Below are 57,671 nucleotides of genomic sequence, written 5' to 3'. Positions count from 1 at the left end.
CGCGGTCGCGTGGGTGGGGGAGCGCGTCGTGGGCGAGGCAGCCGACTATGCCGTACACCTCGCCGTCGTTGTCGGCGACCGGCGCCGCGGCGTACGCGCCGACGCCCAACTCGCGGACGACGCCCGCGTCCGCGGTGCGCGGATCGGTGCGCGTGTCCGCGACGATCTCCGGTATCTCGCCGGACAGCACCCGCCCGAGCAGGGCATGCTCGCGGCGGATCGTCGAACCCGGCGCCAACCTGAACCCCCGTGCGTCCCCGCTGAGAACCTGCAGGACAAGCAGATCCCCGTCGATCCGGGCCAGCCCCGCGACGTCCATCCGCAGATGCCGGCGCAGGATCTCGAGGAGATCCGTCACTACTGTGTCCGGCTGTGTGACGCCTGCCGGCGGGCCCAACGTCGACAGCGCATCCGTCATCCGGACCACCTCCATGTTCGGCATGCCCGAAACCACCCGCTGTCATGCCGGGCCGGAGCGCTGTCATGCCGGGCCGGAGCTCAGGCCAGGGCGGCCTCGACGGCGTCACCGACCAGCTGGCCCAGCCGCGGTGGCGCTCCGCGACGCACGCGCACGTGCAGGGGTTCGGGCGCAACGGCGGGCAGGTCGTGGCGCCGTTCGAGCCCCGGGGGAACCGGCCCGACGTCGGCGAGCAGAGCCACCCCGACCCCGGCGCGGGCGGCGTGCAGCACACCGGCGAGATGGCCTGCCTCACCGACCACCCATGCCGTGCGCCCGACCCGCGCCAGGGTGCTCAACGCCTGGCTGCGAATGGTGCAGGGATCGTTGATCGCCACGAGGGGCAGCGGCCGGTCCGGCGGCGGAGGAGTCCAGCCGGCGGCGGCGTACCAGGCGAGGGGAAGGCAGCCGGCGGGGCGGGCCACCGCGCCCCGTGCCGTTCCCAGGAGCACGGCGACGTCGACGGCACCCTGGTCGAGGGCCTCGGTGAGCCGGGCTCCCCGGTCGAGGCGGAACCGGATCTGAGCCTCGGGAAAACCGGTGGTCAGGGTGGACATCCACAACGGCAGCAGATGGTCGGCGGCGTGCTCGGTCGCCCCGACGGTGATCGTCCGAAGCTCCGCGGGCGCGCCGCCCTCCCGCCGGCCGACCCCCAGCTGCTCGAGCGCGCCGTCGTGCAGGGCGAGGATCCGCCGGGCCGCGGTCAGGAGCAGCTCACCATCCGGAGTGAACCGGGTGGCGCGACCGTCCGGCTCGACCAGCGGGCGGCCGATCGCCTTCTCCAACCGGCGGACATGCTGGCTCACGGCGGACTGCGAGATACACAGCAGGTGCGCGGCGCGGCGGAAGCCCCCGCAGTCGGCAATGGTGACGAAACTTCGCAAAGCCGTTACATCGAGCACGGGGGACACGGGCGCACTATAACACGAATTGATTACGTTTCGTGATTAGTTCGATCACGAATCCGCGTTGGACATTGGTTGGAAAAGGCACCACTCTCAGGAACATGGTCGGCAGGTCGAGCGCATCCGAGTATGGGCTGGTCATGGCGTACGGGCTGGTCACGGCCCGGGCCGGGGCCTGCCGTCGGGCGCGGGACCCGCTCGGCCGGTGCGTGCTGACGCGGCGGCGAGTCGTCGACTTCGGGATCCTCGCATCCTCCTGCTGTCGCTGCTGTTGACGCGGTCCTCGCCGCCCGGCCCGACGGCGCTGCGCTCCCTGATGACCGTCTTCCAGCACGTGCGGCAGGCCCGCGATCCCTTCTGGCCCGACGATCTTTACCGGACGATGATCGCCGACTCGCTGACCCGGCCGGTCCTGCTCAACGCCGTCCGGGCCGAGCCGGAGCTGGGCGCCCCGGTCCGCGGCGGACTGCCCGCCACGAAGATCCGTCGTACCGCCGACGGTTGGGTGCTGACTGGGCACAAAGGCTACGCGACGAGCTCGGAGGGCCTGAGCTACCACCTGGCATGGGCGGCGACCGAGGACGACGACCCGTTGCTGGGACACGCGATCGTGCCGGCTGACAGCCCCGGAATCCGCATCGTGCGCACCTGGGACCACTTCGGGCTGCGGGCAAGCAGCACCCACGACGTGATCTACACCGACGTCGAGATCCCCACCGGGAACTTCCGGGGGGTGCCCCGCTCCGCCCAGCCTGCCGACACGAGCCTGGCCGCCGTCACGATCGGCGCCACCGCCCTGTATGTCGGGGTGGCGCGGGCCGCACAGGAGTTCTTCGTGCGCTTCGCGAACGAACGCGTTCCGACGTCGCTGGGCCGGCCGATCGCCACCACCGAGCGGATCCAGACGATCGCCGGGGAGATCGAGGCGCAGCTCGTCGCCGCCGAGGAGGTCGCCTTCGGGGTGGCCCGCCGCTTCGATGAGGGCGCGCCGGACGCCGCGGAGCGTGCGGTGCTCGCGAAGCCCCTCGTCGCCCGGGCCGCCATCACCGCCGTGCAGACCGCCGTCGCAGCCATCGGCAACCCCGGCCTGACGCGGCACAACCCGCTCGAACGGCACCTGCGCGACGTGCACTGCGTCCGCGTCCATCCCCCCCAGGAGGACACGGCGCTGCTGATCGCCGGTCGCCGGACCCTCGCCACCGCAGCTCCCGCTGTGCGGTCCCCTGCCCCGCCCGCACCACCCGAATCGACGCCGACCTCGTCGTCTCGTCCAGGAGCACCTCCAGGAGCACCTCCAGGAGCACCATCACCATGACTACCCCGACTACCCCGACTACCCCGCACCGGCACCGAACGACGCGAAGGCTGGCCGCAGCGGCCGTCTCCGTCCTCACGACCGTCACGCTCGCGGCCTGCGGGAACGGCGGCGGCAGCACGGCGTCGGGCGGGACCCCCGTCCCCGGCGGGCGGCTGAAGATCGCCTTCTGGTCGGACCTCCAGAACTGCGTCGACCCCAACCAGGTGTACTGGATAGAGACGCGCAGCCTCGACCGGAACATCGCCGACTCACTGACCGATCAGGATCCCAGCACCGGGAAGATCGTTCCCTGGCTGGCCAACAGCTGGACGGTGAGCCCCGACGCCAGCGAGTACACGTTCTCGCTGCGTAAAGGTGTGACCTTCAGCGACGGCACCACGCTCGACGCGGCTGCGGTGAAGACGGCCTTTGACGGGTTGCACGCGCTCGGCGCCAAGTCGACGCTGGGCCTGAGCTACCTGGCGAACTACAAGGCGACGACGGTCGTCGACCCCACCACGGTGAAGGTCGCCTTCAAGGGCGCCGCCCACCTCGACGGCATCGACGTCACCTACATCGCCGAGGACAGCGTCCGCGTCGGCCTTGACGATCCCGTGCCCGGGCAGTACTTTCGCCCCCTCTGGGACGCGCTGCACCTCGACTTCGGCCTCTCGCTCACCCAGAACACGACCGTCGGCGCGCTGCTCGCCGACAAGCTGCCCACGACCCTCGCCCTCGCGGCGGTCGCCGTCGTGCTCATGGCGGTGCTCGGCGTCACGGTCGCCTACCTCGCCAGCTACCTCCAGTGGGGGCCGGCGCGGGCGCTGCTGCCCCGGCTGCCCGCCGTCGCCATCTCGCTGCCGCCCTTCTTCGTGGGGCTGCTGCTCATCCAGATCTTCGCCTTCTCCCTCGGCTGGTTCCCGGCCACGGGCACGGACGGGTGGCGCAGCCTGGTGCTGCCCGCGCTGACCCTGTTCGGCGTCCTCGTCGGCCACATGGTGGCGAACGCCGTGGTCGTCGAGACCGTCTTCTCCCGCAGCGGCATCGGGCTCCTGGCCCAGCAGTCGGTCCTCAGCCAGGACGTGCCTGTCGTGCAGGCGATCGTCCTGATCGCCGCGGCCCTGTTCGTCACCGTCAACCTGCTCGTCGACCTGCTCTACTCGCTTCTCGACCCACGCGTCGCGTGGACGCCCCGGGTCAACTAGGCAGGAACTGATGCCCGAGAACATCCTCGCCAGGAATCGCGACCTCGCCCACCGAGAAGCTGCGCGGCCCGAGCCTCCACCACCTGTTCGGCACCGACGAACTCGGCCGGGACCTGTTCACCCGGGTCATCCACGGCTCCGCCATGACGGTCCGGGCAACCGGGGCGTCCGTGCTCATCGCGGTCGTCGTCGGTCTCGCGATCGGTGTCCTCGCCGGATTCTTCGGCGGCTGGATCGACGTGTTCCTCATGCGCGTGGTGGACGTTCTGCTCGCGATCCCGCTGCTGCTGGCGCTCGCGATCGTCACCGCCCTCGGGTTCGGCCTGGTGCCGATGGCGGTCGCGGTGGCGGTGGCCCTCGTGCCGCAGTTCGCGCGGACCACCCGGGCCCAGGTGTTCCAGGTCAAGGGCCAAGCCTACGTCGAGGCCGCCCGCACCGGGGGCGCATCCTGGGGTCGGGTGCTGTGGAAACACATCCTGCCCAACTCGTGGGGTCCGGTGGCGGTGCTCGCGGTCCTCGACTTCGGGACGGCCGTGCTCGTCATCTCCTCGCTCAGCTTCCTGGGCTTCGGTGCCCCGCCACCGGCGGCAGAATGGGGGACACTCATCTCGAACGGGCGCAACTTCCTCATCACCAGCCCCTGGCTGTCGCTGCTGCCGGGTCTGTTCGTCGGGCTGGTCGTGTTCAGCCTCAACCACATTGCCCGCACGATCGAAGAGGTGCAGCGGTGAACATGGTGAACACGGTGAGCGCGTGAATGCCGTGAGCACGGTGAGCACGAAGGCGGACGCCGTGGCGGGCCGGAACATCGTGGAGCTCACCGGGCTGTCCGTCGCGGGCACCGGCGTGACCGGCGCGTCCGAGCGGGTGCTGCGGACGATCCGCGGCACGGTGATCGGACTGGTCCCGCAGGACCCGATGGTCGGGCTCAACCCGACGATGCGGATCGGCGGGCAGGTGGCCGAGGCCGTGCGCCGCAGCGGCGTTGACAAGCGGCTCGTCTCCGCCGAGGTGGTCGAGGCGCTCGACCGGGCCGGGCTCGACAACCCGGTCCTGCGGGCCCGGCAGTACCCGAACCAGCTCTCCGGCGGCATGCGGCAACGGGTCCTCATCGCGATCGCGATCGCCGCGCATCCGCGCCTCATCGTCGCCGACGAACCGACGAGCGCGCTCGACGTCACCGTGCAGCGGCGGATCCCCGACCATCTCGGCCGCCTGGTTGCCGAGTCCGGCACCTCGCTGCTCATCATCACCCACGACCTCGGGGTCGCGGCCGACCAGGCCGACCGGGTCGTCGTGATGCGGCGCGGCCGGGTCGTCGAACGCGGGGCACCGGCGTCGATCCTGCGCACCCCGCGCGACCCTTACACCCGCCACCTCATCGAGGTGGCGCCGGCGTTGTCGTCCACCGGCGGCCTCGTCCCGCGCTTCCCCGAGGCGCCCCCGGCTCCCGAGCTGCTGCGGCTAGAGGGGATCACGAAGGACTTCCGGCTGCCCCGGACCCGGGGCGGGGAGCGGGTCTTCCGGGCGCTGGACGAGGTGTCCCTGTCGGTGCGGGCGGGCCAGACCCTGGGCCTCCTCGGCGAGTCCGGGTCGGGCAAGACCACCGCGCCGCGCATCGCGATGGGCCTGGAGAAGCCGACCAGCGGCCGGATCCACCTCGACGGGCAGGACATCACCTCCGCCGGCTGGTCGCAGCTGCGGCCGCTGCGGCGGCGGTTCCAGCTTGTCCACCAGAACCCGTTCTCCTCACTGGACCCGCGGTTCACCGTCGGGGAGAGCATCGCCGAGCCGCTGCTCTCCTTCCGCGTCGGCGACCGGGCCAGCCGCGCCGCCCGGGTGCGCGAGCTGCTCGATCAGGTCGCCCTGCCCGCCGCGTTCCGCGGCCGCCGGCCGATCGAGCTCTCCGGCGGCCAGCGCCAGCGGGTCGCGATCGCCCGGGCACTCGCGATCGAACCCGAGCTGGTCTTCCTCGACGAACCCGTCTCGGCGCTCGACGTGTCGGTGCAGGACCAGATCCTGACCCTGCTCCTGCGGCTGCAGCAGGAGCTCGGGGTCGCCTACTTCTTCATTTCCCACGATCTCGCCGTCGTGGCCCAGCTCGCCCACGAGGTCGCGGTGCTGCGCGCCGGCCGCATCGTCGAGAGTGCTCCGGCGGCCGACGTCCTCACCGCGCCGACGCAGGACCACACCCGCGAGCTGCTCGGCGCGATTCCCGGGCAACGGTTCGCGGCCGCACTCGCCGCCGCCCAAGGAAAGGACGCACGATGAGTCGCAGGTACGCACGCACGGTGAGTCGCGGGTACGCACGCACGGTGAGTCGCAGGTACATCGTCATCGGAGCCGGGGCCGTCGGCGCGACCGTCGCCGTGGAGCTGCGGCTCGCCGGGATCGACGTCGTCGTCGTGGCCCGGGGCGCGAACCTCGCGGCGCTGCGGGCGGGCGGGCTGCGCTACATCCGACCGCCGGCCACGCCCGGCGGTGAGCCCGACGAGCGGCGGATCCCCCTCGACGTCGTCGGCGGCCCGGACGAGGTCGACCTGCGTGGTGACGACGTGCTCGTCCTCGCCACCAAGTCGCAGGACTCCGAGGCGCTGCTCGCGCAGTGGGCATGGCGGCCGGTTGACGTTGACGGCACGCGGCGCACGGCGGCGGAGGCGCTGCCCGTCGTGCTGCTTCAGAACGGGATCGAGAACGCCCGTACGGCGTTGCGCCGGTTCGCCACGGTGATCGACGCGGTCGTCCTCAGCCCCTCCTCGCACGTGCGACCCGGCGAGGTCGTGTCCCCGGCGGCCCCGCTCGCGGCGGCCTTCTACCTGGGCCGCGCCCCTCGCGGCGCCGTTGACGACCCGACCGCCGAGGCTGTCGCGGCCGACCTGCGCCGAGCCTCGTTCGCCGTCGCGGTCGTCGCGGACATCGACCGACGCAAGGCCGGCAAGCTGCTGGGCAATCTGGCCTACAACCTCGACGCGATCTACGCTCCGAGCGAGCTGCGCGACGCGGCGGCTGCCGTGCTGGTCGAGGAGGCGCGGCGGGTGTTCGCCGCGGCCGGCGTGGAGACCGCCGGCGTCTGTCCGGACGACGGGCTCGACCTGTCCGGCCTCGTTCCGCACGAGATCCCCGGCTTCTCCCGGGAGGGCAGCTCCACCTGGCAGAGCCTGGCGCGTGGCGGGTCGGTCGAGTCGGACTTCCTCAACGGCGAGATCGTGCTGCTGGCCCGCCTGCACGGGCTGGCGGCACCGGTCAACGCCGGGGTGCAGCGGCGGATCGCCACCGCGGCGCGCACCGGCACGCCGCCGGGCGGATTCGACCAGGCCGACCTCGCCGCCCTGCTGGCCTCGGCACCTGCCGGCGTGGTCCCCTATGCCGACGTGGTCCCCTATGCCGACGTGGCCCCGGATGCCGGCAGGACACGTGCCGGCGTGGCGCTCGGGGAGGTCCTCGTCAACGTGAGACGTCTGCACGACGAGCTGCTCTCGCCCGGCCCGCCGCTGCTGCTCGACGTCCGCTGGGCCCTGGGTGACCCCCACGGGCACGACCACTACCGCGAGGGCCACCTGCCGGGCGCGGTCTACGTCGACCTGGACACCGAGCTCGCCGCCGCACCGGGCGGGACCGCCGGGCGGCATCCGTTGCCCGAGCTCGTCAACCTCCAGCAGGCCGCCCGGCGCTGGGGGCTGACCGCCGGGCGTGCGGTCGTGGTCTACGACGCGGTCGGCGGGCTGTCCGCCGCCCGGGCCTGGTGGCTGCTGCGCTGGGCGGGCGTCGCCGACGTCCGCATCCTCGACGGGGCACTCGCGGCCTGGCAGGAGGCCGGGTTCCCGCTCGAGACCGGCGAGATCATCTCGGCGCCCGGCGACATCGTCCTGCACGCCGGTCAGCTGCCGGTGCTCGACGCGGACGGCGCCGCCCGGGTGGCCCGCGAGGGTGTCCTCCTCGACGCCCGTGCGGCCGAGCGGTATCGCGGCGAGGTGGAACCGATCGACCCGCGCGCCGGCCACATCCCGGGAGCGGTGAGCGCCGCGACGGGGGAGAACCTCGACGCGAGTGGCCGGTTCCTGCCCCGGGACGAGCTGCGGGCCCGGTTCGCGGCCCTCGGCGTCGGCGGCGGCGGCGACGTCGGCGTCGGCGGCGACGGGAACGGGGCCGGCGGGCGGGCGCGGCCGGTCGGGGTGTACTGCGGATCCGGAGTGACGGCCTCCCACGAGATCGCCGCGCTCGCCGTCGCCGGCATCGACGCCGCCCTGTACCCGGGTTCCTGGTCGGCCTGGTCGGCCGACCCCGACCGGCCCGTCGCCACGGGTCCGCAATGACCCCGGCGCGGTTCGCGGTCGCGCTGCCGGCCGGGCAGTGGAGCACCGATCCGGCCGTCGTCAACGCCCACCGGTGGGACCGGTCCGGCTGGCAGCCCGCGGGCCGCCCGATCGGCGTCGCGTTCGCGCGCGAGGTGACCGACGTCCAGGCGGTGCTGCGGGCGGCGAGCGCGGCGCGGGTAGCGGTGACGGTGCGCGGCGCCGGTACCGGCCTCGCCGGGGGAGCCGCGGCCTCGGCGGGCAGCGTCGTGCTCGACCTGTCCGGAATGAACCGCATCCGCGAGCTGTCGGTTACCGACGCGGTCGCGGTCGTCGAGCCTGGCGTGATCACCGCCGATCTCGATCGGGCGGCCCGCGAGGTCGGCCTGTGCTACGCGCCGGATCCGGCGAGCGCGGCCATCTCCACCATCGGCGGGAACATCGCGACGAACGCCGGGGGCCTGAGCTGTGCGAAGTACGGCGTGACCCGGGAGTCGGTGCTCGGTCTGGACGTCGTCCTCGCAGACGGCGAGCGCATCAGCACCGGGCGGCGAACCGTCAAGGGGGTCGCCGGCTACGACCTGACCGGGTTGTTCGTCGGATCGGAGGGAACTCTCGGGGTGGTCGTCGGCGCCACCGTGCGGCTGCGGCCCGCGCCGCGCTCCACGGTCATCCTGGCGGCCTTCTTCGACACCTTCGCCGAGGCCGCCGAGGCCGTCACCGCGCTTGGCGTCGCCGGGATCGTCGTGGCCGTGGCCGAACTGCTCGACGGCCGCACGGTGCGGGCCGTCGACGCCGCCACCGGCAGCGACCTTGCCTCCGCCGGCGAGGTCTTCCTGCTCGTCCAGACCGACGGGTCGGGCGCGGGAGAGGAGGCCGATGCCGTCGAGGGCATTCTCGCCGAGCGGGCGAGGAAGGTCCGGCGGTCGGTGGACGAGGCCACGGCGGAGGCGCTGCTCGCCGCGCGCCGCTCGGCGCTACCCGCGCTGGAGCGCCTCGGCCGGGTGCTCATCGAGGACATCGCCGTGCCGCGCGGCCGGATGGCGCAGGCCGCCGCGCGCATCGTCGAGATCGGCGCCGCCACCGGCGTGGACATCTTCACTCTGGCCCACGCCGCCGACGGCAACCTGCATCCCATCATCGTGGTCGACCCCGTCGACCCCGTCGACCCCGCCGACCCCGCCATCCCCGAGCGTGCCTGGCACGCCGCCGAGCAGATCTTCGCCACCGCGCTGGACCTGGGCGGAACGGTGACCGGCGAGCACGGCGTCGGGGTGCTCAAACGGCGCTGGCTCGCCACGGAGCTCGGCTCACGCAGCCACGACCTGCAACTCCGGCTCCGTCAGGTCTTCGACCCGGCCGGCATCCTCAACCCGGGCCGCGCGATCTGACCATTGACCGGCCCGCGCCGCCGTGAGTGTCGCTTCTCGCACGGTGGGCGGGGACCGGGCGAATCTTCCCAGCGCTCCCGATGGTGAGAATCGCTACCGACAGTGAGAATCGCTACCGATGGTGAGAACAGTCCCAACGGCGAGAACACGAGAACGGGGACAGTCTCGGCCGCGCGCCCCATCATTGTCGATGTGGGCAGTGGGGCCGGGCGCGCTGTTCGCCTCATGACTTCGTCGTCCCGAGGAGAAGACCATCATCAAGGGCACCTTCCGTTCCTTGTCCGTCTACAATTTCCGGCTCTTCGCGGGTGGCCAGGTGTTGTCCGTGACGGGAACCTGGATGATGGTCGTGGCCCAGGACTGGCTCGTCCTTTCGCTGAGCGGCGACTCGGGAACAGCCCTGGGCCTCGTGACCGCCCTGCAGTTCACCCCGATGCTGTTGCTGACCCTCTACGGCGGAAGGCTCGCGGACCGCTACGACAAACGCCGGCTACTGACCGTCGCGAACCTGGCCTCCGGACTGCTCGCCCTGGCGCTGTCGCTGCTGGTGTTAACCGGCACGGTCCGGCTGTGGCACATCTGCCTGTTCGCACTGGGCCTCGGTCTCGTGAACGCCGTCGAGATGCCGACCCGGATGGCATTCGTGAGCGAGCTGGTCGGCGCCGAACTCCTCCCCAACGCGTCGGCGCTGAGCGCGGCGTACTTCAACGTCGCCCGGGTCGCCGGCCCGGCCGTCGCCGGCCCGTTGATCGGCGGCTTCGGTACCGGCCCGGTCATGATGTTCAACGCCGTGAGCTACCTCGCGACGGTGGTGGGTCTGCGGATGATGCGCCCGGCCGAGATGCACCGCGACGCGCGCCGGGCGACCTCCACCCGCGTCGTCGACGGACTGCGGTACGTGCTCGGCCGGGAGGACCTGGTGCTCGTGCTTGGACTCGTCGCGACGATCGGGCTGTTCGGCCTGAACTTCCAGCTCACCGTGCCCCTGCTCGCCAGGACGGTATTTCATGCCGACGCGGCGGCCTTCGGGCTGCTCACCAGCGGGCTCGCCGCCGGATCGCTGCTCGCGGCCCTCGTGACGACCGCCCGCCGCACCCGCCCGTCGGCCGGCATGGTGATCGGATCCGCGCTCGCGTTCGGCCTGCTGGAGACGGTGACCGGCTGGGCGCCCAGCTATGCCACGGCGGCCGTGCTCCTGATCCCTACCGGCTTCGCGACGATCTACTTCGCTCAGGCGGCGAACCACCGCATCCAGCTCGGCAGCGATCCGCAGTACCGAGGCCGGGTGATGGCGATCTATACCCTGATCCTGCAGGGATCGACGCCGCTAGGTGCCCTGTTCGTCGGCTGGCTCACCGAGCACCGTGGCGCCCGCGCCGGGTTCTACATCGGAGGTCTCGTTTCGGTCGCCGCCGCGATCGCCACACTGGTGGTGGACCGCATGCGGGCCGCGGCCGTCGACGACCCGCCACGCCCCGGCGCCCCGGCGCCCGGCGCCCGAACTGTAGAGGGTTAGTCACGGTCCACAGTCTCCGCCATTGCTAACCCGCCACACTTTCCCGTTTCCCACACCGGGCCGCCCGCCACCTAGTGGTCCTGTTGCCGGAGGTGATGTGTCGAACGCCGAGTCGAACGCCGAGCGGAAAAGAGCCCCGGGAACCCTTGCATCGCCTAAGCTGGAGACTGAGGGATTCCCCGGATAATTCGATTCCATCACGAGAGCGGTGTACTATCATCATGCGAGTATCCGACCGCGGCGGTGGCCGTGTCCAGTGACGTCGATCTGTGGCTGAGGCGTTTCCATCCGGCGTCGGCGAGCGCCCCGCGGCTTGTCTGTTTTCCCCATGCGGGCGGCGCGGCAAGCTTCTACGTTCCGCTATCCAGGGCATTGTCGCCGGTCGCCGAGGTGCGTTCGGTGCAGTATCCGGGCCGCCAGGACCGGCGGACGGAGAGGCCCGAGACGGCCATCGAACCCCTCGCGGACCGCATTGCCGACGTGCTGCGTCCCCTCACCGACCGCCCGCTGGCGTTCTTCGGTCACAGTATGGGGTCGACCGTCGCCTTCGAGGTGACCCGCCGGCTGGAGGCGGCGGGCGGCCCGGTGCCGTTCGTGCTGTTCGCATCCGGCCGCAGAGCCCCGTCGGCCTCCCGCGCCGAATCCGTGCATCTCCTGGACGACGAGGGTTTTCTGCGGGAAATCCGTGCGCTTGGTGGAACCGACCCGCGCATCCTCGCCGATCCCGAAATACTGAAGCTGATCCTGCCGCCCACCCGGGCGGACTACCGGGCGATCGAAACGTATTCTGCCCCGTCGGACGCGGTGATCGGTACGGCGATTACCGTGCTGGTCGGGGATTCCGACGCCAAGGCCACCGTGGCCGAGGCCGAACAATGGCGGGCGCACACGACCGGTGCGTTCACGCTGAAGGTCTTTCCCGGTGGCCATTTCTATCTGTCGGACCAGCAGGCCGCCGTCATCGACACCGTCTCGGCCGGGCTGGTTCCCGCGGCCACCGCGGGGCCCTCGCTCTGACCCGTCGGCTTGCCCCGCCGGCTGGCTCGTCGGTCAACGTTGTCGACCTGGACGTGTCGACCTGGACGTGACCCCCACCACGGGCACCGGCGGCACCCCGGGCGGGATTCGCGTCAGCGTATTTCGTTCGGGGCCGTGGCACCGCGGCTACGCTTCGACCGTGCGGTACGGGTCGGGACGCGAGGGACGCGAGGGACGCGAGGGACACGAGGGACACGAGGGTGTGGTGGCCGGTCTGCTCGCCGCGGCCGCGGCCGAGACGGGCGCGTCCGTGGGGACCCCGCCGGCGCGGGCGATGTCCCGCGCCTACCGGGAGTTGTCCGACCGGTATCGCGCGAACACCGCCACACCGGGTGACGGCGAGCTGACGGCGGATCACGTCCAGGCCTACCTCGCCGCCCGACTGCCCGCGACGCTGGCGGTCACCCGCGCGGTTCTCGGTGAGGTGGCGCTGCGCCGCCCGGACTGGCGGCCCGGGTCCGTCCTCGACCTGGGCGCGGGTCCCGGGACGGCGACCTGGGCCGCGCTGGCGGTCTTCCCCGGCGTGACCCGGGCCGTCCTGGTCGAGCGGTCCGCGCTGATGATCGACGTCGGTCGCCGGCTGGCCCGCCGCGGTGGCGCGCCGGCGCTGGGCACCGCGACCTGGCAGCGCACGTCCGTGCTCACCCCGCCCGGCGACGGCGCGGACCGGGCCGACCTGACAGTGGCGGCCTATGTGCTGGGCGAGCTCGCCGACGGCGACCGGGCCGCAGCCGTGGCCGCGTGGTGGCGGGCCACCGCGGCGGAGTTGGTCATCATCGACGCGGGAACCCCGGCCGGCTTCGCGCGGATCCGCGCCGCGCGCTCGGCGCTCGTCGAGACCGGCGCGACCATCACCGCGCCCTGCCCCGCCGACGACGACTGCCCGATGACGGCGGGGGACTGGTGCCACTTCGGCCGGCGGGTCGAGCGCAGCGCACTGCACCGGGCGATGAAGGACGGTGCGCTCGGGTACGAGGACGAGAAGTACTCCTACCTCGTCGCGTCGCGCCGGCCGCCCGCGCACGCCGCCGGTCGGGTGCTGCGCGTGCCGCGGGCCCGCTCGGGCCATGTCCGCCTGACGGTCTGCGAGGCGCCGCGGCAGGGTGACGTGGTCATGCCGCGGCAGCGTGACGTGGTCGTTTCCCGCAGCGAGAAGGAGGCCTACCGCTGGGCCCGGCGGGCCTCCTGGGGGGACGCCGTCCCGCCCGGCACCGGGCCGCGCTGACCCGCTGTCAACGTCGGGACCCGCCGGTGACCGGAACCCGGTGACCGGAACCCTTTGACCTGGTACCCGGCAGTCATGGCCAGTTACCGGCTGTCTACGCTTATGTCTGTTATGCCGTTGTCTGTTATGCCGTGTCGGTGTGCGTCGAAGCCGGTCCATCAGATGGACGGCGGGTCGACGGCGGCCCGCCGCCGGGCCCGCCGGTCGGGCCGCACGCCGGCGCTGATCGTCGCGGCCATCTGCGGGTGTTCGTTTGTCGTCAGCCTGGTCCTGCAGGCGACGCTGTACCGGCACGGCTCGGGTGACGCGGACGAGGCGGCCTACGTCCTGCAGGCGCGCATGCTGCTCGACGGCCGCCTCACCCTGGACGCGAACACCGTCGAGCCGTTCTTCCGGCCCTGGCTGACCGGGGAGCACGACGGGCGGGTGTTCACCAAGTACCTTCCCGGGTGGCCGGCGCTGCTCGCCGCGTCCCAGGCGTTGTTCGCCACCATGGCCGTCGCCCCGGCCCTGGTGGCGGCCGGCTGGGTGGCCGGGACGTACCGGCTGGCCCGCGAGCTCTTCGACGACGCGGTCACCGCGGTCACGGCGGCGGTGTTCGTCGCGCTGTCCCCGCTCGTCCTGGTACACACCTCGCTGCCCCTCGCCTACGCGTGCGGAGCCGCGACGCTGACCCTGGCGTGCGCGGCGCTGCTGCGTGGCGGCCGGACCGGGGCGCGGCTGTCGCTCATCGGCGGCGGGGCAGGCCTGGGATTCGTCCTGCTCCTGCGGCCCTTCGACGCGGTGATCGTCGCCGTTCCCGTCGTGGTGTTCGTGCTGGCGCGGCTGTGGCGGTCCGCGGGTGGCCGGTCCGCGGGTGGTCGGTTCATGCGTGCCGTGGCGCACCGGACCGCCTGGGCACTCGCCGGCCTGGCGCCGTTCGTTGTCGTGCTCCTGGCGTACTGCCGGCGGGTGACCGGTTCTGCGCTCCGGGCGCCGCTGTCGGCCTCCGATCCGCTGGACCGCTTCGGTTTCGGGCCGCGTCGCATCCTGCCCTCGGAGCCGACGTTCCTGTTCACCCGCCGGCTCGCCCTCGAGGCCCTGCACGGCACCGTCGTGGCGGCCCCGAGCTGGGTGTTCGGGGGCGTCGCGGTCCTCGTACTCGCGATCTTCGGCGCGCTGCGGGCGCACCGCCGTCCCGAGCGCGTCCTGCTGGTCGTCATCGTCGCCGCCGTCGGTGGCGGCTACTTCTTCTGGTGGGGTTCGGCGTTCGCGATGCCGGGCCTGCTCAACGGTCTCGGTCCGCACTACCATCTGGCCGCGTTCGCCCCGATCATGATTCTCGCCGCCGACGGCGCCCGCCGGGTGTGGTCCATGAGCGAACGGTGGTTCTCCCCGTGGCCCGGCACCGGCTCTCCGCCGGCCCGACCCGTCCCGCGGCGACCCGTTCTGCGCGGATCAGGTCTGCGCAGACCCGTCATCGCGGTCCTCGCCGCCGCGGGCCTGATCCTCCTCACTGTGGACGCGATCCCGGACAAGGTCGCCGGCCAGCGATGGGTGAACGACCGCAACGCGTTCCTCGACGCCCTGCTGCCGGACCGCTACCCGGCCCCGGCGGTGGTCGTCGTGACGCCCGGCGTCCCGAGCCGTTACACCCAGGTGCCGTACCAGATGCTGCGGAACACCCCGGACCTCGCCGGGCCGGTGGTGTACGCCGCCGACATCGGTGCCGGCACGGCCACCCTGCCCGACCGGATGCCGGGCCGGGCGGTCTACCGGCTGCGTCCCGACGAGATCGTCGACCCGGCCGCGCCCGCGAGCTACTTCGGGTCCTTCACCGCGCTGCGCCAAGTCGCCGGCAACCGCGTCCGCGTCCAGGTGACGGCGCGCGATCCCGGTGGTGCTGGTGGCTCCGGTGGCACCCTATACATCCGGTTGGGTGCCACGACCAGAACCGTCCAATTCGGGCCCGCGAACGCCGGGCCCGCGGACGCTCCCGGGATCACGCACACCTTCACGGTGACGACCGGCACCCCGCTCGGACCGGACGAGCTCGGCATCGCCGGTGCGACGCTGCCCGACGAGCTCGTCGTCGGGTTCACCGTGCCGACGGGAGCCGGTGCGGCACGCTGGGAGGAGCGGATCCCGCTGGCCCGGCGTCCCTCCGGAGAGCTGGCCCTGCTCGTGCCCGGCCTGGGCTGGCGTCAGGTGCCGAACCGGCCCGGAGCGGGATGGCTGCCCGCCCCGGTCCGTCCGGCGCTGGCCGTCTCGGTCGGTGCGACGTGACCGGGGAACGGATCGTGACCAGATAATTCGATGGATTTGACCGGTGCGGCGCCGGGGTCAGACCCAAATCCGCCAGTAGCGTGATGGTGATTGTTTGCCGGTCGGTTTCGTGATCGAAATCGGTGGGGAGGGCTTCCCGGCCGGTTTCGGGTACGCCGAGAGCCCGAATGTTGCTCCGGGCGGGCCGGGGTCCTTTCCGGGGTGTGGGGGTGGCTGTGAGGTCGGGGTGGGGTGGTGCGACGGGTGCGCGGGGGCTCGGCGGCCAGCTGTCAGGTGGCGGCGGGCAGGGCGTCGAGCCGGTCGAGGGCGGCGGCGAGGTGCCGGTCACGCCCTGGTGGCAGCCTCAGCCGGCCAACATCACCCCGCTACTGGCGTAGCTGGGTCAGAACAGCGGCACGCTTCCGCTCTCGGACTGGCCGAGCCGGTGGCAGGTGTCGCTGTCGCGCAGGTAGCCGAAGGAGAAGGCCTGGGCGCGTTGACGGGGGGTGCCGTGGGCGCCCGGGGCGGAGGCCGCCTCCTGGTCGAACCAGCCACTGTCGCGGGTGTCGCCGATGCTGTAGAACAGCAGCGCGCCCTGCAGCGCGTCGGTGAACGCGATGCGCTTGGCGTCGTGCGCGCTCTTGGCCTGGCGGCCGGCGAAGCAGTCGGCCTGGTTCTCCTCCGCGCGCGACACCACGCCGATCGTCCCGCCGATCCGGGCGCCCCGATGGCCCAGCTCGTGCATGATCACAAACAGCGGGTAGGACGCTCCACCCGCCTGGAACAGCTCCGTCATGAAGTCGACGCTGTAGGCGACGGTGTCGTCGAGCTGGCAGTACAGTGCGTTGTCCGCGAACTGCTTGGGATCGTTCACCTGCGCGCCGCAGGCGTCCTGCGGAACCTGGCCGTCCCGGTAGGGGACGAACCGCGGTGGTGTCCACGCGTCGCCGAGTTCGCCGTGCCAGAAGCTGTTCGTGCCGCCCGGGCAGCCGACCGGTTCGGAGAGGAGCTTCTCGACCCCGGCGAGGTCGGTCACCCTGCCTCCGCACTCCCCGGCGGCCGCGATCGGCACCGCCGACGTGCTCACCGATGTCCCCCCCGCGGCCGCGTCCCCCGCGGCCGCGTCCCCCGCGGCCGCGTCCGCCGCGGGGGACGCGTTGCAGCCGGTCAGTACCCCGACGGACACGACGATCGCGGCCAACGCCGCCCAGATGACCCGCACGAGGCATCACCGTAGAGGTCCGCCCCGGTGTGTGGAACCCGACGTCGTCACCCTGACAGGCGCCGACGCCCTGACCTCGCCTAGCTGCCGGTCGACGGCCCGGCCACAGGCCCCGATGGGCGCCCATCGGTGGAACCGGGTGAACCCGCCCGCGCCCGTCAGGCCACCGGCCACGAGGCAGAGGCGGTCCGGGGGCGTCAGGCGAACAGCTCGCGGATGTCGTCGGCGTCGAGCGTCGAGCTGAACACGTCACCGTCGTCCATGACGCTGGAGAACAGCCGTGCCTTCCGGTCCTTCATCGCCATCACCTTCTCCTCGATCGTGTCCCGGGCGACGAGGCGGTAGACCATGACGTTGCGGGACTGCCCGATGCGGTGCGTCCGGTCCACCGCCTGTTCCTCGGTCGCGGGATTCCACCACGGATCGAGCAGGAAACAGTAGTCCGCCTCGGTCAGGTTCAGGCCGAACCCGCCGGCTTTCAGGCTGACGAGAAAAACCGGGGCCGACCCCGTCTTGAACCGCTCGAGCACGGTGGACCGGTCGCGGGTCCGGCCGTCGAGGTAGCAGTGCTCCACACCGAGGGCGGACAACCGTTCGCGTACCTTGCCGAGAAATCCGGTGAACTGGCTGAAGACCAGGGCCCGGTGACCACTGTCGACGACGTCGGTGAGCTGCTCGAACAGAGCGTCGATCTTGGCGCACGGCAGGTCTGCGTGGTGGTCGTCCACCAGGCCGGCGTGCAGGCTGAGCTGGCGCAGCAGGGTCAGCGAGCGCAGGATCGTGAAGCGGTTGCGGTTCATGTCGTCGACCAGGCCCAGTACCTTCTGCCGTTCCCGTTGCAGATAGGTCTGGTAGAGCCTGCGGTGCCGCGGGTGCAGGTCCACCTCCAGGACCTGTTCCTGCTTTGGCGGGAGCTCGGGCGCCACCTGTTCCTTGGTGCGGCGCATCATCAGCGGCCTGATCCGCCGTCGGAGCTGGGCGAGCAGCTCGACGTCGTTCTGCTTCTCGACCGGCCGGGCGTAGTAGTCGCGGAAGCGGATCGGGTTCGGGAACAGGCCGGGCGCGGCCACCGACAGCAGCGACCACAGCTCCATCAGGTTGTTCTCCATCGGGGTCCCGGTGACGGCCAGTTTGAACGGCGCCGGCAGCAGCCGGGCGCACCGGTAGGCCTTCGCCTGGTGATTCTTGATCATCTGGGCCTCGTCGAGGATCAGGCCCGACCAGGCCAGGCTCGCGTACTCCTCGTGCTCGAGGCGGAAGAGCGTGTACGAGGTGATCACCAGGTCGGCGCCCGACACCGCCTCGTCGAGGGCCTCGCCACGCCGCCGCTGCGTGTCGCGGATCGCCACCGTTCGCAGCCCGGGCGCGAACCGGGCCGCCTCCGCGGCCCAGTTCGACACGACGCTCGTCGGCGCGACGACGAGGAACGGCGCGAGCTCGGGATCGGCCTGCCGGGCGTGGCAGACCAGCGCCAGCGTCTGCAGCGTCTTTCCCAGGCCCATGTCGTCGGCGAGCACCCCGCCCAGCCGGTACTTCCAGAGGAACGCCAGCCACCGGAAACCGTCGAGCTGGTAGGAGCGCAACGTCGCCGCGAGCGTCGCCGGCGGCTCCTGTTCGAGCTGGCCCTCGGCACCCAGCTCCAGCAGCCCCGTCACCTGCTGGCGCCACGACCGCGCCTGGCGCTCGACCACACCGAGCCCGGCGAGCTCCTCCCACAGCCCGACCTGGAACCGACTGATCCGCAGCGGGCCGCCGGGTGAGTCCTGTAGTGCCCGCGCCTCCTCGATCAGTCGCCGCAACGACTGCAGCTCGGGCTTCTGCAGGCTGAAGTAGGCGCCGTCGGCGAGGAGCAGGTGCGACTGCCCCTGACTCAGCGCCAGGAAGACGTCCGTGAACGGCACCTGCCGGCCCTCCACGGTGACGGTGACCCCGAGATCGAACCAGTCGGTCTCGCCCACCACATCGTCGGTGGACAGGCCGATGAGCAGCGAGTCGCCGGCCTCCCGGTAGGCCGCGGGGTCACCGCTGACCTCGACGGCCACCCCGGGCCGGTCCGCCAGCAACGGGAGCAGCTCCGTCGTCGCGCGCATCGTGTCGACGCCGCGCAGCCGCACCCGTGGCCGCAGACCGGAACCCTGGTCACCGGCGAGCAGGGCGGCCGTGCCGGAGGGCAGATCCAGCGCCGCCAGCACGTCCCGCAACGCGTCCTGCTCCTGGCGCGGATCCCGTAACCCGTCCGGTTCCGCGGCGGGAGGCGTCGCGGCGGGCAGCATCGTGCCGTCCGGTTCGGTGCCGTCCGGCTCCGTCGCGTACAGCGGCACGTGGATCCGCTCGCCGCCGACCTCGTAGGCCCATCCCCAGCTGAGGTCGAGTTCGTGGTCATCGCCGTAGGAGGCGTGCAGCACCAGGGCCGGCGGCGGCACCTCCGGCGGCTCGAAGGAACCGTCGCTGGACACCACGGGGGCCAGGCGCCGCAGGCGCGGGTAGAACTCCGCGCGGAAGCGGGACTCCTCGCTGCGGGGCACCCGCAGGCTCCGGTTCCCGACCGCCATCCGCTGCAGCCGTGGCGGCACCGGCTGGGCGAGCCGCGCGAGCCGGACGTGCCAGTCCCGATGGTCGTCGGAGGTCAGGACCTCCGCCCGGTCGACGTACACGACGCCGTGGCCGTCGCGGCCGATGAACGAGAACACGGCGGCGTCCGTCGCCGTCCCGCCGAGGTGGAGCAGGGGAGCCACGACCAGCGACTGCGTGCTCTCGTCCTGGGTGACGTTCAGGCACAGTTCCGCGGAACCGTACCGGCTCACGTCGCCGAGCTTCTTGCGGGCATGCACGAACCGGAGGCCGACCGCCTCGGCCTCGTCGAGCATCGACCAGAGCTGCCGGCTTTCGAACGCGCAGAGATCGAGTCGTTTCGCGCCGCCGGAAGAGTAGGAGGAGTAGTACGAGTACCCATACCGCTCCTCATGGGCCCGGTACACGGCGAAGAACTCCTGCAGCAGCCGTACCTGCGGCTGTTGGTACTCGCGGGTCTGGTACGCCGCGTTGAGGGCGTCCCACCCGATGGCGTTGACCCAGCCGTTCCGGCCCGGCTGCACCAGCCGGGCCGTGACCCGCAGGCCCAGCTCGGACCCGCCGCCGTGGGCCGGCGGATCCGCCGTGAAGCTCAGCTCGACGGCCAACGGCGTCGTCCCGGCGGCCCCGCCATGGCCGCCGCCGACGGCGGGCGAGGAACCCAGCAGCTCTCCCAGGTCCTCGGTCCAGGCAGCCGACCGGGACGGCCGCGGCTGAGCCGGCCGGGGCCGAGCCGACCGCGGGGAGGACCCGGACCGCCGCGCCGATGGGCCGGGGGCCGCCGCACCCGTTGCCGCGCTCGCCGTGGCCGTCGCGCCTGTCGTGGCCGTCAGCACCAGCGCCACGACGTGCTTGCAGTCGGCGCCCACCGGGCAGGTGCACGAGCCGTACTGGAACGTCCAAGAGGACGGACCGTCACCCGAGAACTGCGCGTTCGTCGCGTAGACCTCGCCGCCGCTTCCACGCACCCGGCCCTGGAGGGTGTTCTCGTCGGGGTCCCAGTCGATCCTCGTGACCGCGCTCTGCTGGGCGTAGTGCACACCTCTGGCATACGAACGTTCGCTGACGGCTGTCCGGAGACCGGCGGTGCCGGGTCCCTGCCACGACACGGAGAGCATGCCGTTAAGGTAGCAGGCGGTGACGGAAGGTCGCCAAGCAGCCCGACTCGGCCGTCGACAGGCATGGCCTATCGCGTCGACGGTGAGAGGGTGCTGGGGATACGTGCGCCCGAGACGAGGCTGCGGTCGAGGTCCGCCACGGTCGCGGCGCCGAGCAGTGCCATCGCGTGGTCGAATTCCACGCGCAGCAGTTCAATCATCCGTAGGACACCGGCCTCGCCGCCCGCGGCGAGGCCGTACAGGTAGGGCCGACCCACGAAGACCCCTGCGGCGCCGAGGGCCAGCGCCTTGACCACGTCGTTGCCTCGCCGGACACCTCCGTCGAGGAACACCGTGAGTCTGCGCGCCGCCGCGTCAACCACCTCCGGCAGAATATCGATGGTCGCGGGGACGCCGTCCAACTGCCGCCCGCCATGGTTCGAGACCACGACACCGTCGACGCCCAGCTCGACGAGCCGGTCGCACTCGTCCCCGCGCATCAGGCCCTTGAGGAGCAACGGGCCTTCCCACAACGACCGGATCCGCTCGACGTCCTCCCAGGTGACGCAGTCCGACGACGATTTGATTGTCGCTCGGGTCTGGTTGAGGCTTAGCCGGGACGGGCCGCCGGGACGGCCGGCGCCGAATTGGCCGCGCATGAAGTCGAATTTGCGCATGAAGTCGAATTTGCCGCGGATGAAATCGGTCGCCCACGCCGGCTTGCTGGCCCCCTGCAGCAGCATCTTGGGATGCGGCGGCCGACTCATGAGCTTGTTGCGGGTGTCGCGTTCACGGTTGCCCAGGACCGGCGTGTCGATGGTGATGGCCAGGGCCCGGTAACCCGCCGCCGCGATCCGCCGGACGAGGTTCCCGACCTCGGCGCGGTTGGGGGGCAGGTAGAGCTGATACCACAGCGTGCCGGTCGAGCGCGCGGCGACATCCTCGAGCGGGAAGGCTGCCACGGTGCTCTGCATGTACACGATGTCCGCCCGCGCCGCGGCCCTCGCCACAGCGATCTCCGCGGACGAGCGCGCGAGGCGGCCCGCGCCCGTGGGCGCCAGCATGATCGGCATCGACAGCCGCTCGCCGAACACGGTAGTCGAGAGGTCTCGTGTGGCGACGTCGGCGAGCGGCCGCGGGCGGAACTCGATGCGGTCGAACGCCGTGCGGTTACGCCTGAGCGACACCTCGTCGCCGGCGCCGCCCTCCATGGCGTCGAAAACCGCCCGGGGAAGCCTGCGGCGCGCCAGTTCCCGGAAGTCCTCGACATTGATTGCGTCCTGCACCCTCACGAACACGGACCTTTCGCTGTCGGCCTGGCCACGGGATCGCGTTCTCCCGGTCGCCAGGATTGCCAGTCACTCCGGAAGCACTCAAGCGGCAGCCGTTCACGCCTTGCGGGAGCTGGTACAGCCAGCGAGGACCGCCCGGATGTCGGCCGCGATCTCGCTTACGACGGGTTCGCGCAGCACGGTGTCGTGGTCGCCGCCCACGGTGCGGTAGGTCGTCTCGCCGGTCAGCAGCGGGCGCCAGGCCTCCGTACGGTGCGGCGGCGAGGCGGCCGCCAGGTAGACCAGCGCCCGCCCGTTCCAGGGCTTGGGCCGGTAGAACCTCGTGAGCACCCGCGACTGGTTGTAGAAGACGTCGTACTGGTTCATGCCCTTGAACTGAACGACGCCAGCCAACGGGAGTTGGGCCGCCTGCCGGGCCCAGCCGAGCAGGACCCGTGCGGCAGCCCCCGCGCGCGCCGGGCCCATAGCCGATCCCCTCGCACGGTCCAAGGCTGGGGCCGGATTCGAGCTCCTGGTCGGGCCCCCCGGAACTGGAAGCTGAGAGGGCTGCACTCCTCCCGCGAAGACGCCGGAGGACGTGTCGGGCAGGAAGCTGTCGATGAGGACGAGCAGTTCGACGTGCTCGCCGGCCTCGGTGAGGAGTCTCGCGGTTTCGAGGGCGACGAGGCCGCCGAAGGAGTGGCCGGCGAGGTAGTAGGGGCCGGCGGGTTGGAGTAGGCGCAGGGTGCGGGCGTGACGGCGGGCGGCGGCGTAGATGGACCAGTCGGGGAGACCGCGGTATTCGAGGCCGTGGGCTTGGACGCCGTAGACGGGGCGTTCGCCGTCGAAGTGGCGGGCAAAGCCAAGCATGCCGACAGCGAGGCCGCCGGCGCCGCAGAAACAGAAGAGGGGCCCGCCGCTGCCGGTGGTGCGCAGCGGGACGACGGTGGGGTGGCGTAGGACGTCGGTGCCGGCATTGCGCAGGCGGGCGGTGAACTCGGCGACGGTGGGGGCGTCGGCGACGGTGGAGGTGGGGAGTTTGACACCGAGTTCGTCGGCGACTCTGGTGAGGAGCTCTTCGGCGATGAGGGAATCGCCGCCGAGTTCGACGAAGTCGTCGTGGATACCGACGTCGTCGAGGTGCAGGGCGGCGGCCCACACACCGGCGACGGCCTCTTCCCACTGGTCGCGGGGCGGGTCCTGGCCGGGTTTCGGACCGGCGGGGGGCAGGTTCAGTCGGTCGACCTTGCTGCGGTCGGTCCTCGGTAGCGCGGTGACCAGCATGACGGTGGCCGGCACCATGTAGGACGGCAGCTTGGCCCGTAGCAGGCGCCTGATCGAGGCCGGTGAGACCCGGGCGCCGGTCACGGGGACGACGTAGGCGACCAGGCGGGCCCGCTGCGTGGTCCTGTCGGCCACGACGACGGCTTCTAGCACATCCGAGCTCGCCAGCAGGGCGGACTCGATTTCGATCGGCTCGACGAGGTACCCACGGATCTTCACGGCCGCGTCGTTGCGGCCGACAACCCTGAGCTGGCCGCTGGCGTCGATGCGCCCGAGGTCTCCGGTGCGGTAGGTGGGTGTGCCGTCCGGCCCGATGCCGAACCGCGATGCGCTCGCCGCCGGCGCCCGCCAGTAGCCCCCCGTGATGAAGTGGCCCATCACGACGATCTCCCCCGTCTCACCGGGCGGCATCTCGATGCCATCCGGCGAGACCACCCTCACCGCGACGTCAACCACCGGCCGCCCGGCCGGCATCACGCCGTCGGGCAGGTCGTCGTCCGACCAGATCGGGGCACAGGTCGCCGTGCCGAGCTCCGAGGCTCCGTAGGAGACCAGGAACGCCGCGGCCGGCGGTAGGTGGTGGCGGGCCAACTCGACGTCGCGGGCGTAGATCGCCTCGCCGACCGACATGACGAATCGGAGGTCGTCGAGCACCTCGTCCGGCTCAAGGCAGCCGAACACGATCCGGATCAGCGCCGGCGTGGCCACGATGCCGGCCGGCCGGGTGGCGCGCAGCCAGTCGGCCAGGTCTCGGACGCCGCGGACCCGAGGGTCGTACATCTCGAGGGTGGTGCCGAAGACCAGGCCACCGACCGTCCGGTTCATCCCCGAGATGAAGGAGTAGGGCAGGAAGAGCGGCAGGCGGTCGCCCGGAACCAGCCGCATCACGTCCTGGACCTGGATGGCGTAGTGGATGCCCAGCAGGGCGCGGTGGTGCCACACGACACCCTTCGGTACTCCGGTCGACCCGGAGGTGAAGATGAGCACGGCTGGATCGGTATCGGCCCGGCGCGGCGCGGTCGACGCCACCCGGTCAGCCAGCGCCGGGGACCAGTCGGCGACGCGCTCGTCGCCGACGTCGATAGTCTCCACGATCCCCGGCAGCGCGGCGGCAGTCCGCTGGTCGGCGGAGCCAGTCGGTCCGGTGACGCACACCGAGGCCCCCGCCAGTCCCACGACCTGAGCGAGACGGTCGGTGGGATGCATCCTGTCGAGGGGCACGCAGGGCCGGCCGCTCGCGATGACGCCCAGGACGGCGGCGATCCCGCTCGCGCCGTGGGGCAACAGCACCGCGACGGGCATGTCCGGGTCAGCCGCGGCGGGCTGCCGAAGGATGCGGTCGGCGACGACGTCCACCCAGGCGACGAGCTGGGCGAAGGTAACGGCACGGTGTTCGTCGCGGACCGCCACGACGTCGTGGCAGACCATGGCGACGGTGCGGATCCGGTCGACGACGTTTCCGAACCGGTCGTCGGGACGCAGCGGCGGCGGTACCGGCACCGCCTGGGTGACCTGGCCTTTCCTCATGCCAGGCCTTTCCTCGCGCCAGCCAGGTCAGTGGCCCCAGGGACGGGCGGTGTTGTCATGGCGCCTCCCGGGCGGGCACTGGTATTGGAGCCGTGACCGCGCTCCGGTCCGTTCAGATCCGTTCATATCTAACACGAACGGCTTTGCGACCGACCATCCAGGCCATATTAATCATTAACGTAAGGGTATGGTTGCCATAAGGACCTGGCGCCCGCGATACGGCTCGACGCGAAGCGCCGCTTCGTCTCCCTATTGGCCGAGCCGGGTCTGTTGCGGCAGGGTCGGTGGAAGCGGTCGGCATGATCGACCGATATGTCTTCGCGCCGTCGGGCCGTTGGTGCCGGTGCCAGAGTTCGCAAGATTCCGGTGGTACTCGCGATTGGCCCGGTCCGCTCGGGATACCGAGGAACTGCTCACCAGGAGTGGTATCGACGTCGACCACGTTACTGAGCCTTTCCGCGTAACCATCTGTTGCATTGTGTAGCATTAATGGCGTGTTTCTGCGCGGTCTCAATAGGTCAGCGCACCACGTGTGGATCCAGTCACAGGGCTGGATCTGATAGGACGTGGTGTCCCTTGACCTGGAGGCGCGGTGCGCCGTCCCAGGCCACCTCGAAGGCCACCTCGAAGGCGATCTGATCATCGGCAAGGGTGGCAAGAGCCAGATCGCGACCCTCGTCGACTGAGTAGGTAGCCGCGGGCGCCGGTGCGTGGAGCGGCGAACACGAATTCGTCCTCGCCGTACATCGGCCAGCCACAACGCCCCCGAAGGGAGCGGTTCATACAACGCCTAACACCTGGTGGCCCGGAGGGAGCTCGAACAGCTCGAACCCCGAGGCGGCCTCGAACCCGCGGGAGGGGGACACCGTCCCGCGGGCCCGAGGCGGAGAGGTCCTTCGCCGGATCGTGGGATGCCGTGGCGGACCTCGGCTAGGGGCCTCGGCCAGGGGCCTGGGTCAGGGGGCCTGGGTCAGGGGGCCTGGAATCCCGCGTTGGTCAGCACGGTGCTCGCCTTGTCGGACAGGATGAAGTTGACGAACGCGGTGGCGCCGACGGCGTTGGGCGCGTTCTTCAGCGCGACGATCGGGTAGTCGTTGATCGCCTTGGCGGATTCGGGGAACTCGACGCCGTCCACCTTGCCCGCCGACGCCTTGACGTCCGTGCGGTAGACCAGCGCGGCGTCGACCTCACCGAGGGTGACCTTCGACAGTGCGGACTTGACGTCCTGCTCCAGGGTGACCGGGGTCAGGTTCACTCCGGTGGCGGCGAGCGCCTTCTTCGCGGCGGCTCCGCAGGGCACCTGCTCGGCGCACAGCGCGACCTTCACCCCAGGCTTGGTCAGGGCGGGCAGATCGGTGATGCCCTTCGGGTTGCCCTTCGGTACGGCGATGACGAGCTGGTTGCGGACGAAGACCTTGGGCGCGCCGACGTTGTCGCCGGCGTCGGTGACGGTCTTCATCGTGGCCGGGCTCGCCGCGGCGAACACGTCGGCCGGGGCGCCGGAGGTGATCTGCTGGGCCAGCTGCGAGCTGCCGGCGAAGGAGAAGGTCACCTTCGATCCGGGGTTCGCGGCCTCGAAGTCCTTGCCGAGCTGGGTGAACGACCCCGTCAGCGAGGCGGCGGCGAGCACCTTGACGGTCCCTTGTACTCCGCTCGCGGCGCTGCTGGCCGTGGCGGAGGGTGTCGCGGCAGCGCCGCCGTCGCTGCCGCCACATCCGGCGGTCGCGAGAAGCCCGGCGCCGAGCACCGCCAGGGCCACCGTCTTCATCCTGCGAAATCTCACGTGTCCCGTTCCTCCACCCGTTCACCCGTTGTCCGACTGCCGCAGCCGCGGACCATGTCGCTGAGCTAATCCGCAGATACGAAACTCTGTGCATGATAGTTCCGCATCTGCGCGCTGAACAGGTGGGTTGTTCCGTGGTGTGCCGATGCGCGGCCGGGGCCTGCGCCACGGCGACCGGAGCCCCGCTCGGCGGGCGATGTCGAGAGCGGTGCCGAGGGCAGGGTCGAGAGCGGTGCCGAGCCGGTTGAGCCGGTCATGCTCCTCTGGCCGGCCGCGGGTTACGACGGCAGGACGTGGAAGGTCCGGTCGTGGTAGATGAGCGGGGACGCCTCCGGGTCGGCGTCCGCCTCAAGGACCTGGCCGATGATGAGGAAGTGGTCCCCGGCCTCGACGGGTGGCCGGGCGGAGCAGCGCAGCCACGCCCGTCCCCCGTCGAGCAGGGGCTCGCCGGTGGGCAGCCTGGTCCAGCGGGTCGGCGAGGCGAATCGGTCGATCCCGCTGCGGGCGAAGCGCCGGGCGACCTCCTCCTGCTGGGAGGACAACAGGGTCACCACGAAGGTCTCCGCGACCCGCAGACGGGGCCACGACGAGGCACCGCAGGAGATGGCGAAGACCACCATCGGCGGTTCGGCGGACAGCGACGCGAGCGAGGTCGCGGTGAAGCCGACGGGTCCCGTGCCCGCGTCGGCGGTGATGACGGCCACGCCGGCCGGATGGCCGCGGAAAACGGTTCGGAACAGGCCGCCGTCGACGGCGCGCGCCCTGAACGGACCCTGGGTCTGGCGAAGCGAGGCCGTCATGCTGGATGCTTGCCGAGGTTCAGGCGACGAGTGGGGGTTCAACCGGACACCTGTGCGTCCGCCGTGTCCCACTGGGTAGCCGTGTCCCACTGGGTGCAGTGCACCCTTCTACACTAAATCTATCTTAATGGTTGGTCAATGGGTCGATCAGACCACCTCCGGGCGCCGGACCGGAGGGGCGTCACAGGTCGTCACAGGTCGCGGCGGGTCCGCGGGCCGAGAGCGAGAATCATGCGGCCCTCCAGGCCCGGGACTCGGGTTCGTGTCACCAGCCGCAAAGTAGCTCTCTGTAGCGGCAGTGTTTAGGTGTGACGCAGCACGTGAGGTCGTCGATCAGACGATCTGTCTTCCCTTGGCCACGAGCAATTACCGATGCATCTGGTACAGGTATGTATCGGAACGGTCACGGTGACGGACCGCCATGACGAAAGGGGAATCGGATGGTCGATGACACCCAGACTCTGGTCCTCGACTCCGTGCAGGCCAGACGAGTCGCAGCGCTGATCACCTGGCAGCATGCCGTCGGGGGGCAGGCGCACTGCTTGGCCCGGCTGGTGCTGCGCGCCGCACCCGAACCGCCGGTCGCGGTCCTGTCCGAGCTGGCCGACAACCCCGACCGTCTCGGGATCAGCGGCGATATGGCCGGGGTCGCCGTGGCGTTCCTCGCGGCCATGCGGCCCTACGCCACCCTGGACCCCGCATCGCTGGTCTGGATCACTCACCACGGGCCGTTCTCCTCCCCCGATGACGACGGCGGGCCCCAGACCTTCACCCGCGTGGACCTCGACTACCGCGATGGCGCCTTCCGCGACGACCTGCGTGCCGCCCGCAAGGCCGACATCGTGGTCTCCGCCACCGGACAGCCCACCTGCTCACCGGCGAGCACATCGGCGAGCACATCGGCGCCCACCAGTGCCTCGTTGTGGACTCCGGGTTCATGCCGCGCGCCGACGGGTCGGTGGCCGGCGACATCCACCCCAGCGCCGTCGGGATCCCGTAGCGGATCACCCCGGTGCCCGGTGGGGTCGGCCCGGTCGAGATGGCCGTGCTGATGGAACGCATCGTCCGCCAGGAGGCCGACCCGAACCTGCGCCCCTGGGCGCTGCCCCCGGCGTCGCCCCGGACCCGCGCCCAGACCACGACGCGCGCCGCCTTCCCGACCCGCAACCCGTCCCCATCTCGTACCCCACCCCGGCGGGAACCGCCACCTCCTCCACCGATCCCCACCCCGCCCCGGCGGCCCCGGTGAGCGGCGGACTGTCCGCGCTGCGCATCGCCGCCCTGGTCCACGCCGGGGAGCTATCCGCCGAGCAGATGACCCGCGACGCGCTTGCGCGTATCGCGGACGGCGATTCGGCGGTGCGGGCCTTCGCCGCCCTGTGGCCCGAGCAGGCGTACGCCCACGCGGCCGACGTGGACCGCCGGGTCCGCGCGGGCGAACGGCCGCCGCTGGCCGGGGTGCCTCTGGGGGTGAAGGTTACCGAGGGGCTGACCTCGACCCAGACCCGCCGGCTGCTCGCGGGCGGCTGCGTACCGGTCGGTGCCACCGCCACCCCGGGCCCGGGCACTACCTGGCAGACCTGGGGGCACACCGACCGCGGCCCGACTCTCAATCCGCACGACCCGGCTTGGAGCCCCGGCGGGTCGTCCGCCGGATCGGCCGCCGCCGTCGCCGCCGGCCTGGTTCCCTTGGCCACCGGCAGCGACGGCGCCGGTTCGGTGCGCATCCCGGCGGCGTGGTGCGGCGTCGTGGGCCTGAAACTCACGGGCGGCCGGGTGCCCGCCCGCGACCGCGCGGGTCTCAACGCTGCCGGCGTGCTGGCCCGCGAGCCCGCCGACGCGGCCGCCTACCTCGACGCCGTCGCGGGCACCGCGACCCTGCCGGCGCTGCGCCGCCCCGACCGGCCGCTGCGCACGGCGTGGTCGGCCACGCTCGGTTTCGCCGATACGGCCCCGGCGGTCGCCGAGGTGGCCCGCACCCACCTGGACGCCCTCGCCCGAGCCGGCGCGCTCGCGGTGACCGATGCCGTGCCGTGCTTGCCCGACCCGGCGGACTGCTGGGTGTCCCTGCGTCACAGCGGCCAGGACACCGCCGGTACCCGGGCCGCCCTGCTGCGCTCTCTCGGTGGCCTGTTCGCCGGGCACGACCTGCTCGCCACCCCGACCACACCCAACCCCCCGCACGGCCACCAGGGGCCCGGGGAGACGATGAGCGTGGCACTCACCTGGGCGTTCAACATCACCGGCCATCCTGCGATCAGCATCCCAGCAGGCCTAACCGGTGTCGGGGAACCGGTTGGCCTGCACCTGGTCGCCCCACCGGGCCGCGAGGCCGACCTTCTCGCCGTCGCTCTGGTGGCCCGCGCCATGCCCACCGCGCCCATCCGAACATGGCGACGACGGCTACCGGGCCCGGGACTCGGGTTCGTGCCTTGACGGCGCCGACCTCGTCCTGGTCGCCGAACTCCTCGGCCACGCCCGCGTCGACACCGTCCGGATCTACACCCTGCCCACCGACGACGACGTCCAAGACGCCGTCGACCGGGTCACCGTCGACTACGAACCACTCCGAAACGGACCATGCCACTACAGAGAGCTACTTTGCGGCTGGTGGCACGAACCCGAGTCCTGGGCCCTCCAGCGCTGTCCCGTTGCTGTCCCGTGCCGTTCAGAAGATCCCGAAACGTCAGAAGATCCCGAAACGTACGACGCACAGGGCACCGGCCACCAGGCAGTAGACGGCGAAGGGGGTCGCCGTGCGGGTTTCGAACCATCGGGCCAGGAACCGGATGGACACGTAGGCCACGACGCCGGCGACGATCGCCCCGAACAGGGTCTGACCGCGAACACCGTCTCCGAGCGGGCCGAGGAGGTCGGGGAGTTTCAGCAGGCCGGCGGCGAGGATCACCGGGGTGGCGAGCAGGAACGCGAACCGGGCGGCGTCGAGGTGGGAGAGTCCCCGGGACAGGCCAGCGATCATCGTGACGCCCGACCGGCTGATTCCCGGAGCCAGGGCGGCGGTCTGCGCCACCCCGACGAGCAGGGCGTCCAGGCGCGGCAGCGCGGCGAGCCGCCGGTCGGCGTGCCGGGCCGCTGTCTCGGCTTCGGGTAGTGCTGTCTCGGCTTCGGGTAGTGTCACATCCTCGGCTTCGGGTAGTGCCGTCTCGGTCGTCACGGCCTTCGAGTGGTTGCCGGGCCCGGACCCGGGTGCGGATCCGTGAGCTACCAGGGGACCGGAGGCCGGGCGCGTCCCGACCCTGCGGCCCGTGACCGGCGCCGAGCGTGGTATCGGCATGGTGTGCTCGTCCCGGTATCCGGCCGGCCCGGGAGCGCCGCCGGTCGTCGACCGGCGGCGCAGACGCTCCCCCAGCAGCATGATCATGCCGTTCACGGTGAGGAACACGGCGGCCGGCAGCGGCCGGCCCAGGTGGGTGCGCAGCGGATGCTCGAGGAGCAGCCCGACGATGCCCACCGGAACGGTCCCAAGGATGATCAGCCAGGCGAGCCGGCCGTCGGCGGTGGTGACCCGCCGGTCCCGGACCGAGACGGCCAGGCCCGTGATGATGCGCCGCCAGTCGTCACGGAAGGCGACGATAAGCGCCGCGGCGGTGGCCACGTGCACGGCGACGATGAAGGCGAGGTAGGGCGACTCGGGCGCGGAGACGTCGAGGTCCGCTGCCCATCGGCCGCCGATGAGAGCCGGCACGAGCACGCTGTGACCAAGGCTGGACACCGGGAACAACTCCGTGGCGCCCTGCAGGGCACCGATCACGCCCGCCTCGGCGTAGCTGAACGAGGACATGCCCGGCACCGTGCGCCTTCGATCATGTGAACATGGTGTGATGACCGAGTCCCGCGGCGCCACCGGCCGTGACACCGGCCGCAGACCGGAGCGGTTCTGCGCTCGCAGCAGCTCTACGATCCGTTCCATGCGGGTACTGGTCGTCGAGGACGAGGCGCGCACCGCCGCCCTGCTCCGCCGTGGCCTGGTCGAGGAGGGCTACGCGGTCGACGTCGTCGGTGACGGCGCCGACGCGGTCTGGCAGGCGACCGAGATCGGCTACGACGCGATCGTCCTGGACCTCATGCTTCCCGGTCTCGACGGATTCGAGGTGTGCCGCCGCCTGCGCGAGGCGGGCCGCTGGGCCCCGGTGCTCATGCTCACCGCCCGGGGGGACGTTGACGACCGTATCCGCGGTCTCGACGCGGGTGCCGACGACTACCTGCCCAAGCCGTTCAGCTTCGGGGAACTGACCGCCCGGCTGCGGGCGCTCGTGCGGCGCGGGGCCGTGGAACGCCCCACCGTCCTGCGGATCGGGGATCTTCGCCTCGACCCGGCCGAGCACCGCGTCCTGCGGGCTGGATCGCCACTCGACCTGTCCGCGAAGGAGTTCGCGCTCCTCCACCTGCTCATGCGCCATCCCGACGAGGTTCTGACCCGTACCTATATCGTCGATCACGTCTGGGACTTCGCCTTCGACGGCACCTCCAACATCGTCGACCAGTACGTGCGCTACGTCCGCCGGAAGATCGACATTCCGGACGGTCCGTCGCTCATCGAGACCGTCCGCGGGGTCGGATACCGGCTACGGACCCCGGCCGAGACGCCGCCCGGGAGGTCCCGCACACCTGATGTGTCTGCCGCGCCCGGTGCGTCTGCCGCGCCCGGCCCGGTCGTCGACGGGGGATCGTAGCCCGACGTGCCGATCCGGGTGAGGCTGACCCTGCTGTTCGCGCTGGGGACCGCGATCGTGCTCGCCGTCGCTGGCGTCCTGTTCTACCTGCTGCTCCGGGTGAACCTGCGGGACTCCGTTGACGCCGACCTGCGGACCCGGTCGGATCTGCTGACGGTCAGGCTCGCCGATCGGTTTGATGCCGCCCGGCCCGGGGGCGCCGGGGGCGTTGGTCGAGCCGATGCGGCCGATCTGCTCGTGGGCGGCGGATCGATCGCCCAGGTGCTCCGGGCGGACGGGACGCCGATCGTCTCGTCGCCGGACGCCGGGTCGCGGCCGCTGCTGACCGCGGACCAGCTCGCCCGGGCCCGGGCGCAGCCGACCCTGGTCACCCGGGAAGTGCGGGCCGGCACCGGGATCAGGCCGACCGGAGATGTCCGCGTCCTGGCCGTGGCGGTGCACACGGGCCGGGCCACCATGATCGCGGTCGTCGGCACGCCGACGCACCTCACCGACAGGGCCGAGGACCGGGTCCGCAACGTGATGGTGGTGGCGACGGCTCCGACGATCGCGCTGGCCGGCCTCGCCGCCTGGCTGCTCTCGGGGGCGGCGCTGCGGCCGGTGGAGCGGATGCGCCGGCAGGCGGCCGCCATGGCGGCCGCGGAGGTGGTCGCCGCCGGTCCGGTCGCCGCCGGTGGCGGCGACCCGGTCACCGCCGGCAGGAACGGCGAGCTGGCGGTGCCCGCGACCCATGACGAGATCGCCGCTCTGGCCAGAACGATGAACGACCTGCTCCGCCGGCTGAACGCGGCCCGTGCCCGGGACCGTGCCTTCGTCGCCGACGCCGGCCACGAGCTGCGGACGCCCCTGACCGTGCTCAAGGCCGAGCTGGAGCTCGCCGCCCGTCCCGGTCGCACGCGCGAGGAGCTGATCGAGGCGATCGTCAACGTCTCGGACGAGACCGACCGGCTCATCCGGCTGGCCGAGTCGTTGCTCACGCTCGCCCGGATGGACGGTGGTCTCGTCGGACAGGGGCGGGTCGCGCTCGACGAGGTACTCACCCGCTCCGCCCGGGCAGCGACGGGCTTTCTCCAGGCGCGCGGGCTACGACTCCGGCTTGGCGTCGCCGACACGCAGCGGCCGCTGGAGGTCCTCGGCGACGGGGACATGCTCCGGCGGGCGGTCGACAACCTGCTTGCCAACGCCGCGCGTCACGCACCCGCGGGCAGCGTCGTCGAGCTGCGGGGATGCCGCACACCGCGGCGGGTCGTCGGGCCGTGGGTGGGTGTGGACGGGCCGGGCGAGGTCGTCATCGTGCAGATCCGCGACCGCGGCCCCGGGTTCCCTCCCGAGTTCCTGCCGTACGTGTTCGAACGGTTCCGTCGCGCGGACACCGCCCGCACCCGGGACCACGGCGGTGCCGGGCTGGGTCTCGCGATCGTCGCCGCGATCATCAGTGCACACGGCGGCACCGTCGAGGCGGCCAACTGTCCGGACGGCGGCGCGGTCGTCACCGTCACCCTGCCTGCGACCGCCTGGCCTCCCGGTCCGCCGTCGGCGAGCCTGGCCTCCCGGTCCGCCGCCGGCGAGGGTGCACCGGGTCGTCCGGGTGAGCCCCGCCGTCCCGACGGGCCCGCGCGTCAGCCGTCGGCGAGGGATCTCCGGTCCCGGCGCAGGGGATGATCGGGCGGGATCTCCACGACCACGATCGGGACGCCGTCCGGATCCTCGATCCACATCTCGTCGAGTCCCCACGGCTCACGCCGCGGCTCCCGGGTGATGACGACACCCGCCGCGTTCAACCGGGCGTGTTCGGCTGCCAGGTCACGCACCTGCAGCCAGAGCCGCGCCGTCCTCACTGGTTCCCGGCCCGTGCCCACTGGTTCCCGGCCCGTGCCCACCGGCCGTGCCGGCCGCTGCGAGTGCCCGGACACCTCCAACAGGCCCTGGCCGAGGAAGAACACCAGCCCGGGTTCCTCCGGCGGCCCGAACTCGCGGTAGACCGCCAGCCCGAGGGTCTCGCGGTAGAAGTGATGACTGCGCTGCGGATCCGTGGGCCGGAGCAGGATGCGGCTACTGAGAACCTCCATCCGGCGAGTCTGCCCCGCCTGCGGACCGCCGTCGTCAACCACCGGGGGCAGCGACGGGGAGCAGGTCGCGGTCGGCTCCGGTTCCTCACGAGCGCGCGACGAGCGTGCGTAACGCGTTAACGGCCGTCCAGGTCCGGCGTCAACCACCGCGTAGCATTCTGGTGATTTCGGCGGCGACCGTCGTCGCGAGCGTCCAACCGGCGGCGATGAGGAAGTAGGCGAACCAGACCGTCGCGCCGCGCGGGGTGAAGTGCTGCTCCTGCCCGAAGTCGATGAGGGGCAGCAGCAGGTCGAGGGTGTAGACGGGGGCGTGGAAGGCCGACGCGGCGGTGTCGTCGACCGGCGCCGGCGGCCGTAGGTCGAACAGCACGCTGCCGGCGACCACCAGAAGCGCGATCCACGAGGCGGCCCGCACCGGGCGGAATCCGTATCCCACGAGAAGGTCCTGCAGGTGGCTCCATATCTTCGCCGCCGGCGCCAGCGTCTCGCGTCGATGCCGTTGTTTCACGAGCAGAACCATCCGTGCGTCGGCATCGTGGCCGTGCGCCTGGTAAATGGCCACGAGCTGTTCGTACACCTGCGGTCGGTAGCCGCTGGGGTCGAGGCGCAGCCACCGCCGCCGCACGTCGCCATCCCCGAACGTACCGAGGCTGTCGTAGTGCAGCCCGTCGAGGCGCAGCACGGCGGGCTAGGTCGCCGGATCGCCCCGCAGCCGGACCGGACATCCAAGGACGCTGTGGGAGAGTCGGCGTGGCGCGCATCGAAGCGGCGTCCGGTTCATCCGCGAGGTCCGGCCGGCTACCTGCCGCGGCAGCCCAGGGCGATGCCGTGATGCTCGTGGGATGACGCCTGTGGGATGTTGTCGGGGTGTGGGGGATGCTCGGCAGGCCGGTCCGCGCCCACGTTCCCACGGCCCGGTTGTTCCCGCTCCCGGCGGGAGAGGTGTCCCTGCGGCGAGCGCCGTCCGGAAGGTGTGTCCCGCGTTGGCCGTCACCGAGCACGAACAGCGTTCTTCCAGCCCCCGTCGCCTGCGTTCCTGGATGCTGGAGGGCGCCGATCGGGCGCAGCGGCATGCCGGCCCGCATGCCGCGCCGTCCGGCGAGTACAGGCTGCACCCGTGGTGGCGGGTGATGTGCCTGACCGGTGTCGACTACTTCTCCACGCTCGGCTACCAGCCGGGCATCGCGGCGCTGGCGGCCGGGAGCGTCAGCCCGATCGCGACCGTCGTGCTGGTGGCGGTGACGCTGTTCGGCGCGTTGCCGGTCTACCGGCGGGTCGCCGGGGAGAGCCCCCACGGGGAGGGCTCCATCGCGATGTTGGAGAAGGAGCTGTCCTGGTGGAAGGGCAAGCTTCTCGTCTTGGTGCTGCTCGGCTTCGCGTGCACCGACTTTCTCATCACGGTGACGCTGTCCGCGGCCGACGCGACCGCGCACATCCTGGAAAACCCCTACGCCCCTTCGGTGCTGGCGGGCCATCGGGTGGTGGTGACACTGGTCCTGCTGGCGCTGCTCGGCGGGATCTTCCTGATGGGCTTCACCGAGGCCGTCGGCATCGCCGTCGTGCTCGTCGTCGCCTATCTGGCGCTCAACGCGGTGGTCGTGGCCACCTCCCTCGGCCGGGTCGCGGCCCATCCCCGCGTCTTCGACAACTGGCACGCGCTGCTGGTCAGCGAGCATCCCAACCCGCTGCTGCTGGTCGGTTTCGCGCTGATCATCTTTCCGAAGCTGGCGCTGGGCCTGTCCGGATTCGAGACGGGGGTCGCGGTGATGCCGCTGATCCGGGGCGGACCGGGCGACAGCGAGGAGAACCCGCTCGGGCGCATCCGCGACACCCGCAGGCTGCTCACCACCGCCGCGGGCATCATGGCGGTGTTCCTCATCACCAGCAGTTTCAGCACGACGCTACTCATCCCGGAGAAGGACTTCGCCGCTGGCGGCCCCGCCAACGGCCGGGCGCTGGCCTACCTCGCCCACCAGGAGCTCGGCGCCGTCTTCGGCACCGTCTACGACGTCAGCACGATCCTGATCCTCTGGTTCGCCGGCGCGTCGGCGCTGGCCGGGCTGCTCAACCTCGTTCCCCGCTACCTGCCGCGTTACGGCATGGCGCCGCACTGGGCCCGGGCGGTGCGCCCGCTGGTGGTCGTGTTCACCCTGATCGGCTTCCTGGTGACCGTCGTGTTCCGGGCCAGCGTCGACAAGCAGGGCGGGGCGTACGCCACCGGGGTCCTCGTCCTGATCACCTCCGCGTCGCTGGCGGTCACCCTGTCCGCGGCCCGTCGCGGCCGGCGCCGGCTGGCGGTCGCCTACGGCGCCATCGCGGTGGTCTTCATCTACACGACCATCGCCAACATCATCGAACGGCCGGACGGTCTGATCATCGGCTCGATCTTCATCATCGCCATCATCGCGGTATCGTTCATGTCCCGGGCGGTGCGTTCTCTGGAGCTGCGGGTGACCGGGGTGCGCCTTGACCCGGTGGCCGCCTGCTGGGTCGGCGAGGCCGCCGCTAGCGGATCACTGCATCTCGTCGCCAACGAGCTCGACGTCGGCGACGCCGCGGAGTACCGGGACAAGATCCGCAAGGTCCGCGAGGAGCTGTACGTCCCGGCGGGCGTGCCGTTGCTGTTCATCGAGGTGGAGGTGCCGGACTCCTCCGAGTTCGAACGCGAGCTCGAGGTGCGGAGCGAACAGCGCCACGGCTACCGGGTCCTGCGCGTCACCAGCACCTCGGTGCCGAACGCCATCGCCGCCCTGCTACTCCACCTGCGCGACACCACCGGGGTGCGCCCGCACGTCTACTTCGAGTGGACCGAGGGCAATCCGCTGCTCAACCTCATGCGCTTCCTGTTCTTCGGGGTCGGTGAGGTCGCCACCGTCACCCGCGAGGTGCTGCGGGAGGCCGAGAGCGACCCGCGGCGGCGCCCCTTCGTCCACGTCGCGTAGCGTCCCGTTGTTCCCGTTGTTCCCGTTGTTCCCGGGCCCGGCGGCCGGTGCCGTCCGTCCCGGCGGGGCGGATCAGCCCTTGCTAGATTGATCGAATGTGCGAGCCCGCCGGCCGGCGTGAGCGCAAGAAGCGGCGCACCCACGACGCGCTGTCCGCGGCGGCCATCGCGCTGTTCCTCGACCGCGGCTTCGGTGCGGTGTCGGTGGCGGAGGTCGCAGCGGCGGCCGGGGTGTCGAAGCCGACGCTGTTCACCTACTTCACGAGCAAGGAGGACCTGGTCCTGCACCGGATCCTCGACCATCGTGGGGAGTTCGCCCGGGTGGTGGCGCAGCGCCCGGCGGGCAGTTCGCCGCTGGCCGCCATCGAGGAACATCTCGCCGCCGGGCTCGAGCGCCGGGAGCCGGTCACCGGTCTGAACGACGACCGCGAGGTGCTCGCCTACCACGGCATGGTCTTCTCCACCCCGAGTCTGCTCGGCAGGCTGGCCCAGCACACCGGGCAGGATGAGGATGCCCTCGCCGCCGCGCTGGCCGCGGCGGTGCCGGCGGCCGGCGAGCTCGCGGCCCGGCTGGCTGCCGCGCAGATCATCGCCGTCCGGCGGGTGCTGGCCCGGGAGAACTGGGCCCGGCTGGGGGAGGGACGGTCCGCCGCGCAGGTGTTCCCGGACGCGCTTGCCGCCGCGCATCAGGCGTTCCGCGCCCTGCGGCGTGCCCTCCCCGACTACGCCTGAGTGCCTGCCATGTCCTGACTGTTCCTTCATGATCGCGGGTTGCGGCGGGGAGTGCCGCCTTCGTCCGAATAGTATTCCTTACCGAGTTAAGAAAGGGGTGCTCGGTGATGATTGACGGCATGAACGCCGAACCGGATGCGGATCCGGTCGACCTGGCCGTCGATGTGGCTGTCGATGTGGCCGGACCGGACGCGGAGCTGGCCGCGGAACGCGAGCACCTCCGGCGCAGCCGGCGGGCGCTGGCGGGGATGCGGGCCGAGGTCGAGGGAACGGAGATTGCCGCGGGCGACGCGGTCGTGGACAAGGTGACGAACGCCTACCTGAAGCTGGCGAAGCAACGGCGGCTCGCCAGCTTCACCGAGCAGGAGCATTCGACGCCGCTGTTCTTCGGCCGGGTCGACTACGGGCCCGACGCGCCCCGGGTCCCCGGCCAGCGCTTCTACCTCGGGCGGCGGCACGTGCGCGAGGCTGCCGGGGACGATCCGCTGGTCGTCGACTGGCGCACCGAGGTCGCCCGGCCGTTCTACCGGGCGCATCCGGGCGACCCGATGGGGCTCACGGTCCGACGCAGGTTCGGCTACGACGGGGCGGAGCTCACCGCGTTCGAGGACGAACCGCTCATCCCCCGCCGCTCGGGGGCGGGGACGGCGGCGGGAGAGCCGGCGGCGGCGGGAGAGCCGGCGGGGGAGGCGACCGGGCCGGCCGGCGACCTGCTGGACCGGGAGATCGAACGGCCCCGCACCGGGCCGATGCGCGACATCATTGCGACGATCCAACCCGAGCAGGACGAGATCGTCCGGGCGGATCTCGCCGTGAGCGTGTGCGTCCAGGGCGCCCCGGGGACGGGAAAGACCGCCGTGGGGCTGCACCGGGCCGCCTATCTGCTCTACGCCCACCGTGAGCAGCTGCGGCGCTGCGGGGTACTCGTCGTCGGCCCCAACCGCGCCTTCCTCGGCTACATCGCCGCGGTGCTGCCCTCCCTCGGGGAGTTCACGGTGCGGCACAGCACCCTCGACGACGTGGTGGGCGCGGTCGCCGTGCGCGGCACGGACCCCGACGACGTGGCCGCGCTCAAGGGCGACGCCCGGATGGCGACGGTGATCCGTCGGGCGTTGCACGGGGCGATCCGCCCGCCCACCCGGCCGGTCTCCGTGGACACCCGGGTCGGCCGGTGGACGGTCGGCGCCGACGAGTTCGTGGACCTGGCCGCCGACCTGATCGCGCAGCTGGGCGCGGGCGCGTTGCGCTACGGTACCGCCCGGGCACGCCTGGCCGGCCGGATCGCCGAGTCTGTCCGTCGCCGGGCCGAGGCGAGCGGACACTTCTTCACCGACGGGGCGCTGCGCACCCTCGCCCGCGGCCGGGCCGTCCGCGAGGCCGTCGAGGCGGTCTGGCCGCGGGCCGACGCGCCGGGCCTGGTGCACCGCCTGCTCACCGACCCGGCGTTCCTGGCGTCGGCGGCCGACGGGGTGCTCACCGACGACGAACAGCGCCTGCTGCTGACCGGCGCACCGCGGGGCGGGGTCCGGACGGCGCGCTGGTCGCTCGCCGACGCGTTCTGCGTCGATGAGGCCCGGGACCTCATCGAGAGCGGACCGGGCTTCGGGCACGTGATCATCGACGAGGCGCAGGACCTCTCCGCGATGCAGTGCCGCGCGCTCGGCCGCCGCTGCGCGGACGGCTCCGCCACCGTCCTCGGGGACATCGCCCAGGGCACCACCAGCTGGGCCGCGACCTCGTGGCCGACGTTGCTGGCCCATCTCGGCAAACCCACGGCGCACCTGGAGGTGCTGACCCGCGGTTACCGGGTGCCCGCGGAGATCCTCGACTTCGCGAACCGGCTCCTGCGCCACATCGCCCCGGATCTGCGTCCGGCGACCTCGGCGCGGACCACGCGCGGCGCGCTGACGACGGCCCCAACCACCCCGCAGGGGCTCACCGCCGCGGTGGTCGACCACACCCGCCGGACCCTGCCGCACCCCGGCTCGCTGGCGATCATCGTCGCCGACCGGGAGGTGGCGGCACTCGCGGCGGCGCTGGACGCCGCGCGGCTGCCGATGCCGATCGTCCCGCTCGACGGGGACACCCCACCCGGGCGGGCCTGCCTCGTGCCCGCCTCGCTCGCCAAGGGACTGGAGTTCGACCATGTCATCGTGGTGGAACCCGCCGCGATCGTGGCGGGTGAGGCGTGGCTGTTGCAGGGGTTGCGCCGGCTCTATGTCGTCCTCACCCGCGCCGTGAGCGCCCTCACCGTCGTGCACGCCGACGCGCTGCCCGCACAGCTGCGGTGAGCGACCTCGCGGGCCCGATCCGGGTGGTTGCCGTGTCGCCACCGGACGAGTGGGAGAAACTGTCGATGTGGCAGATGAACGGAACGTTCTCGGTGGGGAACTGGAGCCCTGCGGCACCGATCCGGTGACCGGCTTCTACCGCGACGGGTGCTGCAGCACCGGTCCGGAGGATCTCGGTAGCCATACCGTGTGCGCGGTGGTCACCACCGAGTTCCTACGGCACCAGCGGCAGGTCGGCAACGACCTGTCGACGCCCCGACCCGAGTACTCCTTCCCCGGCCTGCGCCCGGGTGACCGCTGGTGCGTGGTCGCGGTACGGTGGCTGCAGGCCTATGAGGCGGGGGCCGCCGCGCCTGTCGTGCTGGCCTCGACGCACGAACGCGCCCTGGAGGTCATCCCGCTGGAGGCGCTGCGCGCCCACGCCGTTGACGTGCCCGCCGACCCACGATCACTCGGCTGACCTCGGCCGGCCCCGCCGGTCGCCGGCCCTGTCAGTCGATGATCTCGTCAGTCGATGATCTCGGGTTCGAGGCCCACGGTGAGCCAGTCGACGTAGGACAGGCCGGTGATCTCTTCGAGGCGGGCGATGTCGTCGACGAAGTACGGCAGCACGGCGCGGTGCTGCTCGGCGGTGAGCTTCGGGCGTCCGCCCTTCTGCCGCTGCAACGCGGTGAGCAGCGGACCGCGGAAGGTCCTGCGCGCGGGAACCGGGAAGTGGTGCCCGATCCGCCCGCCGGTGCGTAGCGCCGCGCGCAGCACGCTGTTCACGGGGGTGTCCGCGACGAACGGCGTGACGTTCTCGGCGGGCACCAGGTCCACCAGACCCGTCTCGACGCCGAGGAACTCGCAGACCCGGTCCAGCGTGGCGGCGGGGGAGTCGCGCAGGTCCCGGTAGCGCAGCAGCAGGACCTGGTCGCGGGAGAACAGGGTGAACAGATGGCTGAGCTGCTCCCCGTACAGGCCGAGGGAGACGTAGTGCCAGAACTGGGCCCAGCCGGCGTCCCGGCGCTCACGCTCCAGAGCACAGGCCCGGACGAAGTCACGTTCCGACTCCAGCCCCGCCGCCCACAGATGGGTCCAGTTCGAATGTGCGCGGTCGACCGGGTTGCGCAGCATGACGATGATCCGCGCCTTCGGCAGGAGCCGCCTGATCCGGTTCTGGGCGTCCAGGTCGTAGAGGTAGAACGGAGTGACCTCGCCCTTGAGCGTCCCCGCCGGAGCGGCATCGAACAGCGCTTCGTAGTCGGCCCGCCGCCACACGTGCTCCTGGTACGTCTGGGCGTCACCGGGGCCGCCCCGGGCCGGCGGCGGCCCCTGCGACAGGAAGAACTTCGGCTCCTTCACCGACGGGAGGAACAGCGCCGGGTGTCGGACGAGTGCCGCGTGCAGCGCCGTCGTTCCGGCTTTCGGCACGCCGATCACGAGGAAGTCGGGAAGGGCCATATGACGGGCGCTCCTGGACGACTGGGGTCGGTAAGCGACTGGGGTCGGTAAGCGACTGGGGTCGGTGGGCGGCCCCGGGGTACGTACCTCGCATACTCCAGTAATCCGACCGGGGACCTCAAGATAGTAGCGGTCAGGGCAGGACGGCGTGAACGGAACGTTCGTCATCCTTACCCGGCCGGTAGGGTTGCCGCGTGGTAGTGAGCAAACAGCACTTGGCGGCGACGGCCGTACCGCTCCCCGGGCTGAGGCCCGCCGTGACCGTGGTCGCGCCGCCCGGTGACGGCCCGGGGTACTGGGCCGGCGCGCCGTGCGCCATCGCGGTGGGCGGCGTATTTTACCTGGCCTATCGGCTGCGCCGTCCCGTTGGGATCGGCCGGGGCTTCGGCGTCGTCATCGCCCGCTCCACCGACGGGGAGAACTTCACCGAGATCGCCGTCGTGCCCCGGGACCCGTTCGGAGCCGAGAGCCTGGAGCGGCCCGCTCTGGTGGTGACCCCGCAGGGATCATGGCGGCTCTATGTGAGCTGCGCGGCTGCGGGCAGCCCGCACTGGTGGGTGGACCTGCTGGAGGCCGACGACCCCGCGGCGTTCGACCCGGCCCGCCGCCGTACCGTCCTGCCCGGCGATCCGGCCAGCCTCGCCGTCAAGGACCCGGTCGTGGTCCATTACGACGGGCAGTGGCATCTGTGGGCCTCCTGCCATCTGCTCGACGACCCGCTGGCGACGGACCGGATGGACAGCCGCCACGCCACGAGCCCGGACGGCGTGACCTGGACCTGGACCGGAACGGCGCTGGCGCCCCGCCCCGGCTGCTGGGACGCCCGCGGCGTGCGGATCAGTTCCGTGCTCACGGGCGGCTCCCAGCCGGTCGCCCTGTACGACGGTCGGGCCACCGCGGCGGAGAACTGGGCGGAACGCACCGGTCTCGCCGTCGGGGTGACCGTCGACCGGTTCCACGCGGTCGGCACCGAGCCGGTCGCGGTCTGTCCGGACGGGGACGGCGCCCTGCGCTACGTCAGCGTGGTCGAGCTCCCGGACGGCGGCCGGCGGCTGTACTACGAGGCCTCCCGGTCGGACGGCAGCCACGAGCTGCGCACGGAGCTGCATCCGGCCCCCTGAGCCGCCCCCGGTGCCCTGAACGCCGCCGTTTTGCCTGGTTGGCGGCATCCTGGCGGGGATGCTGCCGGTTTTAGGGAGGGGTCGCGTTTGAGGGGCCGGGTTCAGGGAGAGGTGTGGCGGCGCTCGCGACGAGGGCGTGCCCTGCCCGCGGATTTTGGGTCAGGCGATGGCCGCTCGGATGGGTTCGCGGTCGGTCAGGCCCACGCCGCCGCGCGGAGCGTCGGTCTCTCCCTTCATCTGACGGAAGATCGAGTCGTTGTCCCAGTACGCGCGCTCGGCAATGATTTTGCCCGGTTCCTGGCCGCTGAAGATGTAGAGCACAACGCCTTCGAAACGAACCGGACGACCCCGAGGGGCAATGCCGGCGAACTCGCCCTGATGTGTCCCTACCAGGGTCACCTCTCGCCAGGAGTAACCGGGGAGGTCGTATTCTCCGGTAACAGTGATGATGAAGTCCGGTAGGGCAAGGGCGAGCATTTCGTAGAAGTCCTGCACACCGCGGATGCCTTCGTAGCGGGCGTTCATCGGGACGACGTCGTAGAAGGCACGCTCGTCGCGCAGGAAGGTGTCGTAGACCTTCTCCCAATCCTTGGCGTTCTCCTGGCGGATGTGCTCCTCGATGGTCGCGCGCTGCCAGGAGATACGTTCCTCGGTAGCAATAGTGGTCATGGTCTCGGTTTCCTGGTCCTTCTCGTAGAAGGAGAATTCGTTGCGGATTCATCGTACGACAGGTCTGGACGCGGAACAGTTCGGCTCTTCGAATTACGGTGGATGTCGTAATTAGGCGGACACGCGTGGCGGGACGGCTTGGGTTGCGGGATGCAGCCAGCAGGGCCGGGTGGATCGGGACACGGCGTTGCGGCGTCCGCCATGCTGGAGCGGAACGTGCCGCCCGCACCGGTGATGATCGCGACTGTCAGGTCCCTGTGCGGCCCTTGCCGGCTTCTATCGTGACGGGTGACGCCAGGGCTCGGGGGCGCGCGTGCCCGCGGGTTCGCCCGGTCGGCGGGGGAGGTGGGGGTGGTGCGCGAGATCGCCGGCACCCTGCGCCGGTGGCGGGCGGCGGGCACCGCGTTCGCGGTGGCCACGGTCGTCGATGTCCGGGGCAGCGCGCCGCGCCAGCCGGGCGCGGCGATGGCTGTGGCTGCCGATGGCGAGGTCGTCGGCAGTGTGTCCGGCGGCTGCGTGGAGGGCGCCGTGTACGAGGCGGCCGCCGAGGTGGTCCGCACGGGGACGCCGGCCTTCGAGACCTATGGGATCCGCGATGACGACGTGGCCGCCGTCGGACTTACCTGCGGCGGCGTCATCGATCTGGTTGTTACGCCGCACCTGCCGCACCTGCCGGACGTGTCAGATCTGTCGCCCCCGCCGGGTCAGTCGGACCCGGGGCCATTGCCGCTCGACGCGGTCCTTGCGGCGATCGCCGCCGACGAGCCGGTGGCGCTGCTGACCGTGGTCGGTGGCGAGCGGCTGGGCAGCCAGGTCGCGGTGTGGCCGGAGCGGACCGCCGGTTCGTTCGGTTCGTCCGGGTGCGAGGTGACCGGGTGCGAGGTGACCGGGTGCGAGGTGACCGGGTGCGAGGTGACCGGGTGCGAGGTGACCGGGTGCGAGGTGACCGCGGTCGACGACGCCCGTGGCATGCTCGCGGCCGGGCTCAGCGGCCTGCGTCACTACGGTCTCCACGGGCAGGGGGGTCTCCACGGGCAGGGGCGACTCGACGCGGTACCGGTGTTCGTCTGTTCGTTCGCGCCGCCGCCGCGGATGCTGGTCTTCGGGGCGATCGACTACGCCGCCGCGGTGGTCCGCATCGGGCGTTTCCTCGGTTACCGGGTGACGGTGTGCGACGCGCGGCCGGTCTTCGCCACTCCTCGCCGTTTCCCCGACGCCCACGAGGTGGTATGCGAGCGACCGGCGGCGTTCCTCGCCCGCACCGAGGTCGACGCGCGCACGGTGATCTGCGTCCTCACCCACGACCCCAGATTCGACCTCCCGGTGCTGCGCGCGGCGCTGCGCTCCCCGGCCGGATACGTCGGGGCGATGGGGTCGCGGCGCACCCACGCCGACCGGCTGCGCAGGCTGCGCGAGGACGGGGTGAGCGAGTCCGACCTGGCCCGGCTGCGCTCACCCATCGGACTGGATCTGGGTGCGCGCACGCCCGAGGAGACGGCCGTCTCCATCGCCGCGGAAATCATCCAGAACCGGTGGGGCGGGAGTGGCCGCCCGTTGCGAGCCACCCGCGGCCGCATCCACGCCGAATCCGGTGATCCCGGCGGTGCCGGCGGTGCCGGCGGTGCCGCGGACGGACGCCCGAGGACAGCAAGATAATCAACGGTGTTGACGAGCATCCACACCCAAGATCATAAAAAACAAGATCATAAAAGAACAAAGCAACGCTCCCAGCCCCGGTCGGTGGTGCCTGAGTCGCGGCCAGAGTCAAACTCGGGGGTGAGACGCCAGGGTCGAAGGGGCCGTGGCGGGAGCCGGCCGGAGGAGTGGCGTACGTGCGTATCGCGATGTCGCTGGGGTACAGCGGAGGTTTCGAGGAGACCGTCTCGGGGCTCGCCGACTACGAGAAGGCCGGGCTCCAGGTCGTCCAGGTCGCCGAGGCCTACAGCTTCGACGCGGTCAGCCAGCTGGGGTTCCTCGCCGCCCGGACCTCACGCGTCGAGATCGCCTCGGGGATCATGCAGCTCTACACGCGCACCCCGAGCCTCATCGCGATGACCGCCGCGGGCCTCGACTTCGTCTCGCGCGGGCGGTTCACCCTCGGGATCGGCGCGTCGGGGCCGCAGGTCATCGAGGGTTTCCACGGCGTCCCCTACGATGCCCCGCTGGGCCGGACCCGCGAGACCATCGAGATCTGCCGGAAGGTCTGGCGCCGGGAGGTCCTCGAGTACCACGGCCATCACTACGACATCCCGCTCACCGCGGGGCGGGGGACCGGCCTCGGCAAGCCCTTGAAGATCATTAATCGACCGGTGCGGGACCGGATCCCGATCGTGCTGGCCGCGCTCGGTCCGAAGAACGTCGAGCTCGCCGCCGAGCTCGCCGAGGGTTGGATGCCCGCCTTCTACCTGCCGGACAGCGCGGACGAGGTGTGGGGCGAGGCGGTGCGGGCCGGTACGGCCAAGCGGGACCCGGCGCTCGGCACCCTGGACGTCTGGGCCGGGGCGTCCCTGGCCGTCGGCGACGACGTCACCGCGCTGCGCGACACCGACCGGCCGCAGCTCGCGCTGTACATGGGGGGCATGGGCGCGCGGGGCCGCAACTTCTACAACGACCTGGCTCACCGCTACGGCTACGCCGCGGAGGCGAAGCTTGTCCAGGACCTCTACCTCGCGGGTCGTAAGGAGGAAGCCGCCGCCGCGGTGCCGGCCGGCCTGCTGGAGAGGCTCTCCCTGATCGGGCCGCGCGGCTGGGTGGCCGAACGGCTCGCCGTGTTCGCGGAGTCCGGGGTCACGACGCTCGCCGTCAATCCGGTGGCGCCGACGCACCTGGAGCGGGTGCGTCTCATCGAGCAGATCCGCGAGCTCGCCGACGGCCTGTGAGGTGCCGACGGCCCGCGGCGACCCGTGCGGGGCGGCGAGCCGCGGCGGCAATGGAGCCGGGGCGGCCCCGGCGGAACCGCCCTGCCCCTGATGCTGCCCTGCCCCTTGTGCCCTCCTCGACTTGTGCCCTCCTCGACTTGTGCCGTCCTCGACTTGTGCCGTCCTCGGCACATCGTGTGATCAGCTCATGCCGGACGTGGTGAGGTCGTAGACCGTCTGCCCGCCGACCGTGGTGGCGGTGAAATGCGCCGCCACCCAGGCGGCGATCTCGTTGCCAGAGGTGGAGTTCCGCCCCCCGCCCATCCCGGTCCCGCCGGCAACGAAGTAGTGGATCTTGCCTTCGCTGACCCACTGCTCGAACTGCGCCAGCGTCGGTGCCGGGTCGCTGCCGTCCCATCCGCCGATCGCGATGACCGCCTTACCGCTGCTGAGCTCCAGCTCGGCGGCGGTGGTCGCACCGCCGGTGGTGGCGGCAGCCCAGGTCGTGGTGCTCGTCCTGAGCAGCGCGACCAGAGCCGTGCTCCCCGTGCCCCTTGCCACCGGCGAGTCGCTGGAGGAAGCGGAGGAACCGCTGGACGAGCCGCTGGACGAGCTCGGTGGGGTTCCACCCGGAGCGCCGGAGGGCAGGCCGCCGCCCGCCGCGGCCCCGCCCGGCCCACCCCCGGCGCCGCCGGCCGTGGCGGCCACCGCGGGACCGGAGATCGGGATGGAGCCGCTGTGCGGGTTCGCCGCGGTGGCAAGCGCATAGGCCGAGGTGCCTGCCGAGGCGCTGATCACGGTCGCTGCCGCGAGCACGGCGGTGATCCTGGTGAGCCGGGCGGCACCGGCCACCAGCGCGACGGCCACCAGCACGCTCGCCGGGAGGATGATCCAGCGCAGCACGGGCAGCCAGGAGGCCACCCGGTCCAGCAGGACGAAGCCCCACAGCCCGGTCACCGCGATCATCGCGGCCAGGGTGGCGCGGTGCGAGATCCGCGCCCGTCCACGCCAGCACACGGTTCCACCGGACGCGACGAGCGCGGCGACGGCGGGGGCGAGGGCGACCGTGTAGTAGGGGTGGGTGATGCCGCTCATGAAGCTGAACACCAACCCGCTGACCAGCAGCCAACCGCCCCAGAGCACGAGCGCAGCCCGGGTCGGGTCGGTGCGCGGCGTCCGCCGGGTGAACCACAGGCCGGCCACGAGAACGATCAGCGCGGCGGGCAGCAGCCAGGAGATCTCCGCCCCCATGCTCGCCCCGAACAGCCGGGTGATGCCGGTGGCGCCACCGAAACCGGTAGTCATACCCCCACCCCCGCCACCGCTGGCGCCACCACCGGCGGAGCCACCGAAGATGCGGCCGAGGCCGTTGTAGCCGATCGCGAGCTCCAGCAGGCTGTTGTTGGTGGAGCCGCCGATGTAGGGGCGTGACGAGGCCGGCCACAGCTCGACCAGGGCGAGGTACCAGCCGGCCGAGACGACGATCGCGGCCACGGCGCCGGCGAGGTGCGCGAGCCGTCGGCGCAGACCGGTCGGCGCGGCCGTCAGGTACACCAGGCTGAGGGCCGGGACGACCAGGAACGCCTGCGCCATCTTGGTGAGGAAGCCGAAGCCCACGCAGGTGCCGGCCAGCAGCAGCCACCGCAGGCTCGCCCGTTCGGTGGCCCGGACCGTGCAGTAGGCGGCGGCGACGAGCAGCAGCACCAGCAGCGCGTCCGGGTTGTTGAACCGGAACATCAGCACCGCGACCGGGGTCAGCGCGAAGGCGGCGCCGGCGAGCAGGCCAGCGGCGGCACCGGAGGTCCGGCGCACCGTGGCATACAGCAGCCCCACCGCGGCGACGCCCTCCAGCGCCTGCGGTGCCAGCACGGTCCAGCTCGAGAACCCGAAGGCCCGGGCGAACAGACCGGAGACCCACAGCGAGGCCGGCGGTTTATCGACCGTGATGGCGTTGCCGGAGTCCAGCGAGCCGAACAGCAGCGCCTTCCAGCTGTGCGTGGCCGCCTGGGTGGCGGCGGCGTAGAAGCCGTTGCCGTAGCCGGACGCGCTGAGGTCCCACAGGTAGAGGACCGCAGTCGCCGCCAGCAGGGCCAGCAGCGACGGCCGGATCCACGCGGGGTCGCCGGCCGGGCCGCGTACCAGGCGGCCGATCCGGCCGCGGGGCCGGGAAGGCGGGGGCGGACCGGATGGGTGGCCCGCGGGATGCCGCACGGGCACGTCCGCGTCGGGTGCGTTCACGAGGGGGGAAACGATGGTCATCTCGAAGGCCGTCTCGGGACCGGGAAGTACGTCATGGGTAGACGATCGGTCCGGCGGCTTCGCGGATCCTGTGCCCTTACTGTGTGAATCCTGTGCGCTACGCGGATCCTGTGCCTTTACTGTGCGGGCCCCGTGCCCTGTGTTGTGCCTGTCCGGGTGCGGCATGCGCCGAGATGACTCTTACGTCACGGTAGAGTTGTCGGCGTGAGCGGATCGCGGTGGGCGTATCCTGACGGCCCCGCCGTCACCGACGGTCTGACCATCGGTGCCACGCGTGAGCATATCGCGGCGGCTCCAGCGGCGGATCTACCGGCGGCCGATCCGTACCCGTCCCGGTCCCGCGGCCGGATCAACGCGCTGTGGACGATCGTCGACCAGGTCGTGTCCAGTGGCACCAACGCGGCGATCAACTTCATCATCGCCCGCCGGGTCGACCCGACCGAGTTCGGTGCGTTCGCGATTGCCTACACGATCTTCGCGATCGTCGTCGGCCTGTCGCGCGCCGCTGCCACGGCGCCCCTGGGGATCAGCTATGCTGCCGCCGCCCCAGCCGCGTTCCGCACCGCCGCTCGCGCCGCGTCCGGCCTGGCCCTGGTACTCGGTGCCGTCGTGGGCGCCGGCCTGATGGCGGTCGGTGGCGTCCTCAAGGGCGTGGTCGGGACGAACCTGATCGCGATGGGTGTGGTCATGCCGGCCCTGCTGGTGCAGGATGCCTGGCGCTACACGTCGTTCGCCCAGGGACGTCCCCTCCGCGCCGTCGTCAACGATCTCGTCTGGGCTGCCGGGATGGGCGTGGGCATCGTCCTGCTGGCCATCGGCGGGCCGGATGCGGCCGGCGGCGCGCCGGTGATGGTCCTCGTCTGGGGTGCCGCCGCGGCGCTGGCCGTGCTGGTCGGCATCGGGCAGCATCGGGTCTGGCCCGCCCCGCGGCGGGCGCTCGCCTGGTTCACTGGTCACCGCGAGACGACCGGCTTCATGACCGCCGAGTTCGTGACGGTCCAGGGGGCGCAGCAGACGTCGACTCTGATCATCGCCGCGGTCGGCTCGCCGGCGCTCGTCGGTGCTCTGCGCGGTCTGCAGACCCTGCTCGCCCCCACGACGAACCTGGCCGTCGCGTTGATGAGCTTCGCGATCCCCGAGTTCGCCCGCCGCAGGGGTGCCCCGGCCCGTCGGATCATCCGCGCCGCCTACGTCGTGTCCGCGCTGGTAGTCGCCTCCAGCGTGCTGTGGACCCTCATCTTCCTGATCCTCCCCGACGATTTCGGGACGGCCCTGCTGGGCGATACCTGGAGCCAGACCCATGAACTCCTTCTCCTCGCGATGATCGCGCAGGCCGGGCCGGCGCTGGCGGTGGGACCGGCCGCCGTGCTCTACGCCTTCGGCCGGACCAGACTCACCTTCTGGATCAATCTTTTCTTCACGCCCTTCCTGCTCGCCGGCCCGGTCACGGGCCTTCTCCTCGGCGGAGCCAAAGGGGTGATCATCGGTAACATCATTGTGTTCTGGGCGACGATCCCGCCCTGGATTTACCAGCTCCACAAGCAGGCCCATGCCGTCGACCGTGGGTGACCTCCCCGCCCGCGCGGATTCCCGAGCCCGGGCGTGGTACCCGGCGGCGGACGAAGGTGGGGGCCCGGCCGGGGTCATTTCCCTGATCTTGGATCTGGCAGGCATGATGAGCGGGATCTGAACGGCCGGACCGCACCGGGCCGGGCGTGTGAGGCCCTGACCTTCCCCGGGAAGGTACATCGCGGGATCGAGGGGGAGTGGCGACCTATCTGCTCGGCCTTGGTTCCGCGGTGTGTTTCGCGGTGGCCGCGGTGATCCAGCAGCGGGTTGCCTTCCGGGCGCCGCCCGATGACGTCCTGCGGCTGCGGCTGCTGCTGTGGTTGGTGCGGCGACCGTGGTGGGATGTCGGGGTCGCCGTCGCGGTGATCGGCAGTGTGCTGGCCGCGGCGGCGCTGAGCCGGGGCGCGGTGGCCCTCGTCGAATCCCTGCAGATCTGCCAGCTACTGTTCGCCCTGCCGCTCGCCGCCCTGCTGGCGCAGCGGGCGGTGCCGCGCCGCGACTGGGCGGCGGCCGCGGCGACGGCCAGTGGCCTCGTGCTCTTCCTGATCGCCGGAGATCCGCATCCGGGCGATCCGGGGGCCGTCTCGACGTTCGGCTGGGTCCTCGCCGGCGCGGTGGTCGGCGGGCTGGTGTGCGGTGCGGTGTGGGGGACGCGGCGGCTCGCCGCCGCCCGGCGGGCCCCGATGCTGGCCACGGCCGTGGGCCTGCTGTCCGCGACGCAGGCCGCCCTGACCAGCAGCATCGGTCACCTGCTGACCACCCGCGGGATCGATGCGGTCCTGGTGTCCTGGCAGCCCTGGTCGGTCGTGGCCACGGCGATCGTCGGTGCGTTGCTGCTGCAGAGCGCCTACGAGATGGCCCCGCTGCCGGCGTCGCTGCCCGCCGCGGTGAGCAGCGAGCCGCTGGCCGGGGTGGTGATCGGGGTGGCCCTGCTGGGCGGCGACCTGCGGCTGGCGCCCCTCGCGTTGGTCGGTGAGGTGCTCGGCCTGGCCGTGATGGTCACGGGTGTCCGTACGCTGGCGACGTCTCCGCTGATCACCGGGCAGATGTCGCGGCTGGTGGCGAGGCAGGCCCAGGGGCGGCTGTCCCGGCTGGAGGAACAGGTGCACCATGACCTGGAACGGCTGCGCGCCGACCTGCGCCGCAGCCGGCGGGCCGGCGTCCCGGGGCCGGCGTTGCGACGCGCGCGTCGCCGGCTGCGCCGGGACCTCGACCGCATCGGCGCGGAGCTGGCGAGCCTCGTGGACGAACGGCACCGGTTCGACGATCGGATGCGGCCGGTCGCCGGGCAGGTGGGCTCGAACGGGTCCCGATCGGGGGAGCGGGGCCTGCTGGGGGACGACGCCGTGCCGGAAAGGGAACTGCTCGCCGCGCGACGTGCTCTCGACACCCGGGCGGACGAGCTTCGCCGGCGGGCGGATCGACTGCGCGGTGAGGCCGGTGCCGTCCTGGCTCAGAGGAATCATGCGCGATAGTCAGTCGACCGGGACCTGCCCGCGGGCGTGGCCGGGAGCCGAGTATCACCAGCCTCGGCGAGTGAGTGCCAGCGGCGCGCGAGGGCGCGGCCGACCACGAAGATCAGCAGCTCGGTGAGCAGGTGCCAGATGAAGTGCGTGCCGATCGGGAAGGACCCGCAGGCCTCCTCGTCGATCGTGCGGGCGAGCAGGCCTGCCGCGAACACCCCGGCGGCCGTCGCGAAGTCCCGCCAGTACCTGGACCGGTCCTCATGGTGTGACCCGTACAGTGCCACGGTCAGCCCGATCATGAGCAGCAACACCGGCACGTACGGTGCGGAACGGTTGGGGATCTGGCTGCCGAGGAGGGCGATGAACGCGGCGGTCACACAGGCGAACCCGGCCACGCCGGCCAGGCACCACGTCCAAGGCAGCCGGTAGAACCAACGCAGGAAACTTCCGACATAGATGAACACGAACAGGCCGATGGGCGCGATGTCCAGAACCTGGGCCCACCTGGTCGCCAGCGTGTGGAACGCGAAGCTGCCGACCCCGATCAGCACCGCGAGCGGCGGCATGAACGCGACGCTGGCCGGCACGCCGCTATGGCGCCGCAGGAGGCGCCATAGCGCGAACGCCGCGGTGAGATACGCGAGGTTGCTCACCGCGTCGAACTGCCGGACCGCGTTGTACGCCCCGGCCCCGGCGCCTGCCTGGTGCGGCGGCAGGTTGTGGGCGGCGCGGCCGCGGCGAGCGTTGGCCAGATGGCGGCGTTGGCTGTCCCGACCAGCCCGGCGCCCACCAGAAACACGGCGACCGGCGAAGTCAAGCCCTGCTGGCCTACCAAGGGCTGACCTGCGACGCTGTGTCGCTGGGCGGCATGCCAGCGATCAATGGCCCTATCCGCCCAGTCCATTGTGACTACACGCCCTGGCGTGCAAGGCTGCACAGCGATCTTGTGCGACAACCAGGGTTGTCGTTGCAGTGGCGACAACTATGGTTGTCGCATGGCGGACGATGCGCTCATGGCCACGCTCGGCGAGTTGGCGGACGCGAGCGAACGCGCACGGTCGATCGAAGCGGAGATTCGGACACTCGCGGCGCGGGCGGCGGCCGAGGGCGCGAGCTACGGGGACATCGGCCGCGCTCTGGGGATCACGCGGCAAGGAGCGCGCAAGCGGTTCCCGCGCCTGGTCGCCACCCCACCTGTAGCGACAACCTCCGTTGTCGCTACAGCGGCGCCGGCTGGAAGCCGACCCCCGGAGGATCTCATCGGCGGACCGCCAGCCTCGACGCCAGAGGCGACAACCGTCGTTGTCGCGCCCGGGGCGGCGGCAGACTCCGTGGCTCCGGCGAAACGACCGACCGGCAAGCCAGAACGGACACCGGCCCCGTCCGCGCCTCGCACAGGTTCGACAACCACAGTTGTCGAGCGTGCGGGCGCATCCACGGCGGACCGAACCGGCGGCCCGGAGGATGCCGCCGGGCGGCCCGCCACCTCCCGGCGGCAGAAGGCGGCGGACCAGCCGCGTGCGCGGGCAGGCTCGCTGCCGTCCGCGATGGATGCTGCGGTGGCCGCTGTCGCGGCCATGACCGAGGACACCGGATACACCCTGGTACGGATCGAGACCGGCTACCGCGTCCTCGTCGATGGCGTGGAGTCCGGCACCCTGCGCCCCGACTACACGGGCACCACGAGGAACCGGCCGCGCGGATGGCTCCCGAAGGCTCCCGGTCTCGTCTCCGTCTTCCCGCCAGGACGCAGCTACCGGACTCGCGACGAAGCCGTCACGCACCTCCTTGCCGACCTGCGCCACCAGGGGGAGCAGCGGCGAGGCAGGCAGAGGAAGCCGCGGCTATGACCGAAGGTGGGAGTGGTCGGGCAGATGCCGACCGCTCCCACCTCGGGAAGGCGGACGACGGACCGCCTTTGCGGCGCTGAGGTCCGGTCTCGGTCCGCGTGGGAAGTCGGTAGTCGGACTTCGGCTTACCGCGCGGCCAAGGTCCGACTACAGCCCGAGTCCTTGCCGGAGCGCGTCCACGGCGAGGCGTCGGTGGGAGATGGCGTTCTTCTGGTCGCTGGTCATCTCGGCGAAGGTCAGGTTGCCACCGTCCGGCGCGAAAATCGAGTCGTAGCCAAAGCCTCCCTGCCCCCGCCGTTCGGTGGTCAGCACGCCTTGTAGCGTGCCGGTGAAGACGCGGACGCCGTCAGCGTCGGCGTAGCCGAGCGCCGTGGTCACCGTGGCCGTGCGGTCAGTGACCGACGCGGCCATATCGAGCAGACCTTGAGCGCCCACCGAGTCGAGGAACCAGGCGACCAGTGCGCCCGGCAGCCCGTTCCAGGCGCTCAGGGTTAGGCCGGTGTCATCGACTAGCACCGGGCTGTGCAGCTTTGAATAGGCGTCCTCGGCCTTTCGTCGCACCACTTTTTCGACGTCGAGGGACTGAATCTCGATCAGGTCTTCCTTGACGGCCTTGACCTCGATTCCGAGAAGCGCGGCGTACTCCCGGGCCTTCCCTTCGTTGCCGGTGATCAGAGAGACATGGTCGATCATCTTTTCTACCTTCCGCGGGGTCCTGGTTAGTCGTCGATCCGAAGCCAGTGCCGGGAGTAGTCGGTGAGCCGGATGGCGTGTGCGTGATTTGCCGGTAGAAGGCTACCACGTACCGTTACAGCGTCTCCGTCCTGCACCGGCGTGCTGAACTTCCACCACAGCACGTATATTTCGACGATTCCACTGCCGGTTACAAGGTCGAATCGGCGGGGGAAGAGGTTGCTTCTGCTCGCGTTCGTGACGCGGCCAGAGACGGTCACGTGGTCGGCCCGTGGCGTGGGGGCTATCAGCGCGGCGGGCGTCGTTTGTGACCGGTCTCGCACGCGGATTGTGGTGACGACGTCGTTGGAGAGTTGCAGTCCGGTCCACCGTCGCGCGATGATCGACCGGATGGAGTTGTTGTCGTTGCGAAATACCCGTCGGTAGCGCTCGTACTGCTGGATTTGGCGTTCGGCTGTGACGGTGGTGAAACCCAGCCGATCTCGAATACCGGGCAGCTCCTTTCGGAGGACTTCGACGTTGGCCAAGTCTTGGATCACGAAGTCGACGTCTTTACGCACTGTTCCTCTGGGGGTGAGGTGAAGACCGAACATCGATGACCCGAAGATGCCCACCGATTCGGGTCCGACGAGCTTGACCAGTTCCGTGTAGAGGTCGAACCAGACGGTTGAACGGAACGTCTCGACCATTGCGATTGCGGACCGAATCGGGTCGTGATGTTCGGCTACTTCTTGCACCGGGACGAGCGTGTAGGTATCGAGTACGTCCGCTGGCAGTCGTTCGTCTTCGATGAAGTTCTTCCGGTACCGGGCGTTGCGGTAGAATCTGTCGCCTTCTGGATGCGGCGAGTAGACGTTGTATCCGAGAAAATGAGTCCGGCTGTCGAGGTTGCCGAGGACTCGGTAGATCTTGCCGTCCTCGGTTACGACGTGGTCTAGGTCGAGGAGGGCACGTCGGTCGGATTCCACGACCGCCTCCATTCGTCGGCTGTGCTGACTTCGATGTCCTTCCCGCGGGCGTCGGCGATGAGGTAGTCCTGGATCGTGAGCATGAAGGGGATGTTGTCCTGCCATTCTTTGAGCGGGTTGCCGTCCGCTCGGTCTCGGCCCTTCTGGGCTACGCGCTTCCTGAGTTCTTCGGCGGTCCGGACGATCAGTAGCGTTGCGCGTATGTGCGCGGTTCGGTTCTCGTCTCGCAGCGCGGCAATGATCGGGCTGTGAAAGTGCGCTCCCTCGACTACTGCGTCGAATCCGTCGAGGACCAGCTTTCTGACCACTTGCCCGATGGCCGGTGCGATGGCTGCGGCATGATCGGCGAATCCGGTCACGATGTTGTGTTGGGTCGGCGATCCATAGAGTTCCCAGGCGGTGTGCGTCACCTTGGCGAGCACCGGAACGCGTTCGAGGTCCACGTAGGCTCTCTGGACCTCTCTGAGGTAGTCAGTCTGAACGACGGTTCTGATAGCCCGGTGATGCGCGAATGCTACCGCTCCGGTCGACTTCCCAACGCACGGAATACCGTAGACGATGTGGATGGTAGTCTCAGGCGTCGCCATAGCGGTACTTCCTTCCGCAGGCGATGACCTGATCGTATTCATCGCCGGTCAGCCCAGCGAGGCTGAACTCGCTTTCGAGACTCGTGCGGAACAGAACGGGGTCGTCGGTGTTGATGGACACTGGTATGCCGAGTTGGAGTGCAACCCTCGCCGGGCTCGTTCGGTTCCAATCGGCGACTCCCAGCAATGTGTTGCTGGTTGGGCACATGTCGAGACAGATGCCGTTGGCTCGCACGAAGTCCACAAGCGCCTCGTCGTCGAGAAGCAGAACGCCGTGGCCGATCCGGTCGGGTGTGATGCGGGCTAGGACGTAGTGGGAGATCGCGTTGTTGAACAACTCTCCCAGGTGGATGTTTACCTTCATTCCGCCGGTTTGCAGATTCCGCAGAGTCCGAAGATAGCGGTTGAACTTCGGGAGATCGTAGGGCAGAAAATTGAGGTCTACGCCGGCGATGCGGGTCGTCAGGTCATCCTGCTCGGATAGGACGTCAAACAGCGCATCTAGCTGGTCCTGGGTTTTGGTCATGTTCACGCCAGCGAGGAACGTTATGGAAAGAGCGGTACGGTAGGAAAGCTCCTCGCGGAAGATGTCGATGCCGTCACCGGCGCTGTGCATCCATCGCCAGCGGCCTGTGGACGGACCGATGCGGAGGTCAATGTGTTCGATCCGCGACGCCTGCATCTCGTCCAGAAGGCGGCGGACGACTCGGCGGAACGTTGCCTCGGTGAAGATGTCCGCGTCGTCGGTCAGGCTCATGACCGTCTGCCAGAGCAGGGTTAGCCGTTCCGCAGGCGTTGACTGTAGGTAGGCGTCTGTCTCGTATACGCCTCGTAGGTAACCTACCCTCTCGGGTTTCGCGATTTCGAGCGCCCGTAAGGCTGATTCGAAGTGGCAGTGTAGAAGGCTGTGCATGGCTGGTCCCCGTGACCTGATCGAAGTGTCTGCTGTGCGGCCGGCGTCGTGGCGTCAGCGCGGCTGCGGTCTGCTCGGCAGCGTGATCCGTCGAACTTCCTGCGGATGGGTCTGGATCAGGCGCTCGGCTTCCGCCTGGTCGTCGGCCATGACGCAGGTCGCTACGGCATGGATGACGGGCGCGAATGCCTCGATCCCGGAGCGGGCCGCGGACTCTGTAGGGTTAGGTATCAGATGGCTGTTATCGAGGACGGCGTCATAGCGGTGCCTGTCGGTGAACAGGTCGAAACCGTGTCGTCGCTGAAATAGCTGACGGTTGAAACTGTCCTTCTCGTCGAGGAGGGATCTGCACCGATCGGGGCTCGTTCTTCGATCGTACGTATTCGGAAGTCCCGTTGTTGATCTTTTGGGGTGACGGCCTTCGGGGCTGGGTGTGGCCTGATGGTCGTGGTGGGTGATGTTCTGCCGGTCGGGGTGGTTTGCTGCGGTGCGTGACGGTTGTCGAGTCGGGGGCGGGCGCTGCCGCGAGCGGTGAGGTTGCCGAGGGCGCGGCGCTGCTGGCGGAGAACGCCTGGCTGCGGGCCCGGGTCGCGGAGCTGTTGACGGACATCGCCGGGCTGGTCGCGCGGGAGGCGACGCGTGAGGCCGAGGTGGTGGAGCTGCGTCTCCAGCTCGAGGCGTTGCAGGCGGAGCTGGCGACGTTGCGGCGGATGCTGTTCGGCCGGTCGTCGGAACGGGAGTGCGGCGGGTCGCCGGCCGTGGGTTCGCCGGATGGCGGGGACGGTTGTGGCGACGGGGCGCGGGGCGAGGCCGCCGGGTCGGCAGGCCGGCGGCGGGGGCCGGGCGCGCGCTCGGGCCGGCGGAGCTACGACCATCTGTCCCGCGACGAGGTCGACTGCGACTTCGAGGGCGGGGGCTATGGCTGCCTGTCGTGTGGGCAGCCGTTCACGCCGTGGGGCGAGCATGTCGTCGAGCAGCTCGACTGGCTGGTGACGGTGCGGGTTCGGGTGTCGAGGCGGCGCCGGTATCGGCGGGGCTGCCGCTGTGGCGGGTCGTTGACGGTGACCGCGCCGGGACCGTCGAAGGCGATCGGGAAGGGCCTGTTCACGCACCGGTTCCTCGCGATGCTGATCGTGGAGCGCTATGTCGCGGGCCGTTCGCAGAACTCGCTGGTCACCGGGTTGGCCCGGCACGGCGCCCAGCTCTCGCCGGCGACGCTGACCGGGGCGTGCGCCCAGGTCGCGGGCCTGCTCGCCCCACTCGCCGAGCAGATCGTCGGGCGGTCGCGGGGGTCGTGGCACCTGCACGCCGACGAGACGACCTGGCGGGTGTTCACCCCGACCGGCGGCGGCGGGCCGGCCCGCTGGTGGCTGTGGGTGTTCCTGGGGCCGGACAGCGTCTGTTTCGTGATGGACGCGACCCG

General features: G+C 71.2%; 46 protein-coding genes and 1 pseudogene (1 of these 47 running past the window's edge). 28 read left to right on the top strand and 19 right to left on the bottom strand.

Going from position 1 to position 57,671, the window contains the following annotated elements:
- Both BMG523DRAFT_RS11515 and BMG523DRAFT_RS11510 read right to left on the bottom strand, forming a co-directional pair.
- Window positions 1–418: the beginning of an EAL domain-containing protein gene (locus BMG523DRAFT_RS11515; RefSeq protein WP_232235112.1), read on the bottom strand. Its footprint begins 857 nt before the window's first position; the window shows 418 of its 1,275 coding nt (coding positions 1–418); it begins with the start codon at window positions 416–418; its stop codon lies off the left edge, out of view.
- Window positions 419–498: 80 nt separating this feature from the next.
- Window positions 499–1,368, bottom strand: coding sequence for a LysR family transcriptional regulator (locus BMG523DRAFT_RS11510; protein WP_011436832.1), 870 nt, complete (start codon window positions 1,366–1,368; stop codon window positions 499–501).
- 244 nt (window positions 1,369–1,612) lie between these two features.
- On the opposite strand from BMG523DRAFT_RS11510, the gene BMG523DRAFT_RS11505 reads away from it, so the two are divergent.
- From BMG523DRAFT_RS11505 to BMG523DRAFT_RS25280, 11 genes and pseudogenes are all read left to right on the top strand, one after another.
- Entirely contained in the window at window positions 1,613–2,677 is a 1,065-nt protein-coding gene (locus tag BMG523DRAFT_RS11505; protein ID WP_235463096.1) for an acyl-CoA dehydrogenase family protein, read from the top strand.
- A complete protein-coding gene (locus BMG523DRAFT_RS26435; protein ID WP_051623846.1) occupies window positions 2,674–3,864 on the top strand; it encodes an ABC transporter substrate-binding protein in 1,191 nt (396 codons plus the stop codon). Before BMG523DRAFT_RS11505 ends, BMG523DRAFT_RS26435 begins: the two co-directional genes overlap by 4 nt.
- Window positions 3,865–3,902: 38 nt before the next feature.
- A pseudogene (locus tag BMG523DRAFT_RS11495) lies at window positions 3,903–4,595 on the top strand (ABC transporter permease); the annotation flags it as partial.
- A gap of 22 nt (window positions 4,596–4,617) precedes the next feature.
- A complete protein-coding gene (locus BMG523DRAFT_RS11490) occupies window positions 4,618–6,135 on the top strand; it encodes an ABC transporter ATP-binding protein (RefSeq protein ID WP_035732766.1) in 1,518 nt (505 codons plus the stop codon).
- A gap of 44 nt (window positions 6,136–6,179) precedes the next feature.
- Window positions 6,180–8,177 carry a rhodanese-like domain-containing protein gene (locus BMG523DRAFT_RS11485; protein ID WP_043591160.1) on the top strand — a complete coding sequence of 666 codons (1,998 nt, stop codon included), beginning with the start codon at window positions 6,180–6,182 and terminating at the stop codon, window positions 8,175–8,177.
- Entirely contained in the window at window positions 8,174–9,547 is a 1,374-nt protein-coding gene (locus BMG523DRAFT_RS11480; protein ID WP_051623844.1) for an FAD-binding oxidoreductase, read from the top strand. The genes BMG523DRAFT_RS11485 and BMG523DRAFT_RS11480 overlap by 4 nt, the downstream gene beginning before the upstream one ends.
- 256 nt (window positions 9,548–9,803) lie before the next feature.
- Complete coding sequence (locus tag BMG523DRAFT_RS11475; protein WP_035910857.1) at window positions 9,804–11,063, top strand: MFS transporter; 1,260 nt, start codon at window positions 9,804–9,806, stop codon at window positions 11,061–11,063.
- 243 nt (window positions 11,064–11,306) lie between these two features.
- A complete protein-coding gene (locus BMG523DRAFT_RS11470; RefSeq protein WP_011436824.1) occupies window positions 11,307–12,080 on the top strand; it encodes a thioesterase II family protein in 774 nt (257 codons plus the stop codon).
- 160 nt (window positions 12,081–12,240) lie between these two features.
- Window positions 12,241–13,326 carry a small ribosomal subunit Rsm22 family protein gene (locus BMG523DRAFT_RS11465; RefSeq protein ID WP_049760911.1) on the top strand — a complete coding sequence of 362 codons (1,086 nt, stop codon included), beginning with the start codon at window positions 12,241–12,243 and terminating at the stop codon, window positions 13,324–13,326.
- Window positions 13,327–13,488: 162 nt separating this feature from the next.
- Window positions 13,489–15,591 carry a hypothetical protein gene (locus BMG523DRAFT_RS11460; protein WP_023840273.1) on the top strand — a complete coding sequence of 701 codons (2,103 nt, stop codon included), beginning with the start codon at window positions 13,489–13,491 and terminating at the stop codon, window positions 15,589–15,591.
- A gap of 209 nt (window positions 15,592–15,800) precedes the next feature.
- The gene (locus BMG523DRAFT_RS25280; protein ID WP_157493410.1) at window positions 15,801–15,968 is read left to right on the top strand and encodes a hypothetical protein; all 168 of its coding nucleotides are present in this window, start codon (window positions 15,801–15,803) and stop codon (window positions 15,966–15,968) included.
- Window positions 15,969–15,973: 5 nt separating this feature from the next.
- Here BMG523DRAFT_RS25280 and BMG523DRAFT_RS11455 read toward each other — a convergent pair whose 3' ends face one another.
- The 6 genes from BMG523DRAFT_RS11455 to BMG523DRAFT_RS11430 all read right to left on the bottom strand — a co-directional run bounded on the left by BMG523DRAFT_RS11455 (window position 15,974) and on the right by BMG523DRAFT_RS11430 (window position 27,125).
- Complete coding sequence (locus BMG523DRAFT_RS11455; RefSeq protein ID WP_023840275.1) at window positions 15,974–16,792, bottom strand: metalloprotease; 819 nt, start codon at window positions 16,790–16,792, stop codon at window positions 15,974–15,976.
- A gap of 197 nt (window positions 16,793–16,989) precedes the next feature.
- Window positions 16,990–20,481, bottom strand: a complete 3,492-nt coding sequence (locus BMG523DRAFT_RS11450) for a DEAD/DEAH box helicase (protein WP_011436820.1) — start codon at window positions 20,479–20,481, stop codon at window positions 16,990–16,992.
- Between the two features lie 68 nt (window positions 20,482–20,549).
- Window positions 20,550–21,752: an alpha-hydroxy acid oxidase gene (locus BMG523DRAFT_RS11445; RefSeq protein WP_043591157.1), complete on the bottom strand. Its 1,203-nt coding sequence runs from the start codon at window positions 21,750–21,752 to the stop codon at window positions 20,550–20,552.
- Window positions 21,753–21,848: 96 nt separating this feature from the next.
- On the bottom strand, window positions 21,849–24,542 hold the full coding sequence (locus tag BMG523DRAFT_RS11440) for an AMP-binding protein (protein WP_043591141.1): 2,694 nt from the start codon (window positions 24,540–24,542) through the stop codon (window positions 21,849–21,851).
- A 970-nt stretch (window positions 24,543–25,512) separates the two neighbouring features.
- A complete protein-coding gene (modA, locus tag BMG523DRAFT_RS11435) occupies window positions 25,513–26,325 on the bottom strand; it encodes a molybdate ABC transporter substrate-binding protein (protein WP_011436817.1) in 813 nt (270 codons plus the stop codon).
- A gap of 278 nt (window positions 26,326–26,603) precedes the next feature.
- Complete coding sequence (locus BMG523DRAFT_RS11430; protein WP_035958251.1) at window positions 26,604–27,125, bottom strand: flavin reductase family protein; 522 nt, start codon at window positions 27,123–27,125, stop codon at window positions 26,604–26,606.
- Between the two features lie 440 nt (window positions 27,126–27,565).
- Here BMG523DRAFT_RS11430 and BMG523DRAFT_RS24455 point away from each other — a divergent pair, with 440 nt between their 5' ends.
- Genes BMG523DRAFT_RS24455 through BMG523DRAFT_RS11415 form a run of 3 tightly spaced genes read left to right on the top strand, consistent with a single transcriptional unit; the run spans window position 27,566 to window position 29,561 of the window.
- A complete protein-coding gene (locus tag BMG523DRAFT_RS24455) occupies window positions 27,566–28,177 on the top strand; it encodes a hypothetical protein (protein WP_035958252.1) in 612 nt (203 codons plus the stop codon).
- Entirely contained in the window at window positions 28,177–28,374 is a 198-nt protein-coding gene (locus BMG523DRAFT_RS25900; RefSeq protein WP_235463089.1) for a hypothetical protein, read from the top strand. Before BMG523DRAFT_RS24455 ends, BMG523DRAFT_RS25900 begins: the two co-directional genes overlap by 1 nt.
- Window positions 28,371–29,561: an amidase gene (locus tag BMG523DRAFT_RS11415; protein ID WP_200923107.1), complete on the top strand. Its 1,191-nt coding sequence runs from the start codon at window positions 28,371–28,373 to the stop codon at window positions 29,559–29,561. Before BMG523DRAFT_RS25900 ends, BMG523DRAFT_RS11415 begins: the two co-directional genes overlap by 4 nt.
- A gap of 250 nt (window positions 29,562–29,811) precedes the next feature.
- Here BMG523DRAFT_RS11415 and BMG523DRAFT_RS11410 read toward each other — a convergent pair whose 3' ends face one another.
- Window positions 29,812–30,927, bottom strand: a complete 1,116-nt coding sequence (locus tag BMG523DRAFT_RS11410) for an undecaprenyl-diphosphate phosphatase (RefSeq protein ID WP_035732755.1) — start codon at window positions 30,925–30,927, stop codon at window positions 29,812–29,814.
- Window positions 30,928–31,054: 127 nt separating this feature from the next.
- Between BMG523DRAFT_RS11410 and BMG523DRAFT_RS11405 the strand changes: the two genes are divergently transcribed.
- Both BMG523DRAFT_RS11405 and BMG523DRAFT_RS11400 read left to right on the top strand, forming a co-directional pair.
- The gene (locus BMG523DRAFT_RS11405) at window positions 31,055–31,819 is read left to right on the top strand and encodes a response regulator transcription factor (protein WP_023840282.1); all 765 of its coding nucleotides are present in this window, start codon (window positions 31,055–31,057) and stop codon (window positions 31,817–31,819) included.
- Between the two features lie 6 nt (window positions 31,820–31,825).
- Window positions 31,826–33,481 carry a cell wall metabolism sensor histidine kinase WalK gene (locus BMG523DRAFT_RS11400; protein WP_043591139.1) on the top strand — a complete coding sequence of 552 codons (1,656 nt, stop codon included), beginning with the start codon at window positions 31,826–31,828 and terminating at the stop codon, window positions 33,479–33,481.
- Here BMG523DRAFT_RS11400 and BMG523DRAFT_RS11395 read toward each other — a convergent pair.
- Both BMG523DRAFT_RS11395 and BMG523DRAFT_RS11390 read right to left on the bottom strand, forming a co-directional pair.
- Window positions 33,439–33,888, bottom strand: coding sequence for a VOC family protein (locus BMG523DRAFT_RS11395; RefSeq protein WP_043591155.1), 450 nt, complete (start codon window positions 33,886–33,888; stop codon window positions 33,439–33,441). The two genes, BMG523DRAFT_RS11400 and BMG523DRAFT_RS11395, sit on opposite strands and share 43 nt — an antisense overlap.
- 139 nt (window positions 33,889–34,027) lie before the next feature.
- Complete coding sequence (locus tag BMG523DRAFT_RS11390) at window positions 34,028–34,570, bottom strand: hypothetical protein (protein WP_051623843.1); 543 nt, start codon at window positions 34,568–34,570, stop codon at window positions 34,028–34,030.
- Between the two features lie 358 nt (window positions 34,571–34,928).
- Here BMG523DRAFT_RS11390 and BMG523DRAFT_RS11385 point away from each other — a divergent pair, with 358 nt between their 5' ends.
- The 4 genes from BMG523DRAFT_RS11385 (at window position 34,929) to BMG523DRAFT_RS11370 (ending at window position 40,312) form a co-directional block, all read left to right on the top strand.
- On the top strand, window positions 34,929–36,830 hold the full coding sequence (locus BMG523DRAFT_RS11385; RefSeq protein ID WP_043591137.1) for a hypothetical protein: 1,902 nt from the start codon (window positions 34,929–34,931) through the stop codon (window positions 36,828–36,830).
- A 95-nt stretch (window positions 36,831–36,925) separates the two neighbouring features.
- Window positions 36,926–37,561, top strand: a complete 636-nt coding sequence (locus BMG523DRAFT_RS11380) for a TetR family transcriptional regulator (RefSeq protein ID WP_011436810.1) — start codon at window positions 36,926–36,928, stop codon at window positions 37,559–37,561.
- A 119-nt stretch (window positions 37,562–37,680) separates the two neighbouring features.
- Window positions 37,681–39,852, top strand: a complete 2,172-nt coding sequence (locus BMG523DRAFT_RS11375; RefSeq protein WP_043591135.1) for an ATP-binding protein — start codon at window positions 37,681–37,683, stop codon at window positions 39,850–39,852.
- A gap of 67 nt (window positions 39,853–39,919) precedes the next feature.
- A complete protein-coding gene (locus BMG523DRAFT_RS11370; protein ID WP_011436808.1) occupies window positions 39,920–40,312 on the top strand; it encodes a DUF2237 family protein in 393 nt (130 codons plus the stop codon).
- Window positions 40,313–40,359: 47 nt separating this feature from the next.
- Here the strand turns inward: BMG523DRAFT_RS11370 and BMG523DRAFT_RS11365 are convergent, their stop codons facing one another.
- On the bottom strand, window positions 40,360–41,295 hold the full coding sequence (locus BMG523DRAFT_RS11365; RefSeq protein ID WP_011436807.1) for a sulfotransferase: 936 nt from the start codon (window positions 41,293–41,295) through the stop codon (window positions 40,360–40,362).
- Window positions 41,296–41,489: 194 nt separating this feature from the next.
- Between BMG523DRAFT_RS11365 and BMG523DRAFT_RS11360 the strand changes: the two genes are divergently transcribed.
- Window positions 41,490–42,416, top strand: coding sequence for a hypothetical protein (locus BMG523DRAFT_RS11360; RefSeq protein ID WP_051623842.1), 927 nt, complete (start codon window positions 41,490–41,492; stop codon window positions 42,414–42,416).
- Between the two features lie 159 nt (window positions 42,417–42,575).
- Here the strand turns inward: BMG523DRAFT_RS11360 and BMG523DRAFT_RS11355 are convergent, their stop codons facing one another.
- A complete protein-coding gene (locus tag BMG523DRAFT_RS11355) occupies window positions 42,576–43,085 on the bottom strand; it encodes an ester cyclase (protein ID WP_023840289.1) in 510 nt (169 codons plus the stop codon).
- A gap of 354 nt (window positions 43,086–43,439) precedes the next feature.
- Between BMG523DRAFT_RS11355 and BMG523DRAFT_RS11350 the strand changes: the two genes are divergently transcribed.
- Complete coding sequence (locus BMG523DRAFT_RS11350) at window positions 43,440–44,741, top strand: XdhC family protein (protein WP_043591153.1); 1,302 nt, start codon at window positions 43,440–43,442, stop codon at window positions 44,739–44,741.
- A gap of 176 nt (window positions 44,742–44,917) precedes the next feature.
- Window positions 44,918–45,964, top strand: a complete 1,047-nt coding sequence (locus BMG523DRAFT_RS11345) for an LLM class F420-dependent oxidoreductase (RefSeq protein ID WP_023840291.1) — start codon at window positions 44,918–44,920, stop codon at window positions 45,962–45,964.
- 180 nt (window positions 45,965–46,144) lie between these two features.
- On the opposite strand, the gene BMG523DRAFT_RS11340 is transcribed toward BMG523DRAFT_RS11345, so the two are convergent.
- Entirely contained in the window at window positions 46,145–48,202 is a 2,058-nt protein-coding gene (locus tag BMG523DRAFT_RS11340; RefSeq protein WP_011436802.1) for a glycosyltransferase family 39 protein, read from the bottom strand.
- Between the two features lie 204 nt (window positions 48,203–48,406).
- Between BMG523DRAFT_RS11340 and BMG523DRAFT_RS11335 the strand changes: the two genes are divergently transcribed.
- Both BMG523DRAFT_RS11335 and BMG523DRAFT_RS11330 read left to right on the top strand, forming a co-directional pair.
- On the top strand, window positions 48,407–49,771 hold the full coding sequence (locus BMG523DRAFT_RS11335) for a membrane protein (RefSeq protein ID WP_011436801.1): 1,365 nt from the start codon (window positions 48,407–48,409) through the stop codon (window positions 49,769–49,771).
- 197 nt (window positions 49,772–49,968) lie between these two features.
- Window positions 49,969–51,246: a DMT family transporter gene (locus tag BMG523DRAFT_RS11330; protein ID WP_011436800.1), complete on the top strand. Its 1,278-nt coding sequence runs from the start codon at window positions 49,969–49,971 to the stop codon at window positions 51,244–51,246.
- Here BMG523DRAFT_RS11330 and BMG523DRAFT_RS11325 read toward each other — a convergent pair.
- Window positions 51,234–51,890: a ceramidase domain-containing protein gene (locus BMG523DRAFT_RS11325; protein WP_023840293.1), complete on the bottom strand. Its 657-nt coding sequence runs from the start codon at window positions 51,888–51,890 to the stop codon at window positions 51,234–51,236. The genes BMG523DRAFT_RS11330 and BMG523DRAFT_RS11325 overlap by 13 nt on opposite strands.
- Window positions 51,891–52,232: 342 nt before the next feature.
- Between BMG523DRAFT_RS11325 and BMG523DRAFT_RS11320 the strand changes: the two genes are divergently transcribed.
- The gene (locus BMG523DRAFT_RS11320) at window positions 52,233–53,087 is read left to right on the top strand and encodes a hypothetical protein (RefSeq protein ID WP_023840294.1); all 855 of its coding nucleotides are present in this window, start codon (window positions 52,233–52,235) and stop codon (window positions 53,085–53,087) included.
- A 147-nt stretch (window positions 53,088–53,234) separates the two neighbouring features.
- On the opposite strand, the gene rdgB is transcribed toward BMG523DRAFT_RS11320, so the two are convergent.
- Genes rdgB through BMG523DRAFT_RS11300 form a run of 4 tightly spaced genes read right to left on the bottom strand, consistent with a single transcriptional unit; the run spans window position 53,235 to window position 56,248 of the window.
- Window positions 53,235–53,780, bottom strand: a complete 546-nt coding sequence (gene rdgB / locus BMG523DRAFT_RS11315; RefSeq protein ID WP_011436797.1) for an RdgB/HAM1 family non-canonical purine NTP pyrophosphatase — start codon at window positions 53,778–53,780, stop codon at window positions 53,235–53,237.
- A 26-nt stretch (window positions 53,781–53,806) separates the two neighbouring features.
- On the bottom strand, window positions 53,807–54,748 hold the full coding sequence (locus BMG523DRAFT_RS11310; RefSeq protein ID WP_023840295.1) for a hypothetical protein: 942 nt from the start codon (window positions 54,746–54,748) through the stop codon (window positions 53,807–53,809).
- The gene (locus BMG523DRAFT_RS11305) at window positions 54,715–55,335 is read right to left on the bottom strand and encodes a mevalonate-3-phosphate 5-kinase (RefSeq protein ID WP_011436795.1); all 621 of its coding nucleotides are present in this window, start codon (window positions 55,333–55,335) and stop codon (window positions 54,715–54,717) included. The genes BMG523DRAFT_RS11310 and BMG523DRAFT_RS11305 overlap by 34 nt, the downstream gene beginning before the upstream one ends.
- On the bottom strand, window positions 55,322–56,248 hold the full coding sequence (locus BMG523DRAFT_RS11300; RefSeq protein ID WP_011436794.1) for an adenosine deaminase: 927 nt from the start codon (window positions 56,246–56,248) through the stop codon (window positions 55,322–55,324). The genes BMG523DRAFT_RS11305 and BMG523DRAFT_RS11300 overlap by 14 nt, the downstream gene beginning before the upstream one ends.
- A gap of 105 nt (window positions 56,249–56,353) precedes the next feature.
- Here BMG523DRAFT_RS11300 and BMG523DRAFT_RS25275 point away from each other — a divergent pair, with 105 nt between their 5' ends.
- Together BMG523DRAFT_RS25275 and BMG523DRAFT_RS11290 are read left to right on the top strand one after the other, a co-directional pair.
- Window positions 56,354–56,557: a hypothetical protein gene (locus BMG523DRAFT_RS25275; protein WP_043591132.1), complete on the top strand. Its 204-nt coding sequence runs from the start codon at window positions 56,354–56,356 to the stop codon at window positions 56,555–56,557.
- A 182-nt stretch (window positions 56,558–56,739) separates the two neighbouring features.
- A partial coding sequence (locus BMG523DRAFT_RS11290) for a transposase (RefSeq protein ID WP_235463084.1) occupies window positions 56,740–57,671 on the top strand: 932 nt, incomplete at its 3' end.

Origin of the sequence: Frankia sp. BMG5.23 (assembly GCF_000685765.2) — a bacterium.
Taxonomy (GTDB): Bacteria; Actinomycetota; Actinomycetes; order Frankiales; family Frankiaceae; genus Frankia; species Frankia casuarinae.
The sequence above is the reverse complement of the archived record's forward strand: the minus strand, read 5'-3'. Positions and strand labels throughout refer to the sequence as shown.

Excerpts from the sequence above, each read along its gene's own strand:
- BMG523DRAFT_RS11385 (WP_043591137.1), top strand. The coding sequence starts at position 34,929 with ATGCTGGAGGGCGCCGATCGGGCGCAGCGGCATGCCGGCCCGCATGCC.
- BMG523DRAFT_RS11460 (WP_023840273.1), top strand. The coding sequence starts at position 13,489 with ATGGACGGCGGGTCGACGGCGGCCCGCCGCCGGGCCCGCCGGTCGGGC.
- BMG523DRAFT_RS11440 (WP_043591141.1), bottom strand. The coding sequence starts at position 24,542 with ATGAGGAAAGGCCAGGTCACCCAGGCGGTGCCGGTACCGCCGCCGCTG.
- BMG523DRAFT_RS24455 (WP_035958252.1), top strand. The coding sequence starts at position 27,566 with ATGGTCGATGACACCCAGACTCTGGTCCTCGACTCCGTGCAGGCCAGA.
- BMG523DRAFT_RS25275 (WP_043591132.1), top strand. The coding sequence starts at position 56,354 with ATGGGTCTGGATCAGGCGCTCGGCTTCCGCCTGGTCGTCGGCCATGAC.
- BMG523DRAFT_RS11305 (WP_011436795.1), bottom strand. The coding sequence starts at position 55,335 with ATGGCGACGCCTGAGACTACCATCCACATCGTCTACGGTATTCCGTGC.
- BMG523DRAFT_RS26435 (WP_051623846.1), top strand. The coding sequence starts at position 2,674 with ATGACTACCCCGACTACCCCGACTACCCCGCACCGGCACCGAACGACG.
- BMG523DRAFT_RS11395 (WP_043591155.1), bottom strand. The coding sequence starts at position 33,888 with ATGGAGGTTCTCAGTAGCCGCATCCTGCTCCGGCCCACGGATCCGCAG.
- BMG523DRAFT_RS11480 (WP_051623844.1), top strand. The coding sequence starts at position 8,174 with ATGACCCCGGCGCGGTTCGCGGTCGCGCTGCCGGCCGGGCAGTGGAGC.
- BMG523DRAFT_RS25900 (WP_235463089.1), top strand. The coding sequence starts at position 28,177 with ATGGAACGCATCGTCCGCCAGGAGGCCGACCCGAACCTGCGCCCCTGG.
- BMG523DRAFT_RS11380 (WP_011436810.1), top strand. The coding sequence starts at position 36,926 with ATGTGCGAGCCCGCCGGCCGGCGTGAGCGCAAGAAGCGGCGCACCCAC.
- BMG523DRAFT_RS11300 (WP_011436794.1), bottom strand. The coding sequence starts at position 56,248 with ATGCACAGCCTTCTACACTGCCACTTCGAATCAGCCTTACGGGCGCTC.
- BMG523DRAFT_RS11320 (WP_023840294.1), top strand. The coding sequence starts at position 52,233 with ATGGCGGACGATGCGCTCATGGCCACGCTCGGCGAGTTGGCGGACGCG.
- BMG523DRAFT_RS11405 (WP_023840282.1), top strand. The coding sequence starts at position 31,055 with ATGCGGGTACTGGTCGTCGAGGACGAGGCGCGCACCGCCGCCCTGCTC.
- BMG523DRAFT_RS11355 (WP_023840289.1), bottom strand. The coding sequence starts at position 43,085 with ATGACCACTATTGCTACCGAGGAACGTATCTCCTGGCAGCGCGCGACC.
- BMG523DRAFT_RS11450 (WP_011436820.1), bottom strand. The coding sequence starts at position 20,481 with ATGCTCTCCGTGTCGTGGCAGGGACCCGGCACCGCCGGTCTCCGGACA.
- BMG523DRAFT_RS11340 (WP_011436802.1), bottom strand. The coding sequence starts at position 48,202 with ATGACCATCGTTTCCCCCCTCGTGAACGCACCCGACGCGGACGTGCCC.
- BMG523DRAFT_RS11375 (WP_043591135.1), top strand. The coding sequence starts at position 37,681 with ATGAACGCCGAACCGGATGCGGATCCGGTCGACCTGGCCGTCGATGTG.
- rdgB (WP_011436797.1), bottom strand. The coding sequence starts at position 53,780 with ATGATCGACCATGTCTCTCTGATCACCGGCAACGAAGGGAAGGCCCGG.
- BMG523DRAFT_RS11430 (WP_035958251.1), bottom strand. The coding sequence starts at position 27,125 with ATGACGGCCTCGCTTCGCCAGACCCAGGGTCCGTTCAGGGCGCGCGCC.
- BMG523DRAFT_RS11365 (WP_011436807.1), bottom strand. The coding sequence starts at position 41,295 with ATGGCCCTTCCCGACTTCCTCGTGATCGGCGTGCCGAAAGCCGGAACG.
- BMG523DRAFT_RS11410 (WP_035732755.1), bottom strand. The coding sequence starts at position 30,927 with ATGTCCTCGTTCAGCTACGCCGAGGCGGGCGTGATCGGTGCCCTGCAG.